This window comes from Clostridium sp. 1001271st1 H5 (assembly GCF_005845215.1).
Classification (GTDB): Bacteria; Bacillota; Clostridia; order Lachnospirales; family Lachnospiraceae; genus Enterocloster.
In genome coordinates, this window is the sequence record NZ_SPHO01000002.1 from 57672 (window position 1) to 115342 (window position 57671).

56 protein-coding genes (2 of these 56 cut by a window edge) are annotated in these 57671 nt (G+C 51.5%); 44 read left to right on the forward strand and 12 right to left on the reverse strand.

All coding sequences use genetic code 11. The annotated features are described in order from the left end of the window. From FGS84_RS03490 to FGS84_RS03550, 13 genes are all read left to right on the forward strand, one after another. A protein-coding gene (locus tag FGS84_RS03490) for an HD domain-containing protein (RefSeq protein WP_138306295.1) crosses the window boundary here: on the forward strand, positions 1 to 99 show its 3' end. The gene continues 480 nt to the left of window position 1, outside the view; the window shows 99 of its 579 coding nt (coding positions 481-579); its start codon lies beyond the left edge, outside the window; the stop codon is at positions 97 to 99. After that, on the forward strand, positions 96 to 1481 hold the full coding sequence (locus tag FGS84_RS03495) for a polysaccharide deacetylase family protein (protein ID WP_138306296.1): 1386 nt from the start codon (positions 96 to 98) through the stop codon (positions 1479 to 1481). The genes FGS84_RS03490 and FGS84_RS03495 overlap by 4 nt, the downstream gene beginning before the upstream one ends. A 364-nt stretch (positions 1482 to 1845) precedes the next feature. Further along, positions 1846 to 2868 carry a hypothetical protein gene (locus FGS84_RS03500; RefSeq protein ID WP_138306297.1) on the forward strand — a complete coding sequence of 341 codons (1023 nt, stop codon included), beginning with the start codon at positions 1846 to 1848 and terminating at the stop codon, positions 2866 to 2868. Positions 2869 to 2942: 74 nt separating this feature from the next. Next, complete coding sequence (locus FGS84_RS03505) at positions 2943 to 3776, forward strand: purine-nucleoside phosphorylase (protein WP_138306298.1); 834 nt, start codon at positions 2943 to 2945, stop codon at positions 3774 to 3776. Positions 3777 to 3919: 143 nt separating this feature from the next. Further along, a complete protein-coding gene (locus tag FGS84_RS03510) occupies positions 3920 to 4753 on the forward strand; it encodes a hypothetical protein (protein ID WP_138306299.1) in 834 nt (277 codons plus the stop codon). Between the two features lie 249 nt (positions 4754 to 5002). After that, positions 5003 to 7594, forward strand: coding sequence for an ATP-dependent chaperone ClpB (gene clpB, locus FGS84_RS03515; RefSeq protein WP_138306300.1), 2592 nt, complete (start codon positions 5003 to 5005; stop codon positions 7592 to 7594). A gap of 320 nt (positions 7595 to 7914) precedes the next feature. Beyond that, entirely contained in the window at positions 7915 to 8094 is a 180-nt protein-coding gene (locus FGS84_RS03520; protein WP_002576758.1) for a DUF4250 domain-containing protein, read from the forward strand. 100 nt (positions 8095 to 8194) lie between these two features. Beyond that, positions 8195 to 9385 (forward strand): type II secretion system F family protein, encoded by a 1191-nt coding sequence (locus FGS84_RS03525; RefSeq protein ID WP_138306301.1) that lies wholly within the window; start codon positions 8195 to 8197, stop codon positions 9383 to 9385. A 10-nt stretch (positions 9386 to 9395) separates the two neighbouring features. Beyond that, positions 9396 to 10847, forward strand: coding sequence for a hypothetical protein (locus FGS84_RS03530; protein ID WP_138306302.1), 1452 nt, complete (start codon positions 9396 to 9398; stop codon positions 10845 to 10847). Beyond that, the gene (locus FGS84_RS03535) at positions 10834 to 11487 is read left to right on the forward strand and encodes a hypothetical protein (protein WP_138306303.1); all 654 of its coding nucleotides are present in this window, start codon (positions 10834 to 10836) and stop codon (positions 11485 to 11487) included. The genes FGS84_RS03530 and FGS84_RS03535 overlap by 14 nt, the downstream gene beginning before the upstream one ends. Then, positions 11471 to 11833 (forward strand): prepilin-type N-terminal cleavage/methylation domain-containing protein, encoded by a 363-nt coding sequence (locus FGS84_RS03540; RefSeq protein ID WP_138306304.1) that lies wholly within the window; start codon positions 11471 to 11473, stop codon positions 11831 to 11833. Before FGS84_RS03535 ends, FGS84_RS03540 begins: the two co-directional genes overlap by 17 nt. A gap of 13 nt (positions 11834 to 11846) precedes the next feature. Beyond that, positions 11847 to 12383, forward strand: a complete 537-nt coding sequence (locus FGS84_RS03545; RefSeq protein ID WP_138306305.1) for a prepilin-type N-terminal cleavage/methylation domain-containing protein — start codon at positions 11847 to 11849, stop codon at positions 12381 to 12383. Beyond that, positions 12383 to 13129 (forward strand): hypothetical protein, encoded by a 747-nt coding sequence (locus FGS84_RS03550; protein ID WP_207739837.1) that lies wholly within the window; start codon positions 12383 to 12385, stop codon positions 13127 to 13129. The genes FGS84_RS03545 and FGS84_RS03550 overlap by 1 nt, the downstream gene beginning before the upstream one ends. A 27-nt stretch (positions 13130 to 13156) precedes the next feature. On the opposite strand, the gene FGS84_RS03555 is transcribed toward FGS84_RS03550, so the two are convergent. Then, a complete protein-coding gene (locus FGS84_RS03555) occupies positions 13157 to 13909 on the reverse strand; it encodes an A24 family peptidase (RefSeq protein WP_138306307.1) in 753 nt (250 codons plus the stop codon). A gap of 72 nt (positions 13910 to 13981) precedes the next feature. Here FGS84_RS03555 and FGS84_RS03560 point away from each other — a divergent pair, with 72 nt between their 5' ends. From FGS84_RS03560 to FGS84_RS03605, 10 genes are all read left to right on the forward strand, one after another. Next, positions 13982 to 15688, forward strand: coding sequence for a GspE/PulE family protein (locus FGS84_RS03560; protein ID WP_138306308.1), 1707 nt, complete (start codon positions 13982 to 13984; stop codon positions 15686 to 15688). Between the two features lie 39 nt (positions 15689 to 15727). Beyond that, a complete protein-coding gene (locus FGS84_RS03565) occupies positions 15728 to 16084 on the forward strand; it encodes a type II secretion system protein (RefSeq protein ID WP_138306309.1) in 357 nt (118 codons plus the stop codon). A 54-nt stretch (positions 16085 to 16138) separates the two neighbouring features. Next, on the forward strand, positions 16139 to 16576 hold the full coding sequence (locus FGS84_RS03570; RefSeq protein WP_243129846.1) for a type II secretion system protein: 438 nt from the start codon (positions 16139 to 16141) through the stop codon (positions 16574 to 16576). Positions 16577 to 16591: 15 nt separating this feature from the next. Next, on the forward strand, positions 16592 to 18124 hold the full coding sequence (cls, locus tag FGS84_RS03575) for a cardiolipin synthase (protein WP_138306310.1): 1533 nt from the start codon (positions 16592 to 16594) through the stop codon (positions 18122 to 18124). A gap of 109 nt (positions 18125 to 18233) precedes the next feature. Beyond that, positions 18234 to 18737, forward strand: coding sequence for a hypothetical protein (locus tag FGS84_RS03580; protein WP_138306311.1), 504 nt, complete (start codon positions 18234 to 18236; stop codon positions 18735 to 18737). 105 nt (positions 18738 to 18842) lie between these two features. After that, a complete protein-coding gene (locus FGS84_RS03585) occupies positions 18843 to 19595 on the forward strand; it encodes a lysophospholipid acyltransferase family protein (RefSeq protein WP_138306312.1) in 753 nt (250 codons plus the stop codon). Positions 19596 to 19597: 2 nt separating this feature from the next. Further along, entirely contained in the window at positions 19598 to 20734 is a 1137-nt protein-coding gene (locus FGS84_RS03590; RefSeq protein WP_138306313.1) for a bifunctional chorismate mutase/prephenate dehydratase, read from the forward strand. 15 nt (positions 20735 to 20749) lie between these two features. Then, positions 20750 to 22018 carry an ATP-binding protein gene (locus FGS84_RS03595; protein ID WP_138306314.1) on the forward strand — a complete coding sequence of 423 codons (1269 nt, stop codon included), beginning with the start codon at positions 20750 to 20752 and terminating at the stop codon, positions 22016 to 22018. Between the two features lie 112 nt (positions 22019 to 22130). Then, positions 22131 to 23696, forward strand: a complete 1566-nt coding sequence (locus tag FGS84_RS03600) for an exopolyphosphatase (RefSeq protein ID WP_138306315.1) — start codon at positions 22131 to 22133, stop codon at positions 23694 to 23696. An 89-nt stretch (positions 23697 to 23785) separates the two neighbouring features. Beyond that, positions 23786 to 25954: an RNA degradosome polyphosphate kinase gene (locus FGS84_RS03605; protein WP_347563789.1), complete on the forward strand. Its 2169-nt coding sequence runs from the start codon at positions 23786 to 23788 to the stop codon at positions 25952 to 25954. A gap of 73 nt (positions 25955 to 26027) precedes the next feature. Here the strand turns inward: FGS84_RS03605 and FGS84_RS03610 are convergent, their stop codons facing one another. After that, positions 26028 to 26993 (reverse strand): aldo/keto reductase, encoded by a 966-nt coding sequence (locus tag FGS84_RS03610; RefSeq protein WP_138306317.1) that lies wholly within the window; start codon positions 26991 to 26993, stop codon positions 26028 to 26030. A gap of 131 nt (positions 26994 to 27124) precedes the next feature. On the opposite strand from FGS84_RS03610, the gene FGS84_RS03615 reads away from it, so the two are divergent. Then, positions 27125 to 28189, forward strand: coding sequence for an NAD(P)-dependent oxidoreductase (locus tag FGS84_RS03615; RefSeq protein ID WP_138306318.1), 1065 nt, complete (start codon positions 27125 to 27127; stop codon positions 28187 to 28189). 107 nt (positions 28190 to 28296) lie between these two features. Here FGS84_RS03615 and FGS84_RS03620 read toward each other — a convergent pair whose 3' ends face one another. The 5 genes from FGS84_RS03620 to FGS84_RS03640 form a co-directional block, all read right to left on the reverse strand. After that, on the reverse strand, positions 28297 to 29028 hold the full coding sequence (locus FGS84_RS03620) for a GntR family transcriptional regulator (protein ID WP_138306319.1): 732 nt from the start codon (positions 29026 to 29028) through the stop codon (positions 28297 to 28299). A 29-nt stretch (positions 29029 to 29057) separates the two neighbouring features. Next, positions 29058 to 29912, reverse strand: coding sequence for a class II fructose-bisphosphate aldolase (locus FGS84_RS03625; RefSeq protein ID WP_138306320.1), 855 nt, complete (start codon positions 29910 to 29912; stop codon positions 29058 to 29060). Between the two features lie 66 nt (positions 29913 to 29978). Next, complete coding sequence (locus FGS84_RS03630; protein ID WP_138306321.1) at positions 29979 to 31151, reverse strand: iron-containing alcohol dehydrogenase; 1173 nt, start codon at positions 31149 to 31151, stop codon at positions 29979 to 29981. A gap of 21 nt (positions 31152 to 31172) precedes the next feature. Next, positions 31173 to 32003 carry an HAD family hydrolase gene (locus tag FGS84_RS03635; protein ID WP_138306322.1) on the reverse strand — a complete coding sequence of 277 codons (831 nt, stop codon included), beginning with the start codon at positions 32001 to 32003 and terminating at the stop codon, positions 31173 to 31175. 15 nt (positions 32004 to 32018) lie between these two features. Next, complete coding sequence (locus FGS84_RS03640) at positions 32019 to 32792, reverse strand: SDR family oxidoreductase (RefSeq protein WP_138306323.1); 774 nt, start codon at positions 32790 to 32792, stop codon at positions 32019 to 32021. Between the two features lie 195 nt (positions 32793 to 32987). Between FGS84_RS03640 and FGS84_RS03645 the strand changes: the two genes are divergently transcribed. The 9 genes from FGS84_RS03645 to FGS84_RS03685 all read left to right on the forward strand — a co-directional run bounded on the left by FGS84_RS03645 (position 32988) and on the right by FGS84_RS03685 (position 41222). Continuing rightward, entirely contained in the window at positions 32988 to 33482 is a 495-nt protein-coding gene (locus FGS84_RS03645; protein WP_138306324.1) for a PTS sugar transporter subunit IIB, read from the forward strand. A 91-nt stretch (positions 33483 to 33573) separates the two neighbouring features. Next, positions 33574 to 35151, forward strand: coding sequence for a PTS system mannose/fructose/sorbose family transporter subunit IID (locus FGS84_RS03650; protein WP_243129847.1), 1578 nt, complete (start codon positions 33574 to 33576; stop codon positions 35149 to 35151). An 80-nt stretch (positions 35152 to 35231) separates the two neighbouring features. Continuing rightward, positions 35232 to 36062 (forward strand): class II fructose-bisphosphate aldolase, encoded by an 831-nt coding sequence (locus FGS84_RS03655; protein WP_138306326.1) that lies wholly within the window; start codon positions 35232 to 35234, stop codon positions 36060 to 36062. 12 nt (positions 36063 to 36074) lie between these two features. After that, complete coding sequence (locus FGS84_RS03660; protein ID WP_138306327.1) at positions 36075 to 36503, forward strand: hypothetical protein; 429 nt, start codon at positions 36075 to 36077, stop codon at positions 36501 to 36503. Between the two features lie 16 nt (positions 36504 to 36519). Beyond that, positions 36520 to 37281, forward strand: coding sequence for an SDR family oxidoreductase (locus FGS84_RS03665; protein ID WP_138306328.1), 762 nt, complete (start codon positions 36520 to 36522; stop codon positions 37279 to 37281). Positions 37282 to 37399: 118 nt separating this feature from the next. Beyond that, positions 37400 to 38125 carry a GntR family transcriptional regulator gene (locus FGS84_RS03670; RefSeq protein ID WP_138306329.1) on the forward strand — a complete coding sequence of 242 codons (726 nt, stop codon included), beginning with the start codon at positions 37400 to 37402 and terminating at the stop codon, positions 38123 to 38125. Between the two features lie 25 nt (positions 38126 to 38150). Beyond that, entirely contained in the window at positions 38151 to 38411 is a 261-nt protein-coding gene (locus FGS84_RS03675; RefSeq protein WP_138306330.1) for an HPr family phosphocarrier protein, read from the forward strand. A 17-nt stretch (positions 38412 to 38428) separates the two neighbouring features. Continuing rightward, on the forward strand, positions 38429 to 40144 hold the full coding sequence (ptsP, locus tag FGS84_RS03680; protein ID WP_138306331.1) for a phosphoenolpyruvate--protein phosphotransferase: 1716 nt from the start codon (positions 38429 to 38431) through the stop codon (positions 40142 to 40144). A gap of 19 nt (positions 40145 to 40163) precedes the next feature. Continuing rightward, positions 40164 to 41222 carry a 2-hydroxyacid dehydrogenase gene (locus tag FGS84_RS03685; RefSeq protein WP_138306332.1) on the forward strand — a complete coding sequence of 353 codons (1059 nt, stop codon included), beginning with the start codon at positions 40164 to 40166 and terminating at the stop codon, positions 41220 to 41222. Between the two features lie 74 nt (positions 41223 to 41296). On the opposite strand, the gene FGS84_RS03690 is transcribed toward FGS84_RS03685, so the two are convergent. From FGS84_RS03690 to FGS84_RS03700, 3 genes are read right to left on the reverse strand one after another with little or no spacing between them, the layout of a single operon-like run. Beyond that, positions 41297 to 42640 carry a GntP family permease gene (locus FGS84_RS03690; RefSeq protein ID WP_138306333.1) on the reverse strand — a complete coding sequence of 448 codons (1344 nt, stop codon included), beginning with the start codon at positions 42638 to 42640 and terminating at the stop codon, positions 41297 to 41299. Positions 42641 to 42662: 22 nt separating this feature from the next. Next, positions 42663 to 43808: a sugar diacid recognition domain-containing protein gene (locus tag FGS84_RS03695; protein ID WP_138306334.1), complete on the reverse strand. Its 1146-nt coding sequence runs from the start codon at positions 43806 to 43808 to the stop codon at positions 42663 to 42665. A gap of 51 nt (positions 43809 to 43859) precedes the next feature. After that, the gene (locus tag FGS84_RS03700; RefSeq protein WP_138306335.1) at positions 43860 to 44690 is read right to left on the reverse strand and encodes an MBL fold metallo-hydrolase; all 831 of its coding nucleotides are present in this window, start codon (positions 44688 to 44690) and stop codon (positions 43860 to 43862) included. Positions 44691 to 44968: 278 nt separating this feature from the next. Between FGS84_RS03700 and FGS84_RS03705 the strand changes: the two genes are divergently transcribed. The 9 genes from FGS84_RS03705 (at position 44969) to FGS84_RS03745 (ending at position 55201) form a co-directional block, all read left to right on the forward strand. Beyond that, the gene (locus FGS84_RS03705; protein WP_138306336.1) at positions 44969 to 45673 is read left to right on the forward strand and encodes a response regulator transcription factor; all 705 of its coding nucleotides are present in this window, start codon (positions 44969 to 44971) and stop codon (positions 45671 to 45673) included. After that, entirely contained in the window at positions 45663 to 46799 is a 1137-nt protein-coding gene (locus tag FGS84_RS03710; RefSeq protein WP_138306337.1) for a HAMP domain-containing sensor histidine kinase, read from the forward strand. Before FGS84_RS03705 ends, FGS84_RS03710 begins: the two co-directional genes overlap by 11 nt. Positions 46800 to 46831: 32 nt before the next feature. Continuing rightward, the gene (locus FGS84_RS03715) at positions 46832 to 49348 is read left to right on the forward strand and encodes a hypothetical protein (protein WP_138306338.1); all 2517 of its coding nucleotides are present in this window, start codon (positions 46832 to 46834) and stop codon (positions 49346 to 49348) included. Then, on the forward strand, positions 49348 to 50310 hold the full coding sequence (locus FGS84_RS03720; protein ID WP_138306586.1) for an ABC transporter ATP-binding protein: 963 nt from the start codon (positions 49348 to 49350) through the stop codon (positions 50308 to 50310). Before FGS84_RS03715 ends, FGS84_RS03720 begins: the two co-directional genes overlap by 1 nt. Continuing rightward, complete coding sequence (locus FGS84_RS03725; RefSeq protein WP_138306339.1) at positions 50288 to 51220, forward strand: ABC transporter permease subunit; 933 nt, start codon at positions 50288 to 50290, stop codon at positions 51218 to 51220. Before FGS84_RS03720 ends, FGS84_RS03725 begins: the two co-directional genes overlap by 23 nt. Positions 51221 to 51222: 2 nt before the next feature. After that, positions 51223 to 52578, forward strand: a complete 1356-nt coding sequence (locus FGS84_RS03730; RefSeq protein WP_138306340.1) for an SPFH domain-containing protein — start codon at positions 51223 to 51225, stop codon at positions 52576 to 52578. A gap of 25 nt (positions 52579 to 52603) precedes the next feature. Further along, positions 52604 to 53653 (forward strand): zinc ribbon domain-containing protein, encoded by a 1050-nt coding sequence (locus tag FGS84_RS03735; RefSeq protein ID WP_138306341.1) that lies wholly within the window; start codon positions 52604 to 52606, stop codon positions 53651 to 53653. Further along, positions 53650 to 54672, forward strand: a complete 1023-nt coding sequence (locus FGS84_RS03740; protein ID WP_138306342.1) for a TPM domain-containing protein — start codon at positions 53650 to 53652, stop codon at positions 54670 to 54672. Before FGS84_RS03735 ends, FGS84_RS03740 begins: the two co-directional genes overlap by 4 nt. Positions 54673 to 54955: 283 nt before the next feature. Next, entirely contained in the window at positions 54956 to 55201 is a 246-nt protein-coding gene (locus tag FGS84_RS03745) for a GIY-YIG nuclease family protein (protein ID WP_138306343.1), read from the forward strand. Between the two features lie 97 nt (positions 55202 to 55298). Here the strand turns inward: FGS84_RS03745 and FGS84_RS03750 are convergent, their stop codons facing one another. Beyond that, complete coding sequence (locus tag FGS84_RS03750) at positions 55299 to 55970, reverse strand: hemolysin III family protein (RefSeq protein ID WP_138306344.1); 672 nt, start codon at positions 55968 to 55970, stop codon at positions 55299 to 55301. 256 nt (positions 55971 to 56226) lie between these two features. Between FGS84_RS03750 and FGS84_RS03755 the strand changes: the two genes are divergently transcribed. Both FGS84_RS03755 and FGS84_RS03760 read left to right on the forward strand, forming a co-directional pair. Next, positions 56227 to 57051 (forward strand): RluA family pseudouridine synthase, encoded by an 825-nt coding sequence (locus FGS84_RS03755; protein ID WP_138306345.1) that lies wholly within the window; start codon positions 56227 to 56229, stop codon positions 57049 to 57051. A 147-nt stretch (positions 57052 to 57198) separates the two neighbouring features. Next, entirely contained in the window at positions 57199 to 57555 is a 357-nt protein-coding gene (locus tag FGS84_RS03760; protein ID WP_138306346.1) for a DUF6465 family protein, read from the forward strand. A gap of 27 nt (positions 57556 to 57582) precedes the next feature. Here FGS84_RS03760 and FGS84_RS03765 read toward each other — a convergent pair whose 3' ends face one another. Continuing rightward, positions 57583 to 57671 carry the 3' end of a sensor histidine kinase gene (locus tag FGS84_RS03765; RefSeq protein ID WP_138306347.1) on the reverse strand. Its footprint extends 946 nt past the window's final position, so only the last 89 of its 1035 coding nucleotides appear in the window; its start codon lies beyond the right edge, outside the window — the gene reads right to left on this strand; it ends in the stop codon at positions 57583 to 57585.

Below are 57671 nucleotides of genomic sequence, written 5' to 3' on the forward strand. Positions count from 1 at the left end.
CACCTGTATTTTAAGGAATATGTGATGTTATGCAGGACTGTGTTCGGTGAGGATGTCATTTCCTCAAATAAAGACATGATACAAGGAGAATGTGAATGATTAGACGTGGGAAAAAGCGGAAGATTCTGGCTGCTGTTCTGGCAGCCGGAATTGTTTTAAGTATGCAGGGAATGACGGCATTGGCCGGCAGCACAGGGGTGGGCGCAGCAAAATCCGCCCAGACCGGGCCGGGGGCGGCGTCCCTTACAGAGGACCAGTCAGACCAGACCGGAGGCCAGGAGACAGCGGGCCAGGACCAGACACCCCAGCCGGAGGGACAGGGGGCAGCGGGCCAGGACCAGACACCCCAGCCGGAGGGACAGCCCGCAGCCAGCCAGGACCAGGCGGCACAGCCAGCGCAGGGCCAGGAATCCCTGGAGGTAAACTACAGTGCCTTTATATTGCAGCAGGGATGGAGCGCAGCCACAGCTGATAACAATAATTGTTCGGCGCCGGTCAACACATGGCTTACAGCTATAAGGGCTAATCTGATTAACATTCCGGCCGGTACACAGGTAGGAATACGCTATCAGGTGAATCTGAGCGGTTCCGGCTGGCTCCCATGGGCGGAGGACGGAGCGGAAACAGGCGGTACAGAAGGCGTTATGCCCCTGGAGTCCGTACGCATGGAACTGACCGGCAGCGGAGCAGCCGCATATGATTTATATTACAAGGTACTCCAAAACGGTTCCTGGACGGACTGGGCAGCCAACGGTGCGGCAGCCGGACAGGAGGGGGCCGGCCTCAGGGTGGACGGCATACGGGCTTCCATCACGGCAAAGGGGGCGGGAGTTCCTGCGGACCTGGCTGCATCCCATGGAATTGACCCATCCAGGCCCATGATTGCACTTACATTTGACGACGGACCTAAGACATCCGTGACCAGCCGGATACTGGACAGCCTGCAGGCCAATGGCGGAAGGGCTACCTTCTTCATGCTGGGCTCCAATGTTAATGCCAATGCAGGCGTTATCAGGAGAATGGTGGACCAGGGCTGTGAGGTTGCAAACCACACTCATGACCATAAGTATCTGACTAAAATCGGAGCAGACGGAATCGTAAGCCAGGTTGGCTCCACCAACCAGAAGATTCAGGCTGTCTGCGGCGTATCACCTGTCCTTATGCGCCCGCCGGGCGGGTATATTGATGCGGCATCCCTTAATGTGCTGGGGTCCATGGGCATGCCGGCCATCATGTGGTCCATTGATACCAGGGACTGGCAGCACAGGAACGCGCAGAGGACCATTGACACGGTGCTGAGCCAGGTAAAGGACGGGGACGTCATACTGATGCATGATATCTACAGCACCACAGCGGATGCAGCGGTTGTGCTGATTCCGGAGCTGACAGCGCGGGGATATCAGCTGGTGACGGTCAGCGAGCTTGCAGCCTACAGGGGAGGAATCGCACCCGGCCATAAGTACAGCCAGTTCAGACCATGATTCAGCTGACGATGCATTGACAGATAAGTTTGAGACGGTATCCCTTCTTAAGTAAAAGGGATGCCGTCTTTTTATCCGGCTGCAGTGGTGTAGGCACGGGGCCGATTAGGGGTGAGAGACTTGGCACAGGTGTAATAATATCGGAAATGCCCTTGATTCTTATCTTAAGGTTATGTATAATAAGACCACAGATTGTTTTCTTCAGACATCTGGCTGTGCACCGCACAGAGACGGGGTTTCTTTCTGAAACCCGTGATTCCCATTTTAACAGGCAGTTTTAATTGATGCACCTTGACATATTTATATGATTTGTATTCTGTTCTCCTGCAGTTTGTAAAATGGCGGATAGCCGGGAGGAATGCTTATGACAGACAGATGGAATGGATTACCGTTTAGCAGACGGATAGGTATAAGGGGAAAAGCAGGCAGGACCGTGTTGGCAGTGACGGCAATGACGGCAGCTGTTTTCTGGCAGGCAGACAGTGTACGGGCCATGCCGTCACAGAAGCCGGCGGCAGGGGGCCATTATGGTGCAGAACTTCGGATTACCAGAACAGCGGAGACAGCTGAAGACGGAGAAATCCAAAAACCGCCTGAACGGTATTGGGACGGAGATGGAAAGGAGTACCTGCTGGATTACTGGGAGACAGTAACGGTTCCGGGACAGTATGTCAGCCGGAGTATGGAACGGAAGATAGTATATAATGGCGTGGAAGGGGCGGAAGGAATTCCTGTGTCCATTTTCCTGGAAGAGGATGTATCGGGAAGTCCGGCAGAGGGAACCCTTTTTCTGAGGGAAAGCCGGATTATAGGGGAGGAATGGCAGGAGGGCTTCCTGGCGCCTGTCACCTTCCACGCCTATGGGGCAGACGAATACCATGGGGGTTCCCTGGTTATACCAGGGGATGCGGTCCTGGAGACCTGCGTGTCCATGGGAGGGCAGCTGCTGGAGTTTATGGACCTGTCCCCGCTGGATTACCGTATTCTTACAGCGGACTGGTCAGGGGAATCCTATGAGGACGAGGCAGGAAGAGTGTGCCGCCAGGCCATTGTATCAGGGCAAAAGCTTCTCAGGGATTATGAGGCTGTATACGAGGGGGAAGTCGGCTGGACAGAGCCCGGGTCCCAAGAACTGGAGATGGTGTACAGGCCGGTGTCCCTGGTTTCCCAGGCAGCGTCACCCGCAGCAGACCATGTACCTGCACCGGAGCCTCAGGATGAGGGCCGGGAAGGAAATCTCTGGTATTGGGTACGAAGCGGTTTTGTCATAACAGTGGGAGCAGGGCTTTTAGGGATAACCGTGGGTCTGCTGGCCCTTTTGGCAGTGTGGTACAGGCAGAACCGGAGGGAGCACAGAAGAAGGTGCCTGCCCCGCATAAAAGGTTGAGCCATATGGTTCAGGTATGATATACTTCACATAACAAGGGAGGGTTAAGCTCCCGCAAGAAAAGGAGAACAGATATGACAAATCCTGTGTATGACAAGCTGAGAAACTGCTATGACAGCATAAAGGCTAAGATTCCATTTGAACCTAAGGTGGCCCTGGTGCTGGGCTCCGGCCTTGGGGACTACGCAGAGCAGTTGGAAATCCAGGGAACCATTGATTACCGCGATATTGAGGGATTTCCTGTATCCACGGTACCCGGCCATAAGGGCAGGTTTGTGTTCGCCTGCATAAATGGGGTTCCGGCAGTGCTGATGCAGGGACGGGTCCATTATTACGAAGGATATCCCATGTCAGATGTGGTCCTGCCTGTCCGCCTGATGAAGCTTATGGGTGCGAAGGTCCTTTTTCTGACCAATGCGGCAGGCGGTATCAATTATGATTATGGGGCAGGGGATTTCATGCTCATCAAGGACCAGATATCCTGCTTTGTCCCCTCCCCGCTCATCGGACCAAACCTGGAGGAGCTGGGACCAAGGTTCCCGGATATGAGCCATATATACGATGAAGACCTGAGGGATATTATCCGTTCCACGGCTTCCGGGCTTGGAATCAGGATACAGGAGGGAGTCTACGTGCAGCTGACAGGACCTGCCTACGAAAGCCCGTACGAGGTAAAGATGTGCAGGATACTGGGAGGGGACGCAGTGGGCATGAGCACGGCCTGCGAGGCATTGGCTGCCAATCATATGGGCATGAAGATATGCGGTATTTCCTGTATATCCAATCTGGCCTGCGGCATGACAGATGCCCCGCTGTCCCATCAGGAGGTCCAGGAGGCATCGGATAAAATGGCCCCCCTCTTTAAAAAACTGGTATCCCAGTCCATCGGAAAAATGGGGATTTTTTAAACTTTTATGAAAAATTAAAGAAAAAGACATAGTAAAATAGTGTTTTTCGTAGTAATATGTATCGTGGACGACGGCAGGGGGAATATGCTGCCAGTCCCGGCATATCTTATGACATAGCATGATTCAGAAAAGAGGAGATTATTATGAAGAGACACTATTTAGCAGTTGCAGTCCTGGCGCTTGCACTGGGGATGACGGCCTGTTCTTCCGGCAATAAAGAAACCACAGCAGCCCCAACGACTACAGCAGCACAGACTGAAACGGAAAAATCTGCAGAGGCAGAGGATGATATGGAACTGCAGTACTTCTATGGCTTCGTGGGAGAGGTGGCAGACAATGTGGTTACCGTCAAGGATGACGAAGGCAAGGAAGTGAAGTTTGATGTATCTGAGGCCAAGGTTGAAGGCGCGGATGCCATTGGAGAAGGCGATGAGGTAGAGGTGGCATATGCAGGAGAGCTTTCCGCAGATACAACGAAGGCAAAATCAGTGGACATCGTCACATCTGCCGCCGCAGAGGCAGCGGAAGAGGCAGCTGCTGAAGAGGATACCATTATCACCGGAACCATTGAGAAGGCAGACGATGACACCCTGACCCTGGCTGCAGACGAGGGAACATTTACATTTAATACCAAGATTGCACAGAAGGTATCCAAGGACGGCATCAAGTCCGGCGTACAGGCCGATGTTACCTATTACGGCGACCTGGAAGATGAGACCGACAAGCCGGTGGCAACCAAAATTGTGACTGAGGATGCCATGGATTCAGAAGACGCAAAAATCAACACTCTTTCCGGCAAGGTGGCGGAAGTTGGGGCGGACTATGTGGTCATTGATACAACCGACCCTGCAAACACCCTGTTTACTTTCCTGGGAAAGGAAGGCATGTTTGATAAACTGAAGATAGGGGATACAGCAACCATTATCTACAAGGGAACCCTTACTGACAAGACAATCACAGCAACCGGCGTGAAGTAAAGAATATGCGTATGGCCGCGGCCACAGACAAATGAAGTCTGTGCCGCGGTTTTTCTTCTTTATCCCGCCATTTTGCGCGCTCTTTTTTCTTTTAAAAAAATTAGCACTCGACCCTTGACAGTGCTAACAACATGTGTTATAGTACGACTAGAACAAAGATGACAAAGCACAATTCCGTAAGCCCCTGTACCCGGAGGATTCATACAGGCATTCCGGTCAGAAGCGGCAGAGAAGAAAGGGGAATGGGCAATGAATATTAATAAATTTACTCAGAAGTCAATGGAAGCAGTACAGAACTGTGAGAAGCTGGCGTATGAATATGGAAACCAGCAGATTGATGAGCAGCACCTTCTGTACAGCCTGCTGACCCTGGAGGACAGCCTGATTCTTAAGCTGATAACCAAGATGGGGATTCAGGGAGATATGTTTTCCAATGAGGCAAAGCAGACAGTGGAACGCCTGCCCAAGGTAAGCGGCGGCGGCCAGCTTTACATCAGCAGCGATTTGAATAAGGTGCTTATCAGCGGCGAGGACGAGGCAAAGGCCATGGGTGACGAGTATGTATCTGTGGAGCACCTTTTCCTGTCTCTTTTAAAGCATCCTAATAAGGATATCAAGGCGTTATTCAAGTTATATAACATAACCCGTGAGACATTCCTGCAGGCCCTTTCCACTGTAAGGGGAAACCAGAGGGTGGTCAGCGATAACCCGGAGGCGACCTATGATACGTTAGCCAAATACGGATATGACCTGGTGGAGCGGGCCAGGGACCAGAAGCTGGACCCGGTAATTGGGCGTGACAGCGAGATCCGGAATGTCATACGTATCCTGTCCCGTAAGACGAAGAACAATCCGGTGCTTATCGGAGAGCCCGGCGTGGGTAAGACGGCAGTGGTGGAAGGCCTGGCGCAGCGGATTGTGCGCGGGGATGTTCCGGACGGATTAAAGGATAAGAAGCTGTTTGCCCTGGATATGGGCGCTCTGGTGGCAGGCGCCAAGTACAGGGGTGAATTTGAGGAACGACTGAAGGCTGTGCTGGAAGAGGTGAAAAAGAGCGACGGACAGATTATCCTGTTCATTGATGAGCTGCATACCATTGTGGGGGCGGGCAAGACAGAGGGCTCCATGGACGCAGGCAATATGTTAAAGCCCATGCTGGCCAGGGGAGAACTCCACTGTATCGGAGCCACAACCCTCAATGAGTACCGCCAGTATATAGAAAAGGATGCGGCGCTGGAGAGAAGGTTCCAGCCGGTGATGGTAGACGAACCAACGGTAGAGGATACCATATCCATACTGAGGGGGCTTAAGGAGCGCTATGAGGTATTCCATGGGGTGAAGATAACAGACTCTGCACTGGTCAGCGCGGCCACATTGTCCGACCGGTATATTACCGACCGTTTCCTGCCGGATAAGGCCATTGACCTGGTGGATGAAGCCTGCGCCATGATTAAGACTGAGATGGATACCATGCCTGCTGAGCTGGATGAAATGTCCAGGAAAATCATGCAGATGGAGATAGAAGAGGCAGCCCTCAAAAAGGAAACTGACCGCCTGAGCCAGGACCGCCTGGCGGACCTCCAGAAGGAGCTGGCTGAGCTTCACGATGAATTTGCATCCAAGAAGGCCCAGTGGGAGAATGAGAAGGCCAGCGTGGACCGTCTCTCCGCCCTCAGGGAGGAGATAGAGGGTGTGAACCGGGAGATTCAGGACGCACAGCAGAAGTATGACCTGAATAAGGCTGCGGAGCTGCAGTACGGCAGGCTGCCGGAGCTTCAGAAGGAACTGCAGGCAGAAGAGGAGCGGATTCGGAATGAGGATTTGAGCCTTGTGAGGGAGAGCGTGACAGAGGATGAGATTGCAAGAATCGTATCCAAATGGACGGGAATCCCGGTTGCCAAGCTGACAGAGAGCGAAAGAAGCAAGACACTGCATCTGGATGAGGTTCTGCACAAACGTGTGGTTGGCCAGGACGAGGGCGTACAGCTGGTGACCCAGTCCATCATCCGTTCCAAGGCAGGCATCAAGGACCCCACCAAGCCCATTGGTTCCTTCCTGTTCCTGGGCCCCACGGGCGTAGGTAAGACGGAGCTTGCCAAGGCCCTGGCAGAGGCATTGTTTGATGACGAGTCCAATATGGTGCGTATTGATATGAGCGAGTACATGGAGAAACACTCTGTGTCGCGTCTCATCGGAGCGCCTCCGGGATACGTTGGGTATGACGAGGGCGGACAGCTGACAGAGGCAGTGCGCCGCAAACCCTATAGCGTGGTATTGTTCGACGAAGTGGAAAAGGCCCACCCGGATGTGTTCAATGTGCTCCTGCAGGTACTGGATGACGGACGTATCACGGATTCCCAGGGCAGGACCGTGGATTTTAAGAATACCATCATCATACTGACCTCCAACATCGGCTCCCAGTATCTGCTGGAAGGGATTGATGAGAACGGGAACATCCGTCCGGAGGTGGAAAACGCTGTGATGAATGAGCTTCGCGCCCATTTCAGGCCGGAGTTCTTAAACCGGCTGGACGAGACCATACTCTTTAAGCCGCTGACCAGGGAGGATATCGGAAGAATTGTGGAGCTTTGTGTGGCGGACCTGAATAAACGTCTGGCAGACAGGGAGCTGACCATAGAGCTGACAGCGGGGGCCAGGGAATTTGTTACGGATAAGGGATACGACCCTGCGTACGGCGCCCGTCCCCTGAAGCGTTATCTCCAGAAGAACGTGGAGACCCTGGCGGCAAGAATCATATTGGGCGATGGAGTCCGGGAGGGAAGCACCATTGTTATAGATGTGGATGAGGACAGGACCAGACTCATCGCATATGTGGAATAATTCTGGATATTTTAGATAAAGACAGAGTGATGATAGAGGAGAGGGCAGGAATCTGTGCGGACAGATTCCTGCCCCTGTTTTTTCCATAAAATAGGAAGCATTTTTCAGAATACTTCTAATATAGAAATATAATTCAATCAACTTTTGGCACTGACGAAAAAAGTAGGGAAAATACCCTAATTTAATGTTGAAAACGTTACTTGCAGGTGATATAATCGTTTCTGCTGAAGGCTGGCGTACCTATAGCCGGAATAGGACTAGATATAGGGTATTTAATATTAACTGAATCAATATGAGGTAATAGAAAGCAGGTATAAATTGTGAGTACCATTCCGAAAGACCCAGTTATTTTGCTGAGTTATGTAAACACACAGCTCCGTGACAATTATAGTTCTCTGGACGAGATGTGCCAGGCATTGGATGCGGATAAGTCCAGGATTATATCTGTGCTGTCTGGTATTGGCTACCAATATGAGCCGGCTCAGAACAGCTTCCGCTGATAAAATCATATATAAATGTTTTGTGGCCGGCTTTGTCTGACTTATATCAGATAAAGCCGGCTTTGTACATATGAAACCGTTATGGAAAGGGGGAAGAGCCATGCCGCGTTACAGATATAAGGCGAAAAGTGAAGATGGCAGAGTTCACTGTGGAACCAAGGAAGCAGACAACGGCAGGGCTCTTTTCGTTATGCTTAAATCCCAGGGACTCTATTGCTATGAGTACAGTTCCCGGGAGCGTACACCTGCGGTGCGTCCTGCGAAGCTGAACCAGAGACAACTCCCCTTGCTGTGCCGGCAGATAGCAGCCATGCTGACAGCGGGAGTGCCGCTGTCCCGGGCTCTGGAAGTGAGCGCCGGGTCTGCCGGGGACAAGACTCTTAAGGTAACCCTGGCCGGACTCAGGGAGAGCATCCACAAGGGACGTACCTTGTCAGAGGCCATGGAGGAGATGAAGGGAGTATTTCCCAACCTGCTGGTTTATATGATGCGCACAGGCGAGTCCAGCGGAAGACTGGATGAGCTGCTTCACAAGATGGCGGAGTACTACGGCCGGGAGGAAGAGTTAAATGGCAAGGTGCGTGCAGCCATGACCTATCCCATTATATTGTTCTCCATTACCGTGATGGCGGCAGTATTCATGCTGACCATGGTCCTTCCTCAGTTTGCCTCCATGCTGCAGGAGCAGGAACTTCCCTGGATTACCCGGATGATGATGAGGCTCAGCTTCAGCCTCCGCAGCCGCGGGTTCCTTTACATCATACTTATTCTGGTACTGATGGCCCTGTTCAAGGGGATTCTGAAATGTCCTTCCGTCCGGCTGCAGGCAGACCGGGCTGTACTGTATACCCCAATCATAGGAAAACTTTTAAGAACCGTATATACATCCCGTTTTGCATCTGCCTTTGCCGTGCTCTACGGAGGCGGAATAGGAATTCTGGATGCAATGCATACGGTAGGGCGGGTAATGGGAAATTCATATGTGGAGAAGGGGCTGGCCCAGGCAGCGGAGAGCTTAAAAGGCGGCGTGATGCTGTCGCAGGCATTGGAGGAACTGAATCTGTTCCAGCCTGTGCTTATTTCCATGGTGGCAGCGGGTGAGGAATCCGGTGCATTGGATATGGTGCTGGAGGATGCGGGGAGTTTTTATGAAAAGGAGGCTGCCAGGGCGGTCAATCAGATGATTGCTCTGCTGGAGCCGGCCATGATTCTCATACTGGCCATGGTGGTGGGAAGTGTGGTCATGGCCATCATGATGCCTGTATTTAACATGTACTCGTCGATGCTGTAAGAGGTAGAAAATGAAATATTACATATGTTTGGAAGAGGACAGGATATGGTATGTCCGCGGCCGGTTTAAACGGTGTCACGGTTCCGGCAGCCACCGCCGCCTGGAGATAATGGATTGGGAATTCGTGGAGCCGGTGCCCGATGTGGCATCGGCCCTGGCGTGTCTGGCTGAAAAACACGGTATGGAGGGAAAACGTGTCAGTCTGGTAGTGGGACAGGATGTAAAGATGATGGGGCTCACCGTTCCAAAGGCAGGAAAGAATGCCATGAAAAGGATGGCGGTCAATGAGCTGTCCATGCTGGATGCAGGCTTTGGGGACCATGCAGCGGCCCTGGACCTGGGAGCGAAAAGCGGCAGGACAATGGTTGCGGTTACCGCATATTACATGGAACAGCGCAGCCTGAATGCATATAAGAAAGCCCTGGAGAACGGGAAAATGATATGCGGCAGGGTCCTGGTCCTGCCTGACTGCATGGCCCTTATGGCCAGGGAGCTGTGGAAGGAAGAACGGATTCTTCTGGTGGATGTGGGCCAGGGAGGCATGGGATTTTATGTGCTGTCAGGCGGACATTGTCTGGCGTGCCGAATGACGGGCCTGAAGGCCGGCTGTTTTATACGGGAGGGAGCAATGGACCTGCTCTATGAGGAGATGGCGGAGCAGGTTGAAGGCCTGATACAGGAGTGCAGCGCGGCTGCAGGTGTTCCTGCCCCGGATTGTATGGTAATCATGTCCTGCTGTCTTCCTGATGCAGAGTCTGCAGCAGGATACATGTCCCAAAGACTGAAGATACCCTGCTGTGTCAGGATGCCGGAACCAGTGGATGCCGCATGCCTGGCGGCCTGCGTGGCCGGTTCGCTGGAAGGCAGGAGAAAGGCGCTGGAACTGGAAGAACAGGTATATGGGGATGGTGAGAATTCTGCTCTGAGCCATGGAGTGTTCATGACCAGGGGCTGGGCACTGTTCCTGCTTGTGAACGGGCTGGCTGCGGCAGGGCTGTCTCTTCACGCTGCCTGGCTGGACCGGTCGGCAGGTAAGGAGCTGGCCCGGAGGGAGCTTGCCATGGAAGGAACAGAGTACAGGGCCCGTTTCCGTGAAGCCCTGCAGATGGAAGAGAAAATAGGAGAAATGTCGGATTACAGCAATAGGTCCCAGGCGGTGAAGACATTGCTGGCCGGGAAGAATCTGCTGGGTATGGATGGATTCAGGGCATTTACCGAAGCAATGGAGCCGGGTATGAGGATTGAATCCATTACCTTTGACGGGGTATATCTTGAGATGGTGGTGTCCATGGAACATGCCGGGGATGTACCGGTCTACGTAGAGAAGGTGGAGCATTCCGGGGTTTTCGGACAGGTAGGACACAGTCTGTGGGAAAAGAGGGAAGAGGACAGGGAAACGGAGCGTGTATATGCAACCGTTTATGGGTCCCTGGGAACAGGAGGACAAGATGAAGCTCAGTAGCAGGGAGCGTTTTCTCATCGGGACATTGCTTACCATTATCCTATGGACCGCGGCGCTGGAGGTATTTATCTGGCCGGGCCGTTCAGGATATGAGACATCCAGGGAGCAGATGGAGAGCCAGAGACATGAAAAGGAAGAGATGGAGTTTTACCTGAACCACTATGAGGAGTTGGAACAAACCTTAAACAAGTGGGAGGCTTTGAGGAATAAAGAGGATTTCTTTTACCGGGATATTGACGACACATTCATGGACAGGAACCTGCAGGCTATGGCGGACAGGGCAGGGGTAAGTATATGCCGTATGAGTATAGGCGAGGCTGTTCCGGTAGAATTATCCTATGATATGGAGGAAAATGGAACGGAGGACAAGGAGAAGAGCGAAACCAAGGAGAAGAGCGAAAACGGGGACGGTCCGGCAGGCGGGGTGGTAAAGGAATCAGTTATTACCATGGAGATAGAATGTCCGGATGCCCAGGGCGTGATGGCATTTTCAGATGAAATATACAGGGAGCAGAAAAGTCTCCTGGTAACTTTTATGGATACAGGAGCTGTGTATGAAAGTGCGGAAGACGGCCGGGAGGTGTATCAGGGAATGAAGGGAATCGTGGAGGTCAGATATTATTATGAAGAAATCAGATAGCAGGTCATCCAGGGGAGGATTTACGCTGATTGAGGTAGTGGTGTCAACTGCCCTCCTGGCAGTAGTCTGTACCGGGTTTCTGATGATGACAGCTGCAAATACCAGCCAGCTGTCCGGGGAACAGAGTCTGGAACGGTCCAATTATGACCTCAGCGCCAGGGCCGGCGTCGGGGAAGGCGACCCTACCGGAGAGACCATTGCGGTGGAGTTCAGCTTGGAGGAAAAGGATGGGGACACAGAGTATGGGTATACGGAGAATCTGGCTCAGGAAATATTTGAACAGTACGAAATCTTTGAGTCAGAGGAAGATACAGGCAACCATATGACATTTTACAGGCACAGATAAGGGTGGACAGGATATGGCCGCAGGAGGCAGAGCAGGAAAGAACAACCGTGGATTTACCTTGATAGAGACAGTGGCGGCATTGTCCATAGCAGCTGTTCTGGCTGTATTTATATCCGGTTTCATCCATCCTCAGATGAAGCTGTATTATGAGTTGGACCGGCTGTCCCAGGCAAAAGCCATGTGCAGCCAGGCCTACCGGGATTTGGAGGAAAAGCTGAGATACGGCTACGTGTTTTACTGCGATTACCGGGATACGGGCGCAGTATCCTATTATGTAAGGAACAGACAGGAGATTCCGGAGCTGACGGAGGCGGGTGAGTCATATTATGAGGAGCTGCCTCCGGTGGAGGACTGGCCAAGTATCTCTGCGGCCAAACTGGATGTAACGGAAATGGGCGGTATGGAATTGGAGCTGGATTTTAGCGGTACAAAGAATACACAGGCCAAAGTGTGCATAAAGGTGAAGAAGGACGGGGATGTAATATATGAACAGGAGGCAGTGATTGAATCCATGTATGGTTATACCATGGATGGGGAAGGCGGGACGTGATGGGCAGGGGAAGAACAGAAAGAGGATACAGCAGATATACCCGTGGAAGCAGCATGATATATGTGGTCCTCCTCATGACGCTGCTGTCCGTGCTGTCCTGCGGATACATGGCGGTTTCACGGCACAATATGCAGGCTGCCCTGGACAGCAGGCGCTATATGGAAGCCCAGCTCTCTGCCAAGACCATTCACCGTTCATTCTGCGAGGCGGTAAGCAGCGGTGATTCCACGGCCATGAACCTGGTCTGGCAGAGTTTCCAGGAAGACTGCGACAGGGTAAGGGAAGAATTTGATGCAATGATGGATGAGGAAGAGGAAAATGAGGGGGAGGAAGCAGACGGGCGGGAGCTTGAAGCAGAAGCGTCCGAACCTGGGGAGGATGTGGCTGGGGAAGAAGAAACCCGTTGGGAACGGTATTTGTACCATGCGCTGGGAAACAGGGACTATGTGGTCCGTGGAAGAGGCTCTTCCGGGGATTCCGGTATAATGGATGACTCTGCGGCAGAGGTTCCCACGGAAATTGAAATTACATTGACAGCATATCCCCTTAAATCCCTTGCAACGGTCCGCACCGTAGTGGAAAGCAGCGGTTACCATTTCTCCATGATGGCGGACATTGTATTTGATGACCGGGACGGCTCGGTCATGATTATCCGCAAACCCTACCGTTCCAGCGGCGGGGGCGGCCCGGATGTAAAGGTATATCTGAACGGAAACGGAGTGTACCGTTATTATGAGGGCAGCTGACCCTGAAACGCAGACACACGGCAGCCATCACAGGAAAAAGCCCATATACCACAGGAACAGCGGGCAGAACCAAAGCCCGCATATCATTAAGGACACAGCAAAAAACGGGGCCATGGGAATCTGTGTTTTCCGGCTGATTTTTCCGCGCATAAGGGGAACGGCGTACCAAAGACCGGCTATGACATAGCCCATGAGAAGGGCTGTCATGGCCGGCGCAGCGCCAAGCAGCAGACCGCTGGCAGCAAGGAGCTTTACATCGCCCCAGCCAACGCCTCCGCGGCTTAACAGATTTACAAAGGCCAGAAAACCGCCTGCCAGGAAAAAGCCGCCCAGCCGGTTCAGAAGGCCCGGCCCGGTTCCGGCTGCCAGTGAGATGCAGGACAGCGCCAGAATCAGGATATGGATGCCGTCAGGTATGTACATGTGCCGCGCGTCTATGAAGGCGGCTGTGATGAGAAGGCAGGCAAAGATGCACATAAGGGCAGAACCAATACCCGGGCCTTCTGCCTTAAGGCAGAGGATGAAGGCGGATGCAGTGAGAAGCTCCACAGCCGGATACTGCCTGGAGACAGGGGCCCCGCAATGCCGGCACCGGCCTTTTAGCAACAGCCAGGACAGGATGGGAACCATATCGTAAAAGGCCAGCACATGGCCGCAGACAGGACAGCGGGAACGCCCGGTCAGGAACGTCCGGCCCTCCGGTATGCGCAGGATGCAGACATTCAGAAAACTGCCAATCAGTGCGCCTGACAGTCCGTATACAAAATAGATAAAGACCATGGTATTACCTCGCTTCCATCAAAATCTGCTGTCTGGCGAAAGTATACCACATGGAAGGGAGAGGAGACAACAGTGCCAGAGAAAATACCCATAGAAAACCTGTTGATTGACAAGGGATATCTGACCCGGGAACAGATGGACCGCGCCATGCATTTTAAGGAGGGCAGGCCGGAACGCTCTGTTGAGGAAATACTGATGGAGTTCGGTTATGTGACAGAAGCAGCCCTCCTGGCCTGCGCATCGGCCAGGGACCATATGGAGGTGGCGCCTTCCGGCCGTCTCAGAACTGACCGGAAGGCAGCGGCCCTGGTTGAGCCGTCCTTTGCCATAAGGAACCGGATTCTTCCCATGGGATTTGAGGAAGAATGTCTGGTGGTGGCAGCCGCATATCCGGTGGACCCTGATGTGCTGGATGAGGTGGCCACCCTGTCCGGCATGGAGGTCAGGGCTGTGCTGGCGCCGGAAAAGGAATTGAAGAAGGCCCTCAGAAAAGCCTATGGAAATGCGCCGGAGCGTATCTATGGAGAGAATGGATATTTCCCAATGGAGACGCCGGGGACGGCGCCGGAGGGCTCCGGCCCAGAGCTGTCCTTTATGGAGCGGGTGGAAAGCGCTCCTGTGGTGCGTATGGTCAACGCGGTCATTGAAGATGCGTTCCATAAAAATGCCAGTGATATTCATGTGGAGCCGGGAAGGAAAGAGCTGGTTGTCCGCATCAGAATCAACGGGGACCTGATTGTCCATACTACACTTAAAATGGAATATCACCGTCCCATGATAACCAGGCTTAAGCTGATGGCAGGCATGGATATTGCTGAGAAACGCCTTCCCCAGGATGGAAAATACCATTATGAGCGGGGTGAGGTGTCCACGGACCTGAGAATCTCCACGCTGCCCTCCATCTACGGCGAGAAGGCAGTGCTCAGACTGCTGGGGAATGACAGGGATAATTCACTGATGGATATCCGGCGCCTGGGAATGGAGGAAGAGCAGAGAATTGTGTTTGAACATATCCTTAAGGCGCCTCACGGCATGGTCCTGGTCACAGGTCCCACGGGAAGCGGAAAGACAACTACCCTGTACGCTGCCCTGAACCGTATGGTGAAAAAGAAAATCAACATAGTCACGGTGGAGGACCCGGTAGAGAAAATCATGGAGGGAATCACACAGGTCCAGGTCAATCCCAAAGCCGGCCTTACCTTTGCGTCCGCCCTGCGTTCCATCCTGAGGCAGGACCCGGACGTAATCATGGTAGGTGAGATGAGGGACGAGGAGACAGTGGACATCGGAGTAAGGGCCGCCATCACAGGACATCTGGTCCTGTCCACCCTTCATACCAATGACTGCGCTTCCACGCTCCACAGACTCCGCAATATGGGAGTTCCTCCTTATATGGCGGCGGCTTCCCTTTCCGGCATTGTGGCCCAGAGACTGGTGAAGCTGCTCTGTCCCAACTGCCGCGAACCCTATGAGCCGGATGAGAGGGAACGCCGGATATTTGCAGAGCGCAGGGCAGATGTTCCAGACAGGCTGTGGAGGTCTGCCGGCTGTCCGCTCTGCGGCGGCACCGGGTATGTCAGAAGGACCGCGGTCTATGAGATGATGGATGTGGATGAACCCATTAAGGCCATGATACTTGACAACGAGCCTCTTTCATCCATAAGGGAATACCAGGAACAAAAAGGTTCCGTGCCTCTCAGAAACCATGTCTTGAGAATGGCTGCCAGCGGGGAGACAGATATGGAGGAGGCTGAGAAGATACTGTATTCCGTCCAGTAGGGAGCTGCAATCGTACAAAAGAAAAGAGGAGTCATGATAATGAACATACATATGAAAAAGGGAAAGAATAGAACCAAAGGATTTACGCTGGTGGAACTAATCTGTGTCATCGCCATACTGGGAATACTGGTGGCCATAGCAGTGCCGTCCTACCGGGGAATCCAGGATAAATCAGCGGAGCAGGTAGCCATTTCCAATGCCAGGTCAAACTATACCCTGGGAAAAGCGCAGCAGGACATGGTAGATGCGGGCGTAATGAAGGAGTCAGAGAAAAAGGAGTACCATTATGACAAAGATGGCAACAGCGCCTACTGGGAAGGGGAAATAAACGGTAAAACCTATAAAGCCTGCTATTACGGCGATACCGGGGAGGGCAAGATTGAGTCTGGAAATTAAGCCCCGAATGTGGTACAATGAGCCATTATCGGCGGCATATGCAGGAAGCGTAAGATGAGGAAAAAAGACATGAAGAAAAAGGAAAATTCCGCGTTTACCCTGGTGGAGCTGATTGCAGTGGTTGCAATCCTGTCCATACTGCTGTGCATCGCGGTGCCTAATATGATGAACTATATAAATGCTGCCCATGAGGCAACGGCAAAAACAGAGGCTCTGATTTGCGTGGATGCGGTCCAGCGTTACCTGAATGACGAGAAGGAGAAGGGGACGCTGACAGCAATGAAGCTAAACAGGCTTATGGGACTGGACCTCAGCAATCCCGACGGGCCGCTAAAGGATTATATTTCCGGAGGGCAGAAGGAGGCCAGAATTGTCTCCGTGGAGGCGGACATTCCCACAGGCCGTCTGAGTTGCCTGGAATATGGAAACCAGTACAGCACCGTGAAACTGAACATTGACGAGGAAGGAAATATAACGGAAGCAAAAGACTAGGAGAGAGGCTGTGGAATGGAAATAATCTGGAGTACGGTACTGACGGTATGGGGATGGCTGCTGGACCATCTGCTGTATATCAACCTGGCGTTTTCAATCATTATTATATTTTTTCAGCGCAGGGACCCCAGAAGTGTATGGACCTGGCTTCTGGCCCTGTATTTCATCCCTGTGTTTGGAATCGTATTCTACCTGCTCTTTGGGCAGGATATGAAGAAGAGCAGGATGTTCCGCGTGAAGGAGGTCAGCGACCGGCTGAACCTGCCGGTGAAGAGCCAGGAGGATATCATACGCTCCGACGACATGCCCGAGGAAATGATGGACCCCATGTCCAGGGATTTTAAGAGCCTGATTATCTATAACCTGGAGACATCGGGTTCCGTGCTTACCGTGAACAACCAGGTGCAGATATACACGGACGGCCAGGCCAAATTTGAGGCCCTGAGAAACGCCCTGCGCCAGGCCAGGCGGTTCATCCACATACAGTACTATATTATCAAGAACGATGAGCTCTTTGACTCCATTGTTCCCATTCTTCTGGAAAAGGTAAGGGAAGGGGTGGAGGTGAGAATCCTGTGCGACGGAATGGGCGGCCGGTTCATGCCGAAGAAGCGGTGGGACCAGATGCGCTGCGCGGGAATTAAGGTGGGAGTATTCTTCCCTCCCTTTCTGGGGTGGCTTAACCTGAGGGTGAATTACCGCAACCACCGGAAAATCGTGGTGGTGGACGGCACCACAGGGTTTGTGGGGGGATTTAATATAGGCCGGGAATATATATCCCGGGACCCTAAGTTTGGCTACTGGCGCGATACCCACCTGGAAATCAAGGGGGAGGCAGCCATCAGCCTTCAGATTCGTTTTGCCCTGGACTGGAACTATGTCACAGGTGAGAACCTGTTTAAGGAAATCCGGTATTTCGGGGAGGAAGCAGAGTATGCCAGACGCAGGCTGAACGGTCAGATACATGCTGTCTGGCCGGACCCGGACCATGTGAGCGAGATGGTCTGCATGCAGATTATCACCAGCGGGCCGGATACCAGGGAGCCTCATATACGGAATAATTACCTGGAGCTGTTCCACAAGGCAAAGCACCATATCTATATACAGACCCCCTATTTCATACCGGATGACGCCATTTTCTCCAGCCTTAAGATTGCGGCCCTTTCCGGGGTGGATGTGCGGCTGATGATTCCCTGCAAACCGGACCATCCCTTTGTGTACTGGGCCACCTGCTCCTATGCTGGGGAGCTTTTGGACTATGGCGCCAGGGTTTATGTGTATGAAAATGGATTCCTCCACTCCAAGGGTATCATGGTGGACGGAAGGGTGAGCTGTTATGGAACAGCCAACATGGATATACGCAGTTTTGAACTGAATTTTGAAGTCAATGCCACCATCTATGACGAGGAAGTTACCGGCCAGCTGGAAGAGGCGTTTATGAATGACCTGCCCCATTGCAGGGAAATCACTAAAGAGGAGTACAGGGACAGGAATATGTGGATGCGCATTAAGGAGCAGTCCAGCCGCCTGCTGTCCCCGCTTTTGTAGAGGCCGGCCGGGAGGATTTTATCAAGTCCTGAATCCGGGCGCAGGAACCCGGAAAGTTTTGGAAAAGCAGGCAACTGCGAATAGAAGGCAGCTTCCCGGGCCCATACTAATGGCTATGAGAGCGCAAACAGGACAAATCAATCACGAAAATAAAATATATGGATTACTCCTTAATTTCTGCAGATGCGGAATTGCAGGATGGTGTCTGGAGGTCATGTTCACCTCCGTGGATTCCATTATGGCCGGAGACTGGAGACTCATTGGCCGGACGTCCCTTATCATGTTTCCCATCTACGGTATGGGGGCCCTCCTGCTTCCAATTAGCCGGTTCATTGACAGCTGGCTCACAGGACTTCCGGGGCTGGAGGACGCGGGACAGGACAGACTCAGCCGCGCCGGCCGGGGCATACGCCACGGACTGATTTATATGGTGCTGATTTTCATTGCGGAATATATAACCGGCATATGGCTTACCAGCATAGGAATCTGCCCATGGGATTACTCCCTGTGGCCGGATAATGTGGGCGGGGTCATACGGCTTAAGTTCGCGCCGCTCTGGTTTATGACAGGCCTTTTATTTGAATATCTCACTAAGCCTAAGAACGGCGATTAAATAACAAACCTGGTTGGAAGGTATTGTATTTAAGCCGTTCTTTTTGATATAATGGAAAATAAACATTTCTTGACTTATAAATATGGATGTATAAAGGAGAAGGCAATGATACGTATCATATTGGTGGCGCTGACGATTGTACTGTACCTGGTATTTTCCATACCGGTACTGACCCTGCTTAAGTTCAGAGCCAAAAAGGACCCTGTGGGAGTGCAGGAAAAGAGTCTCAGCAAAATTCAGGGGATATTCCGCTTCATATTGAGGCTGTCAGGCGTTACATACGAGGTGCAGGGGCTGGAGAACATACCGTCGGACCGGGCCGTCCTCTATGTGGGGAACCATAGGAGCTATTTCGATATACTGGTGGGCTATATGACGGTTCCGGGTCTGACCGGGTTTGTGGCCAAGAAGGAGATGTTAAAGATACCCCTTCTGCGGACCTGGATGCAGAGAGTCAATTGTCTTTTCCTGGACCGTGTGGATATAAAGGAAGGCCTTAAGACCATACTGGAGGGAATCGAAAAAGTAAAATCCGGCGTATCCATATGGATATTCCCTGAGGGCACCCGCAATGAGAACCGGGAGCTGACAGAGCTCCTGCCGTTCCATGAGGGGAGCCTTAAGATTGCGCAGAAAAGCGGATGCCCTGTCATACCCGTGGCCATCACGGGGACGGCTGAGATATTTGAACAGCACCTGCCTTTCATAAAGCCCAGCCATGTGTGCATACGCTACGGAACACCAATCTATATCAAGGAGCTTCCGGCAGAAAGCCGTAAGTTTCCCGGGGCATATACAAGAGACGTTATATCAGGCATGCTGAAAGACATGAAGGAAGGACAGGAGCAGGAGAAATAACCATGGAGAATCTGGATTTACAGGAGATAAGGGGCCGGCTGGATGAGATAGACGCCGGACTGGTGGAGCTGTTTGAGAAACGGATGGAGCTGTGCGGCCAGGTGGCCGAATTTAAGATTGGGACAGGGAAGGCTGTGTACGACGGGCAGCGGGAAAAGCAGAAGCTGGAGGCAGTGGCTGCCATGGCCCGCAGTGAATTCAACAAAAAAGGGGTGCATGAGCTTTTTTCGCAGATTATGACCATCAGCCGCAGGCTTCAGTACCGCCTTCTGGCGGAGCACGGCATGGGCGGGGATACCGGCTTTACCATGGTGGACGGGCTGAAACGGGAAGGCGCGCGGATTGTGTACCAGGGCGTGGAGGGGGCCTACAGCCACAGGGCCGCCCTCCAGTATTTTGGGGAAGATGCCGATGTATACCATGTCCCGGTATTTGAGGACGCCATGATAGAGGTGGAGGAGGGAAGGGCTGACTACGGAGTGCTTCCCATTGAGAATTCCCTGGCAGGGGCCGTGATTGATAATTACGATAATCTGCTGAAGCATGACATATACATTGTGGCCGAGACAAAGGTGGCTGTGGACCATGCGCTTTTGGGCCTGCCGCAAGCCACTCTCCGGGACATCAAACGGGTCTATTCCCATCCCCAGGGCCTGATGCAGTGCTCCGGGTATCTGGGCGCCCACAGGCAGTGGAGCCAGATAAGCGCGGAGAACACGGCCGGGGCGGCTAAAAAGGTGCTGGAAGAGGGGGATATAACCCAGGCAGCGGTGGCCAGTCCCACGGCAGGAGCCCTCTACGGCCTGAAGGTTCTGGAGGCCTCCATCAACAACAATAAGAACAATACCACCAGGTTCATCATTGTTGCCAGGACTCCCATGTACCGGAAGGATGCCGCCAAGGTCAGCATATGCTTTGAAGGTCTGCATAAAAGCGGTTCCCTGTATAATATGCTGGGAAACTTTATCTACAATGATGTGAATATGCTTATGATAGAATCACGGCCCATAGAGGGGCGCAGCTGGGAATACAGGTTCTTTGTGGATGTGGAGGGTTCGCTCAGCGACCCGGCCATCCGCAACGCGCTGCTGGGAATCTCCGAGGAAGCAGTCAGCATGAGAATTCTGGGAAATTATTAGGGAGGCAGGAAGGCCATGGATATCAAAGATTTAGTAATATACAGAAACCTGGAGCACCAGGAGCTGTTCCGGGACATCGCCCATCTGATGGGGTATGCGCAGGGAGGACAGGAGCCTGACGGCGCATCCTGCGGGGGACGCCTTACGGAGCTGGCTGTTAAGTACGGATTTGAGGGAAACCTCTGGCATTGTTTCCTGGCCTTCTGCCTGGCGAACAATGAGAACGCATACACCACCACATGTGAGATAACAGGTGCGGCAGGAGGTTCCCTGGATGAACTGGCCAGGGAGGACTGCCGAATCTTCAAGGCCCTGTTTGATTATGATATACGAAACCTGGAACCCTCCGGCCTGTGGGCCCTTATGGAGGATTACAGGCCTGCCAGAAAGGACAGCCGGGTATTCAACCGCCGTGTCAGGGACCGGATTGTGAATCTGGCCGTACAGTTGGAGGAAGCAGCGGATGCAGGTGCGTTCCAGGACCATGTGGTGGAATTTTACAGGGAATTCGGCGTTGGAAAATTCGGGCTCAATAAGGCCTTCCGCATCATTGAGAAGGAGGAAGGGCAGCCTGTTATCATAGACCCCATCATCAATGTGGAGCACATATATTTTAAGGACATTGTGGGATATGAGCTGCAGAAGCAGAAACTCATAGAGAACACCGATGCCTTTGTGGAGGGCAAGGAAGCCAACAATGTTCTTCTCTTCGGAGATGCAGGAACAGGCAAGTCCTCCAGCGTCAAGGCAGTGCTCAATGAATATTATGGCAGGGGTCTGCGCATCATTGAGGTATATAAGCATCAGTTCAAGGCGCTGTCCGATGTGCTGGAGCAGATTAAGGACCGTAATTATAAGTTCATCATCTATATGGACGATCTTTCCTTTGAGGACTATGAACTTGAGTATAAGTATCTGAAGGCGATTTTAGAGGGCGGACTGGGAAAGCGCCCAGGCAACGTACTCATCTATGCCACTTCCAACCGCCGCCACCTTATCCGTGAAAAGTTCAGCGACAAGAGGGAACTGGATGACGAGCTTCACAACAACGACACGGTGCAGGAAAAGCTGTCCCTGGCCGCCAGGTTCGGGGTCACTATTTACTACGGCTCGCCGGATAAGAGGCAGTTTGAGACAATTGTAAAGGCGCTGGCGGAGCGCCATGGCCTGGACATGCCGGAGCAGGAGCTTTTTGCTGAGGCCAACAAGTGGGAACTGAGCCACGGAGGCTTGTCTGGAAGGACAGCGGCCCAGTTTATAACCCATCTGAAGGCGAGGCAGTAGTATTTACGCAGATTTTACATAAGATTTACCGCCTTTCGATGTAAGATGGGAGGAGGACGTTTATAATAACCATGAGTTAACCTATAAGGCAACCGATAAGGAGTTGAAAAAAGTGGCAGTTCGGACATTTGCGGCGATTGATGTGGGTTCATTTGAGCTGGAGCTGGGCATCTATGAGATGTCATATAAGACAGGTATCCGGCGTATTGACCATGTACGCCATGTAATAGCCCTTGGAAAAGATACTTACAGCACAGGAAAGATAAGCTATGGGCTGGTGGAGGAGATGTGCCAGGTACTGGAGGAATTTGTCCAGATTATGAAGTCCTATAAGGTAAAGGACTACAGGGCATATGCGACCAGTGCCATGAGGGAGGCGCACAACCGCCAGATTATCCTGGACCAGATTCGGGTCAGGACAGGGCTTACGGTGCGTATCATCAGCAATTCGGAGCAGCGGTTCATCAGTTATAAGGCCATAGCTGCCAAGGCAGCGGAATTCAACAAAATCATCCAGAAGGGAACCGCTATTGTGGATGTGGGATTCGGAAGCGCCCAGCTATCCCTCTTTGACAAGGATTCCCTGGTGACCACCCAGAACCTGCCCCTGGGCACCCTTCGTGTGAGAGGGCTGCTGGCCAGGATACCGGCCACGGTGGAGGAACACAAGCAGCACATAGAGGAAATCGTGGACAATGAGCTGTTTACCTTCCGGAAAATGTACCTGAAGGACAGGGAAATTACCAACCTGATTGGCATCGGAGAGAACATCCTCTATATCATCAACCGGCTGGACCTTAAGACCTATGGGGACAAGATTGACGCGGCCACCATGAACCGTTTCTACGACCGCATGTGTCAGATGACAACGGACCAGATTGAGGAGCGCTTCGGGGTCAACAGCGAATACGCATCCCTTCTTCTGCCGAGTGTTGTGGTATATAAGCGGATTCTGGAGCTGACCGGCGCAGAGATGTTCTGGGTGCCGGGCATCCGTCTCTGCGACGGTATTGCCGCAGAATATGCCAACGACAATAAGCTGGTCCGGTTCAGCCACAATTTTGAGAATGACATTCTGGCAGCATCCAGGAACATTGCAAAGCGCTATAAGTGCCACACCAGCCATAACCAGGTGCTGGAGCAGTATGCCCTGGGTATATTCGACAACATGAAGAAATTCCATGGACTGGGACCGCGGGAGCGGCTGATGCTGCAGATAGCGGTGCTGCTCCATGCCTGCGGAAAGTTCATAAGCATAAAGAATTCCAACGAATGCTCCTATAACATCATTATGTCCACGGAAATCATCGGTCTGAGCCATCTGGAGCGGGAAATCATCGCCAATGTAGTACGGTATAATATCCGTGATTTCGACTATGACAAGGTGCAGCTGGAAACCCAGGTACACCAGGAGGAGGACAGCGGAATGAGCCGCAACGCCATCACCATCCTCATTGCCAAGCTGACAGCCATCCTGCGCCTGGCCAATTCCATGGACCGCAGCCACAGGGGAAAGCTGGTGGACTGCCGCATGGCTATCCGGGAAAATGAATTGGTAATCACCACTGGTTATCCCGGAAATATGGCGCTGGAGGCCGCATCCTTTGACCAGAAGGCGGACTTCTTTGAAGAGATATTCGGCATAAGGCCGGTACTCAGACAGAAAAGGAGGGTGTAGATATGGCAGAAGCAGCTGGAAAGCCTCAGGCAGCCAAAACCAAGGCTGAGAAGGCTAAAGCAGAGAAAAATAAAGCGGAAAAAACCGATATGGTAAGGGCGGATTCAGTCCCCATTGATTTTGCTGCGGACCCTACGAATTATGTTAACCGCGAGCTGAGCTGGCTGGAATTCAACTACCGTGTTCTCAGCGAATCCAGGGACAAGAGTATCCCTCTCTTTGAGCGCCTTAAGTTCCTGAGCATAACCGCCTCCAACCTGGACGAGTTTTATATGGTCCGGGTGGCCTCCTTAAAGGACATGGTACATGCAAAGTATACCAAGCCCGACATCGCAGGACTGACGCCCCAGGAGCAGCTGGACCGAATCAGCGAGAGGACCCATGAGCTGGTGGAGATGCAGTATTCCACCTATAACCGTTCCCTGGTGCCTACCTTAAGACAGAACGGGCTGCGAATCATAACAGAGCATGAGGACATGACAGGGGAAGAGGCGGCATATGCGGACGAGTACTTTAAGAAGAATGTATATCCGGTTCTGACGCCCATGGCCTTTGATTCCTCCAGGCCCTTCCCGCTGATACGCAACAAGACCCTGAACATTGCCGCACTTTTGAAAAAGAAGAGTGGCGAGGATGAGGAACTGGAGTTCGCCATGGTGCAGGTTCCCTCGGTCATTTCCAGGATTGTGGAGCTGCCCAGGGAGATAGACGAGGACGGCAAGGAGCAGAGGGTGGTCATCCTTCTGGAGGAAATCATAGAGCGGAACATGCCTTCATTGTTCCTCAATTATGATATTGTGGCCTCCCATCCATTCCGCATCATGAGGAACGCCGACCTTACCATAGATGAGGAGGAGGCTGTGGACCTGCTGGAGGAAATCCAAAAGCAGCTCAAGAAACGTCAGTGGGGCGAGGCCATCCGCCTGGAAATCGAGGATAATGTGGATAAGCGCCTCCTTAAAATCCTCCGGAAGGAACTGTCCATCAACAGCCAGGATATCTTTGAGATTAACGGTCCCCTGGACCTGACATTCCTTATGAAGATGTACGGACTGGAGGGCTTTGAACTGTTCAAGGCGCCCCGGTATGTGCCCCAGCCCGTGCCGGCCCTTATGAATGAGGATGATATATTCACCAATATCAGAAAGGGCGATATCCTGCTTCATCATCCATATCAGAGCTTTGACCCGGTGGTAAACTTTGTGCGCAGCGCGGCAAGGGACCCCGAGGTCCTGGCCATCAAGCAGACCCTGTACCGGGTCAGCGGAAATTCGCCTATTATTGCGGCTCTTGCAGAGGCGGCGGACAATGGCAAGCAGGTGTCTGTGCTGGTGGAGCTGAAAGCCCGTTTTGACGAGGAGAACAATATCAACTGGGCAAAGATGCTTGAGAAGGCGGGATGCCATGTAATATATGGGCTGGTGGGCCTTAAGACCCACAGCAAGATTACCCTGGTGGTAAGGATGGAGGAAGACGGAATCCGCCGCTACGTACATCTGGGCACAGGCAACTACAATGATTCCACAGCCAAGCTCTACACGGACTGCGGCATACTTACCTGCAATCCCCAGATAGGAGAGGACGCCACTGCCGTGTTCAACATGCTGTCCGGTTATTCCGAGCCGCTGGCCTGGAATAAGCTGTCCGTTGCGCCGCTGTGGCTCAGGGGCAGGTTCCTGCGGATGATACGCAGGGAGGCGGAACATGCCAGGGAAGGAAGACCCGCCCACATCATGGCCAAGATGAATTCCCTGTGTGACAAGGAAATCATCACCGCCCTGTATGAAGCTTCCTGCGCAGGCGTCAGGGTGGAGATGATTATCCGCGGCATCTGCTGCCTTAAAGCAGGCGTGCCGGGACTCAGTGAAAACATATCCGTGCGCTCCATTGTGGGCAATTTCCTGGAGCACAGCCGCATCTTTTATTTCTTTAATGACGGAAGCCCTGAGGTATATATGGGCAGCGCGGACTGGATGCCCAGAAACTTAGACCGCAGGGTGGAAATTATGTTCCCGGTGGAAGATGATGTGTTAAGGGAAAAGGTTATCCATATCCTGGAGGTGGAGTTGGAGGACAATGTAAAGGCCCATATCCTGCAGCCGGACGGCAGCTACGAGAAGGAAGACAAGCGGGGCAAGGTCCTGGTTAATTCCCAGGAACAGTTCTGCCGCGAGGCCGTCCTTATGGCTCAGGAGTCCGCAGATGGGGAGGACCCGGCCAGAAGCAGGGTGTTTAAACCGGTTATGAGCAGTAATTAGAAAACTATGCCGCAAAGCGGGACGCGCTTTGCGGCATAGTTGTTTTCCGTTCAGCCGGCGCAGCCCGCTGTGTTTATGACAGTGAATCCAACTGCTCAACCGCCTGGTCAATCCTCTGTATCTCATCTGCGGTCAGCTGCCATGCCATGGCGGCCGTATTTTCAACCGCCTCCCTGGCATTCCTGACACCGGTCAGGGATGTGTTGATAAAGCTGTGCTGGACGGTCCAGTTGATTGTTACCTGTGCAACAGGCACCTGGCGCTTCAGGGCGATTTCATCCAGCACCCCGACCAGCTTCATAACCCGGGAGAATTTTGGCTCCACAAAGAAATCGTAGAAACCCAGACGCGCATCCCCGGGCTCAAAGTGGGGAAGCTCCCGGATGGACCCGGTAAGGATGCCGGCTCCCAGGGAACCGTAACCCATGGTGGCAACACCTTTCCCGTGATACTTCTTTAATAATTGTTCCTGGCTTCTGTTAACCATGGAATATGGGAACTGGATTACATCCAGCACACCCAGGGTGTACAATTGTTCAAGGTCATTATCTTCAAAATTGGAAATGCCGGAGAAACGTATTTTGCCGGCTTTTTTAAGTTCCTTTAATGTATCAGCTGTTTCTTCCAGGGGTGTATTGACATCGGGCCAGTGAATCAGGTAGATATCAATATAATCCGTCTGCAGGCGCATCAGGGACTCGTCAATCTGTTTCATGATGCTGTCATGGCTGCTGTCACGGACAGCGCCCTTCTTAAAATTCTTTGGCCCTTCCTCCCAGCGGATACCGCATTTGGTCAGCAGGGTGACCTGGCTGCGTTTTCCGGATGCCAGAGCCTTTCCCACAATTGTCTCTGAAGCCCCTCTTCCATAAGTAGGCGCCGTATCAATGAAGTTGACACCGCAGTCTATCATGGTATGTATGGCCTCAATTGCATCCTTCTCATCCACGGGTCCCATATCTTTTCCGCCCAGGGCCCAGGTTCCTACTGAGATTTCCGATAACTCCAAACCGGTACTTCCAAATTTCTTGTAGCGCATCTGTAAATCCTCCTTCTATAAATTGTATTTATATTATATCTTAAATAGAAACTAAAAGCAACAAAATAGAACATTTAAATTGACAAAAGCAATACAATATTTTAAGATAGTATATAGAAGGAGGGACAAATATGTTACGATTGCTGTGTACGGCGGAATTTGATGACGGATGGACAGAAAAATTCAGGAAACTGGTGGACATGGACAGGGTTGGGTTCAGCCTGGACAAGGACCCGAAAAAGCGGATGGGAAAGGAACAAATCACAAAAGCTCTTAAGGGATACGATATCCATATATCAGGATACGAAAAACTGTCGGAGGAAGTACTGTACCAATGCCCTGATTTAAAGCTTATACTGAGTGTACGGGACGGGCCCGAGGAAAATATAGATATTCAGGCGTGTACCAGGCTGGGAATACCGGTTTTGTTCAGCAGCGGCCGCTGTGAACGCTCGGTGCCTGAATTTACATTTCTGGCAATGATGATGATGGCAAAGCCGGTGCTGTCAGCAACCCATGTGTTCCGGACGGAAAAGTGGACGGAGAAGAATGATTTGAGGCTCAGGAGAATCAATGAGTCCTCCACGGAACTGTCAGGAAAAACAGTGGGAATCGTGGGACTGGGAAGAAATGGGATGGGGCTGGCCGCCAGATGCAGGGCTTTTCAGATGCATGTGGTAGGTTATGACCCCTATGTGGATAAAAAGCGCTCCGATGCATTGCAGATTGAATTGACAGCATTGGAAACGCTGTTTTCCGTATCCGATTATATCGTATTAATGGCCCGGGTTACAGATGAAACAAGGCATATGATAGACAGAAAGCTTCTGGGAATGATGAAACAGGACGCGTGTCTGGTCAATACGGCCAGGGCTGCCCTGGTGGACAGCCAGGCGCTGGAGGATGCGCTTAAAGAGGGGAGAATCAGGGCTGCTCTTGACGTGTTTGACCAGGAACCCCTTCCGGAAGACTCGGCTCTGTACACGATTCCCCGGGAACGTCTTCTGCTGACGCCCCATCTGGCCGGGGTCAGTGTGGAACGGATTGTATATCAGTCAGAAAAATTGTACCAGGCCCTGGCTCTTTATCTGGGCGGCCAGCTGCCGCCCAACATTGCAAACAGGGAAGTGTTTGACAGAGCTGTTTTCAGGGACCGTGGAGGCATCCTGTACGGATGCATGCATAAGACTGCCTGAAATACAAGGCCGGTCCTTACAAATCATATGGAATGACAGATAAGAGAACACCGCATCAGCGTCCTTGTTACGGGAGCGATGCGGTGTTATTTTACAGACTTTGTTATTTATGGCCTTTGCACTTTATATGAATAAGGAATCACATTGGTCAGTATGTCGTTCTGCTGGTATTCCACAATATCGCCGGTGGATGAATATATGGTGCTGGTGGTGTGGAGCAGAGGCGTGCGGATGGGTACCTTTAAAAGTTCCGACTGGTTTTTTGAGACAGTGCCCGTGGTCACCACCTGTACTGTTTTGACGATTTTTATCTGGTAATCGGATTCCATGATTTCATACAGGGAATGGTCTGTCAGCAGCCACGGATTGAACTGCGGAAAAAAGGATTCAATCAGATAGAGATGCTGAATGTTAAAGGGTACTTCATCAGCATACCTGAGGCGCAGGATTTCCAGCAGCGGTGTGTTCACTTCGCAGTTCAGGGCATGGCCCAGCTTACTGTCCGCGTTGATTCGCGAAAAAGACAGTATTTTAGAGCTGGGCTTTATTCCGGATTTGACCATTTCCTGGAACAGGCTGTAAGGCCGGTCAAACCCGGTGTCAAATTTGGAATAGACCACATAGACCCCTTTGTTTGAATGGCGTTCCAGAAGACCCTCGGCAATCAGTTCATCAATGGATTTGCGCAGGGTGGTGCGGCTGATGTCGTATAAACTGCAGAGCCACTTTTCATTTGGAAGCCTTTCGTTGTATTTATATGTTCCGTTTAATATCTTATTCCGGATATCCTGTACAATCTGAGAATACAGGGGAAGTGAACCATTAGAAGCTGTTTTCATATAATCCCTATTCCTTATAATCCATATTCTTACATGGGTTGTGTGCCGAAAAGTTCCATTTGTTCCCTGGCTATGCCGATTACTGTATTTAATGCCCTGTCAAAGAGGTTTACATAACGGCAGCGGCCATCTGTCTCATCAATCATCTTGCGCATGGAGGCAATGGTTGCCAGGGACATACCGGTGAAGAAGTTGATTTTGTTGATTCCGCCAGCCACTGCTTTTCTGAAGTCGCTTTCAGGAAGTCCGCTGCCTCCGTGCATGACAAGGGGAACATCCACCATGCTTTTAATTTTGGCGAGCCGCTCAAAATCAAGGTTGGGTTTGCCTTTATAAACGCCGTGGACCGTTCCAAAGGCAATGGCCAGTGCATCGATTCCGGTTGCCTCTACAAATGCAACCGCATCCTCAGGCCTGGTAAACAGGTCCTCCTTTGCCACACTGCCCTCCACGCTGCCCTCCGGGGCCGCCACATGGCCGATTTCGGCCTCCACGCTGACGCCGCAGGCATGGGCGACTTTGACCACCTGCCGGGTCTTTTCGATATTCTCTTCAAACGGCAGCTTGGAGCCGTCAAACATAACAGAGGAGCAGCCTGCATGAATGGCACGGTAGCATTCCTCAACGGATGCGCCGTGGTCCAGGTGGTAACAGATGGGCGCTTTGGCCTTTTTAATCCGGCTCAGGTTAAAATCCAGGAATGCGTCAGCCTCCTGGCGGTCAAAGGCAAATCCGGGAAGCATCAGGATAACTGGAAGACCGGTCTGCTCGGCTGCCTCAATGATGCCTTCCGTCAGGGTAAAATCCATGGTATCAAAGGCAGCTACCGCATAGTTTTTTTCGTTAGCAGGTGCAAGAATTTCTTTTAAGGTTACAAGTGACATAATTTTCCTCCTTTATTTTAAAGCATGGGCAGAGTTTTGTCAAACTCCCCGCCATGTGGTCTTGGGCTATTTGAAGAGCTGGTAAATGCGAATCAGGTCCTCGGTACTCAGTTTCATGAAGTTTCCAGCCATGCCGTCAGGCCCCCGGCGCACCGTGGAGCACAGGGCCGGTATATCCTCCTCCTTCACACCCAGTTCGCTGTAATGTACCGGAATGCCTACGGACACATAAAACTGCTTCTGCCGTTCGATTCCTTCCAGTATCATGCCTTCCACATCATAGGCATCGTATTCCATTTCCCATACCCTGTTAAAGTAGCGGGCAAAACGGCGTGTATCTGCTTTGTACACATATTTCATCCATCCCGGCGTCACACAGGCAACCCCGGCGCCGTGGGCACTGTCGTACATGCCCCCTATTTCAGACTGTATGCCATGGACCGTTCCTTCTGTGACACGCCCTACTCCGCAGCTGTCATTATGGGCCAATACACTGGCCCAGAGAAGCTGTGCCCTGGCATTGTAATTTTCCGGTTCCTTAAGGGCAATGGGAAGATACTTGATAACGGTGCGGAAGATACTCTCACCCAGATTGTCGGTCAGATAATTATCCTCGCCCCTTGTAAAGTACCGTTCATGGACATGCGCCATAATGTCCACGGCTCCGCACGCAGTCTGAAACGCAGGAAGGGTATAGCTTAATTCCGGATTCATGAGGGCGAAAACAGGACGAATCCTGTCATCGTTCAGGGAACGTTTTAATATACCATTGGTCATGACGCAGCTGAAGGAACCCTCGCTGCCTGTTCCGGCAATAGTCGGAAGGGCGCCCACCGGAAGGGTTGCATGGACGGGTGTTTTTTTGAGAAAATACTCATCCCATACATTTTCCTCAGTAAGGGCTGCCACACCTATGTATTTAGCAGTGTCAATGACGCTGCCGCCGCCTACTGCAAGCAGGAAATCCACATGCTCCTCCTTAACAACAGCAACCCCTTTATCACCGGTCTCAATGGTGGGATTGGGCTTAATGCCCTTAAAATCCACATAAGGGATTCCAGCCTGGTCAAGGGAAGCAAAAATCTTGTTTATTAAGGCTGTCTCAAACTCAAAATCAGTACCATAATGAAGCACCATCACCTTGCTGGCGCCGTACTGGGAAATATAGTTCCCCACATTCATTTCTTCGCCCTTCCCGAATATGAAGCGGGTGGGACTGTAAAACATAAAATTGTTCATAAAAACTCCTTTCGCTATATATTAAATTATTAAGTATTGCTCAATTGCCCTGGCCACCCCATCCTCATCATTTCTTCCAATGATATGGGCGGCGGCGCAGCGTACCTCCGGTTCTCCGTTTGCCACAACAAATGAATTGGGGCAGTTCTGAATCATCCTTAAGTCATTCCGGTCATTTCCAAATACATATACCTGGTCCATGGACATGCCGTAATAGTCTGCAATGAACTGGATTCCGGACCATTTGTCCACGCCGGGATGTACGATATCAAATGAATCAGGGGTGGAACGGATACAGGAGAGGGCGCCGGTGTGTTCAAAGTAAGACAGGACCAATTTGTGCTCCTGCCGGGAATGAATCAGCAGTGACAGCCGTTCGGCCCCTGATTCCAATAGGGGACGGGCCTGGTCCGGGGAACGCACCACTGTAATGGGAACCGGTGGAAAGCCAGCCTTTACCAGCCCCATATTATAATCCCTATACCGTGCCAGCCGCGTGGGCGTGTCTGCCGTGTAGATGGCATCCGTGTAAAAAACCGCCCAGTCCATATGATGGAAAAAACAAAACTTCAGGAATTCCCACGCCGCTTCAGGGGGAAGGCAGGTCTGGCGGAGTATGGTTTTGTTCAGGCTGATATTGGCCGCATTATTGGATATCAGGGGGGTATCCAGACCCAGTTCATGAGTGTAGAGCCGGACCATGGACGCCGGGCGTCCCGATGCAATACAGGGAATGCCACCGGATTGTTCCAGTTTTTTTATCGCGCTTAGGCTGTAGGCGGATATTCTGCGGCTGTTATCCAGCAGGGTCCCGTCCAGGTCTATAAAAACCAATTTTTTGTCTGGTTTCATATGAATGCTCCCGGATTAATATCCCAGCAGCAGGCCGCCGGTCATATCCACGCATGTTCCTACGGCCAGCTCACATTTATCGCTGGCCAGAAACGCCACCATGGTTCCGATTTCCCATGGCTCCCCCACCCGTTTTAAGGGAACCCTTTCCACCCGCTGGTTGAATTCATCGCGGTTTGTCTCATACTGTGTTTTTAGTGTATTAGCCATTACAAAACCCGGCATGACGCCGTTGACATGTATTCCATATTCAGTCAGGTCCACGGCCAGGGAGTGGGTCAGCCCTGTTTCACCGGATTTGTTGCACACATAGCAGACGCGTCCTTTTGTGGTGGAGGTACAGGATGCTTTGGAGAGTATGTTTACAATCCATCCTCTTCTTTTAGCAGGTATTACCCTGCGCGCAAACTCCCTTGACATCAGGAACTGTCCGGTTAGATTGTCGTTTAAACACTGGTTCCAGTCCTCCAGTGTGATATCGGTAAACTTCTTGGAAACACCGCGGCCCGCATTATTCACCAGAATATCAACCTGGCCGAAATTCTGAATGGCGCAGTCAAATATGGCTGCCACATCCTCTTCCTTTCCCACATCCCCCTGTACGGCCGCTGTCCTGATTCCATAGTGCTCTGAAAGGTAGCCGGCAAATTCCAGGCAGGCTTCTCTGTTGCGGTGGTAATTGATAACCAGGTTGGCGCCTTCCTGCGCAAACACTTCACTGATTCCGGCTCCGATTCCCTTGGAACCGCCGGATATGATGACTGTTTTTCCTTTATGGCCTAAATCCATGTATAACCTCCTCTTGTATTTTGTTTGTCTGTTAATGATTCTACCTATATTGTATCTAATTTGTCCTTTTTGTCAATATAAAATTAAATCAATTTGCAAAAAGTATATTGACAAATTGAATCACATGCATTATGGTATAGACATACAAATAAAACAAAATTACACAAAAAAATGCTTAAGGAGGTGCGAGATTTAATGAGTAATGTAGTAATGACAAGGGTTGATGCCAGGCTGATTCACGGTCAGGTAGCGGTGCGCTGGACAAAGGTCCTGCAGGCCAAGAAGATTGTGGTGGTTGACAACAAGTCGGCAGCTGACGATTTTCTGACAGAGCTGCTGCTTCTGGCAGCCCCCCAGGGTGTCACGGTCCAGGTAATGGATGAGGCAAAGGCGCTGGAGGAATGGAAAAAGGACGGATATGGGGAACAGAACACCATTATTATTTTCCAGAACATTGACACGGCCAAGCGGTGTTATGACCAGGGGCTGAATTACACATCCATCAACATAGGACAGGTACCCAAGATGGCGGACAGGCCATACCACGCAAACAATACCTGCCACCTGAGTGAGGTGGAGCTGAATGCCCTGAAAGGACTGAACGGAGACGGCGTAAGGGTCTATTTCCATCCCACGCCGGAGGACAAGCTGGTTGAATTTGAAGCTGCATATAAGAAGCTGAAGGGATAATAGAGACAATCGTATCTTGAATCTGAAGGGATAATGATTTGCAAAATGTGATGGAGGGGAAAGAATGGAATTATCAGTTTTACATTGCTTTTTGATAGCTGTATGGTATTGGGTCATAAACTGTGATTTAGGTAATCTGGGAAGGGCGTTGATGAACCCCTGTTTAAACGGCGTGCTGTTCGGACTGGTTTTCGGGGATGTGGTAACCGGCACGATTATCGGCGCAACCATTAATATTATGTACATATCAATCGCTGCAGTGGGCGCCAACATGCCGGCAGACGATTCGCTGGCAGCCTGTGTGGCCATACCGGTTGCACTGACCTCGGGTCTGGACCCGGCAACCGCAGTTCTTCTGGCAACTCCTTTTGGTATCCTTGGCACGTTTATGGACAACGCGAGAAGAATGGTAAACGGCTACTGGAACCGCAAGGCGCACAGGGATGCACAGGCCCTTAACTTTAAGGGAATCACCATGGACGGCACGATTTATCCGTTCCTGACACAGTTCATAGTACGTGTCCCCATTGTCTTTGCCATCATGCTGGGCGTCAGCAGAGGCACCACAGCCATTCTTGACGTGGTACCCCAGTGGCTGCTTACCGGCCTGTCCGTGGTAGGCGGCATTCTTCCGGGATTCGGACTTGTACTCTGCGCAACCTTTATCGGAAAGAAGAATTTCCTTCCCTTCTTTGCACTGGGCTTTTTCTCCATGAAGATATTTGGCTTTACCACCCTGGTTGCTGCTGTGTTCGGCATTATCCTGGCAATTGTATATGTGCAGCTGGCTTATCCGAAGCAGGAGGGGGAGGAACCCTTTGATATGTCTATTTTTAAGAAAAAGGGCGGTTTTGAAGGCGCCCTTACAAAACGGGACTGCCACAGGACTGCGTGGAGGGTCATGCTGGGGCACCGGTTCGGCAACAGCCTGGAAGCCATGTATGGTACCGGCGTGGGCTATGCCATGATGCCTGCCCTGAGAAAGCTGTATAAGGGAAAGGATGAGGAACTGAAAGAAGCAATGGACCGCCACCTGCTTCCGTATATATCTGAGATGTCCCTTGGAAACTGTATCATGGGTGCCGCCCTGGCTATGGAAGAGGAGATTGCAGCAGGTTCAGAAGGAATTGACGGTGACGATGTGATTACCCTTAAGTCGTCCCTGATGGGGCCCTTTGCAGGCTTTGGTGATTCCCTGCTCTGGTCTACCTATGCGCCTGTTGTCAGGACTGTATTTATCCCGTTTGCATTGGGCGGCTCCGTACTGGCCGGACTTCTCATGGAGCCATTCATCCGTTTCAGCGCATGTCTGGCAAGTATCTGGTCCTTTGACCTGGGTTATAAGATGGGTAAACGTTCCCTGATAGCCCTGCTCAGAGGCGGCTGGATGAAGAAGCTTATGGCGGGCGCCGGTGTCATGGGAATGTTCATGCTGGGAGCCATGGGCTCCAGCTATTGCAAGCTGAATCTGGCGCTTTCCATTGCAAGTGAGACCCTGGGCGGCGCGATTTCCATTCAGGAAAAGCTGGACGGCATCCTGCCCGGACTGCTTCCGTTTATCCTGATGATGGGTGTGTATTCCTACTTTGAAAAAGGCGGTAAGTATTTAAGGCTGATTATCATTACGCTGGTGGCCTGTCTTGCAGGAGCGTTCCTGGGTATTGTATAAGACAGCAGCTGTTATGGGACAGTGGGGGGATGCCTGAATCCGCGTCCCCTTACCATCCCCTGAAAATGGAGGAGATTATTATGTTAGTCAATATGTGCGATATTTTAAGAAAATCAAGGGAAGGCAAATATGGTGTGGTGGCTCCTAATATATGCAATGAGGATACTGCCAGGGCAGCCATAGAGGTGGCTGAGGAGAACCGTGCGCCCCTGATTCTGGATGTAATCTTTAATGTAAATCCCGATATCCCCCTTTTTGCCGATATATGCGGGAAGCTGGCCGGGAAGGCATCGGTTCCCGTGGCGCTGAATCTGGACCACGGCGGATGCTTTGAGCACGCCATGATTGCGCTGCGGGCAGGTTTTTCCTCCATTATGGTGGACCGTTCAAGCCTTCCCTATGAGGAGAATGTGGCGGAGGTTGCGGAACTGGTTAAAATCGCCCACGCAGTAGGTGTCAGCGTGGAGGCGGAATTAGGACATGTGGGAAGCGGAGAGCAGTATGACGCGGACCGCAATGCAGGGCTGACCGACCCGGGACAGGCAAAGGCCTATGTGGAGGCAACAGGCATAGACGCACTGGCAATTGCAATCGGAACAGCCCACGGAAAATATGTGGGCACACCCTATCTGGATTTTGAACTTCTGGAAAAAATATACAACGAAGTGGAGATACCCCTGGTACTTCACGGAGGCTCAGGCTCAGGAGATGAGAACCTGGCCAGGGCCACAAGCATGGGCATCACCAAGGTTAACATAGGAACAGACCTGTTCCAGGCAGGAATTGATAATCTGCTGGCGCATCACAGTGAAATCAAAAGGGCTCATCTGGGATATCAGCTGATGGCAGACGGATACAAGGCAAAACTGCTTCACTATATGAAATTATTTAATCAGTGCGGTAAGGCATAGAAAGGAGGATATATGGAACAGCAGGTACCGGCAATACTGGTCATTTCCCACGGATTTTTCTGCAGGGAGCTGGTTAACTCCGTCAAGATGGTATTTGGGGATGTTGCCAGGCTGGACAGCCTTCCCCTGGAGGAGGGAATGGACCCGGAAACGTATGAGGAACAGCTGAATCAGCTGATTGACTCTTATGACGGAAATGTATTTGTATGTGTGGATATTATGGGCGGCACACCCTTTAAATCCCTTGCAAAGGCAGCCCGTACACGATGCTTATATGGGGTTGCGGGGGTCAGCATGCCCATGCTGATAGAGGTATTATCAGACCGTGACCAGATGGATAAAAAGAAACTGGCTGCACAGGCTGCTTCTGTCTGCAGGGATATGGTAATGGATCTCACGGAGTATATGGAGAAGATGCACAGGATTGGATTAGGGGAATAGACAGTAAGGAGGCACCATGGATTTAGGTTTAAAAGGAAAAGTTGCGATTGTGACCGGAGGCGGACGGGGTATCGGCAAAGGCTGCAGTACGGTCCTGGCCCAGGAGGGATGCAGCCTGGCAATTGCCGACCTGGCCCATGACGGGGACACAAGGGCCTATATGGACGGGCTTGTGAAGCAATATGGGGTGGATGTGCTGGAGCTGAACGCAGATGTCAGCGATGAAAACCAGATTGATATGATTTTCCAGGCTGCACTGGAGCATTTCGGCAGAGTGGATATCCTGATTAACAATGCGGGCAGGGGCGCCATCCGCAAGCCGTTCCACCAGCTCACCACAGAGGAATGGAGGTCGGTACAGGAGATTACGCTTAACAGCCAGTTCTTTATGAGCCGCAAATTTGTAAAATACTGCCGGGATAATGACCGTCCTGGCAGCATAGTCAATGTACTGTCCAAGTCTGCATTTACCACAAACAGCAAGGACAATACCACATACATCAGCGCCAAAATGGGCGCATACGGACTTACCAAGGGTATTGCCAATGAAATGGCTCCCTACGGTATCCGGGTCAACGGAATTGTGCCCGGCTATGTACAGACAGAGCGTACATATCCGGACGGGGATGCAAGGACAGAACGGATGCGTGCGCTGCTTCCCACAGGAAAATTCACCCTGCCCATTGAGATTGGACAGGTTGCCGCATTCCTGTGTTCGGACTGCTCGTCGCAGATTATTGGGGCAGCCATAGACTGTTCCGGCGGAACAATGCTCTAAAAACCCGCCATATCATATGGAAGGCAGGTATTTTTGCAAAATAATTGTTGATTGTATCTCGTTCCACCAATATAATATAATTAATTATTATGCAAAAGTTTGGGAGGGGGGTATATCGATGAAAAATCTCAATGTTTCAATGCCTTTATATTATCAGATTGTTTCCGATATCAAGGCTAAAATTGAGGAGGGCATACTTGCTCCCGGCGATAAGCTGCCAACTGAGAACTCACTGAGTAAGACCTATCAGGTAAGCAGGGTTACGGTGCGCAACGCATTGAATGCGCTGGTTGAAACAAAGCTGGTGGAGCGCCAGCCAAACAGGGGATACTTTGTGGCAAAGCTGCGGGAGGGCGTCACATCCCATAAGGGATTCAGCCTTTATGATGATTTGGTGGCAGCGGGTTACACCCCCGGCTCCAAGATTCTTTCAATGACAACAGAGAGCTGCGGTTCACGCCTGGCAAGCATCTTTGGCTGCGCTCCCGAGGATTTGGTGATTGTCATCCACAGAATACGGCTTGCGGACCAGGTTCCCTTTGCAGAGGAAGTGAATTATCTGCCGTCGTGGCTCTTTGAGGGAATCAATCCCTGGGAGATGGAAACAAAGTCCCTGATAGAAATCATGGAAACCCAGTTTGGGGTAAAGATTGCATATTCCATGCAGACATTGAAGGCCAAGGTTCCCACAAAGGAGCAGAAGGAAGTATTGAACCTGACAACCAATGCGCCCCAGCTGTCCATACGCAGTAAGGTCTATGATAAGAGCGGGAAGGTTGTAAAATACACAAAGGTATTTTTCAGAACCGATATTGTGGAGTATAGTTTCGTCTGGACCGTATAGTACGTTAAAAAACGGAGGTTTGGACATGGTAGAACAAAATGTAACGATTATAAATAAGACAGGCCTGCATGCAAGACCCGCCAATGGTCTTGTCAGCCTGGTCAAGAAATACGGCAGCAGAATCAGCCTAATCAGGGATAATAAGACTGCCAATGCAAAAAGCATCATCAATGTGCTGACCCTGGATTTAAATCAGGGAGCCCAGGTGCTGGTCCGGGCTGAAGGCGAGGATGAGCAAGAGGCTCTTGAGGCGGTTGTCACGTATCTGGCTGAGCTGGCAGAATAATCTGGAGGAGGACCACAATGAAAAAATTGTCTGGTATTCCTGTTTCAGATGGAATCGCCATTGGCCGTGTGCTGAAGCTGGATAAGGAGGAACGCGCTGTCGAGGCGTACACAATCTGCGAGGAGGACATAGAAAAGGAAATCAGCCGCTTTACAGAGGCCCTGGGGAAGGTGGCCTGCCATGTGCAGGCACTGTATGAGTCCACAAAACAGAAGTTAAATGAAAGTGAAGCTGAGATTTTTGCGGCCCATTTATCGGTGATTGAGGACCCTATGATTGAGGATGGCGTAAAGGACCGGATTCGGGATGAAAGAATGAATGTGGAGCAGGCCCTTAAGCTGACATTGGATGAGATAGAAGCTCTGTTTGCAGCCCTGGACGATGAATATCTCAGGGAGAGGGGCGCTGATGTCAGGGACGTGGGCGGTCAGATAATGGACTATCTTCTGGGCAATGCATCCCTGGATTTAAGCAGGCTTCCCTATCCATGCATCATTGCAGCCAAAGACCTGACCCCCTCTGAAACCATGTCCATGGATTTCTCAAAAACCCTGGGCTTTATGACGGAGCAGGGAGGCAGGACATCCCACACAGCCATCATTTCCAGGTCCCTGGAGGTTCCTGCAGTGGTGGGAACCGGGGCCATGATGGAAGGGCTTAAGGATGAGGACTGGGTGATTCTGGATGCCCTGGAAGGCACAGTCATCATCAACCCGGATGGAGAGCAGATTACATTTTATAAACAGAAGCAGGAGGAGTATCTGGCCGGAAAACAGCTGCTGGCCCAGCTTAAGGATAAGCCGGCCATGACAGAGGACCATGCTGTTTTTGAACTGTGCGCCAACATAGGCAATCCGTCTGATGCGGACAGGATACTGGATTACGGCGCAGAGGGCATCGGGCTTTACAGAACGGAATTCCTGTATATGGGAAATTCCCATTTTCCCACGGAGGAGGAACAGTTTACAGCCTACAAAGTGGTGGCGGAGAAGATGGGGGACAAGCCTGTCATTATCCGGACATTGGATATCGGAGGGGACAAGGAGCTTCCCTATTTCACCTTTGAACATGAAGAAAATCCATTTTTGGGCTGGCGTGCAATCCGTATCTGTCTGGAGCGGGTTGATGTTTTCAAGACACAGCTTCGTGCCATTCTGCGCGCAAGCGCCTTTGGCAATCTGAGAATCATGTATCCCATGATAATTTCAAAAGAAGAGCTTTTGCAGGCCAATGAAATACTTGAAGCCTGTAAGGGTGAACTGCGGTCTGAAGGGAGAGAATTCAACCCGGATATACAGGTTGGAATCATGGTGGAGACGCCTGCCGCTGTTGCCATGTCAGAGGTACTGGCAAAATATGCGGACTTTTTCTCCATTGGCACCAACGATTTGTGCCAGTATACATTAGCGGTTGACAGGGGAAATGTGAAAATAGCCGGCCGGTATAATCCACTTCATCCCGCCGTGCTCAGGAGTATAAAAAAGGTGATTGATGCCGCCCATGCACAGGGAAAGCCGGTGGGCATGTGCGGTGAATTTGCCGGGGATGAAAGGGCGGCCGTTCTGCTGGCCGGGTTTGGGCTGGATGAGTTCAGTATGACCGCATCCAGCATTCCCAGGATAAAAAGATGCATACGCGGCATACGGATTGAAGAGGCCAGACAGACCGCTGCAAGGGTATTGGAAGCAGAGACAATAGAAGAAGTGAGACAATTGATTGGATATGAGAAGTAATCCGGAAAGGAATTGACATATGAGTAAGAGAAAAGTAATTATGCTGACAGATTCATCCCTGACCTATCCCAAAGTGATGTCGCCGGACGCCCAGGCTGTGTTAAAACGTCTGGAGGCTTACGGCGCTGAAATTATTTATGTACAGGACCAGAAAGACTGGGACCGTTCCATGTTTGTGGAGTATGCGTCCAAGGTGGAGAAGACCGGTCCTGAACCCTTTGAGGTAAATGAGGAGTTTTTAAAGGAGGCAGAGGAGGCAGAGGTTATTATTGCCAATTTTGCCCCGGTGGGGTCGGCAATCATTAAGGCGGGAAAGAATCTTAAGATGATAGGAGTCACCAGAAGCGGCGCCGAGAACATCAATATCGGGGCAGCCACGGAGCAGGGGGTTAAGGTGGCAGTTGCGCCCGGCCGCCTGGCAGACCCTGTTTCCGATTATACCGTTGGACTGATTCTGGCAGAATCCAGAAATATTGCCAGAATGAGCATCACGGACCATGACGGCCAGTGGATGACGGATGCGCCTAATTCTTCCTATATTAAAAGCTTAAAAGGCGCAACCGTAGGACTTGTGGGGTACGGAATCATAGGACAGAGGGTGGCGGCCAAGCTGCAGGCCTTTGGCTGCAGTATAATCGCCTATGACCCGTTCTGCAGACCTGAGGTTTTTGAGGCGACAAACTGCAGAAGCGTATCCCAGGAAGAACTGATGAAGACTTCCGATTATGTAAGTGTTCATGCCCGCCTGACCAGTGATACCCAGGGGCTCATAACCAGGGAGCATATAAACATGATGAAGCCCACGGCATTTTTCATCAACACGGCCCGCGCAGGGCTGGTGGATGAGGAGGCGCTGGTGGAGGCGCTGGCCGAACACAGGATTGGCGGGGCGGGACTGGATGTCTTTTCCGTGGAACCCATTCCTGAGGGACATCCCATCCTGGGGCTGGACAATGTTACCCTGACGCCTCACCGGGCAGGGAACTGCAGCAATCTGGCAGCCATTTCCCTGGATATTATTGTGGAGGATATTGAGCGCTATTTCAGAGGTGAGCCGTTGGCCCATGCAAAGAATTAGAAGAAAATACAGCGTAAGCAAAATCAAAAGGAATCCCCGGTCAGGGGATTCCTTTTTGCTGTACTGAAATTTGGCTAATGCACAAATACCAGGGAAAGTATAAACACAACAATAATAGTTATAATACCCATTACCCCTGTCATACCGGTCTGGCATTTATAGGCATCCTTTGTCTCCATGTCTGAGAACTGGGATACCACCCAGAAGTAAGAGTCATTGGCATGGGACACGGTCATGGAACCGGCTCCGATGGCCATGATGACAAGCACCTTTGCCAGCGGGGTGGTAAATCCCAGGGCAGGCATCAGAGGCGCAATCATAGCGGAGGTGGTAATCATGGCCACCGTGGAGGCGCCCATGGCTGTCTTTAACAGGGCTGCAATGATGAATGGAAGGAATACGCCCACTCCAAGGCCCAGAAGGGATGCGCTCAGCGCGTCAGCGATAGGCAGTTTCTGAAGGATGGCTCCGAATGCGCCGCCTGCGCCGGTGATGGCCAGGATGCCGGCGGAGTTGGTGACGCCTTCCGTAATCCAGGACAAGGTATTTTTCTTCTCAGCGGCCGGAACCAGGGTCATGGCCAGGAACACGCCTAAAATCAGGGCAATGACAGGGTTTCCGATAAAGGAGAAGAACATCTTTACAGCGCCGTCTCCAAAGGGAGCGCTGGGGAAGTCGCCCACGGATTTAAGTGCAATCAGTACGATGGGAAGCAGGATGGGTGAGAAGCTGTGAAGGGCGCCGGGCAGCTTGCCGTATTTCTGAAGCAGCTCATCTACCGTGTACTCAGGGTTTGCAGGGATATCAATTTTGCTGGATACCTTTTTTGCATAGAACAGCGCTGACAGGGTGGCTGGAATGGATACCAGAAGTCCCACCAGTATGGTCAGTCCCAGGTCGGCTTCCAGGGTGCCTGCCATGGCGATAGGGCCGGGGGTAGGCGGAACCAGACAGTGGGTTGCATATAGGCCGCCTGACAGGGCTGTGGCCATGACGGCCAGGGATACGTTGCTCTGGCTGGCCAGGGCCCTGGAAATCGGGCTTAAAATGACAAAGCCGGAATCACAGAATACAGGAATGCCTGTCACATAACCGGTGATGGCCATGGTCAGGACGCTGTTCTTCTTTCCCACCAGCTTGAGAATGGTGTTGGCCATGGTCAGGGCAGCGCCTGTCTTCTCAAGAATGGTTCCGATGATGGTTCCTGCCAGGATTACGATACCGATGCTGGCCAGTATGTTGCCGAAGCCGCTTTTTACTGTGTTGATGACTTCCTCTGTGGGAATGCCGCACACCAGGCCCACTGCAATGGCAATGACCGTAAGTACTAGGAACGGATGCTGGTTAAATTTGGATATGGCCAATACCATACATACTACGGCCAGAAATATAACTAAAAATATAAATATACCTGACATTGTAAAACCTCCTCAACTATGTTTAAGTGATATCACCCACCGGATGATACATGAAAATCAGACGAATCAGGAACTCCCTGGTAAAGGGAGTTTCGTTTTCCAGGTCCAGCAGCTGGAACAGCCGCTTCATCCTGTAAAGAAGGGTGTTCTTATGAAGATGGAGCCGGTCGGACGCCTTCTGCACACTGCCGTTTTCCTGGTAATATACCCCGGCAGTCACCAGAAGGACCTCGGCCTGTCTGGCATCCTGGCTGTCTGTCAGCTTCCGGTACAGCATTTCTGCATACTTCATACCGCCGTGAATCAGGGACTTGTAAATCAGATACTGAATCCTGACCTGGCTGTCCTCCAGATTCCGGACCGGTCCCCCCTCCATGGAAATCAGGGTGTTGGATTCCTTCATACCGCCGGGAATATCCTCCAGCCCTTTGCAGGCGCCGCTGACAGCAATGCAGAGTCCCTTCTCCCGGACCACCTGGGCTATGATTTTGTCCAGGGCCTCGTCCCTGCCGTGCCGGGGAACACTGTGAATGATGATGCAGTCATTGTTCTGGATGCCGAACACATCCTTCCCGCGGTCCAGGGCGCCCTGCCAGGCCATGTTCTGAAAGAGCTGGGTGTAGTGGTTCATCTGCTCCCTGGTATTTTCCCGTCCGCCTGCCCGTATTATGATGACCTTTACAGGAAAGGCCGGCTGGACCGGAATCAGGGCGGACAGCTGGCATATGGTTTCCGTCTGCCCTGTGTCTCCCAGCAGCATCAGACCCAAAAGCCGGTTTCTTACCTCGGACTCCACGTTCTGTTTCTGCGCCATGGCCTGCTGGGCAAAATGCTGGGCCACATAGACCTTCAGCAAATTAGCCACATTCAGCATCTGTTCCTCACATCCAAAGATGCCCACCACCCCTATCAGCTCATCCTTCAGAAAGATGGGCATGTTGTAGCCCTCCTTTGCGCCGGGATACCGGGGCAGGTCCCTTGTCTCAATAAGAACCGGCTTTCCCGTGGCAATGACCTCGGCAGCGCCCTGGTGGAAGGTGCCGATGCGCTCCTTTTCCGTGGAGGCGATGATGGTCCCTTCCCGGTCCATGATGTTGATGGTGCGTCCTCCCACCAGGGAGGAGGTGGCTTCCACAAAATCCTGTGCCATACTGGAAAATTCTAGCATATCGTCCTCCTGCCAAGAGATATATCCCTGATGTAATCCAAATCGGGGAAATCAGAGGAACAGGCAGTCGCCTGCGCCCAGATACACGGTGTTCAGCTCCGGATTTTCAGCCATCATGTTCCGCAGAAGCTCCCCGGAGCAGTGGTTAAAGCCCAGAAGCCCGATACCCATGTCCTTCATGGTACGGATGGTCAGCTGTATGCGCTCCCGGTCAGCCTCCACCAGATGGGTTCCGCCCACCACGGCCCGGATGGGCTGTGAGAAGCGCTGTCTTACCGTATCCAGGATGTTCAGGATGCCCGGGTGGCTGCATCCCACGATGACCACCAGTTCACCCCTGTCTTCCAGTACAAGGCAGACCTCATCCTGAAAATAATCCTGCTTCCATCCCTCCTTGTCCCGTATCACAAAACGTTCCGGAACCGTCTCAAAGTCATGGCTCCGTATGATGTCTCCCATGACCCAGCAGTTCCTGGCAATGGGAAGAACAGACCTGCATACCATGTGCCGGACACCGTGCTCCTCCAGAAACAGGCTGTCAAATCCCGTACCCAGATAGGTTGCCTTGAGGCCGTTCACGGCATATTTTTCCTCAAAGAACCCATTACCTGTAACCAGGGGACAACAAAGGCCTGCCGCCGCAAAATCCCTGTAACCGGCTGCGTGGTCGTAATGCCCGTGGCTTCCCACTGCAATGTCCACCTGTTCCGGCCGGATTCCCAGCCTGAGGGCATTTTCCAGGGCGTGTCTGCCTGCTCCGAAGTCAAAGAGGATGCGCGCATCCCCTGTCTCCACATAAAAGGACAACCCGTGTTCTGCTTTCATGGCCTTTTGTTCCCCGGCCAGATTGTCCATGACAGTCACTATCTTGATAATCCTCACCTCCTGAGAGTTTATAAAATTTTAATAATATTTATGAAATGATTATATCATAATTTACTTCTTTTTCCATTGTGACAGAACACAAATATTTGCAAAAATTTCTATTTTTCAGTCTGTTTTTATTTAAAGTATACAAATAAAAGAAGATATTGCCATTAGAGGGAGGTATGGCGGATTGTAACAGAAATTCCCACAATTTTTCAAGAAAAAAGTAAGGAAAACCTTGATATATTATGTTAGAATAGGTCATATAAGTTAACGTATGAGGAGGGGACATCATGCCCGATATAAATATCCTGGTTGTAGATGATGAAAAAGAGATTGCGGATTTGATTGAGATTTATCTTGTAAGTGATGGCTATAAAGTGTTTAAGGCGGAGAATGCCGCCAAGGGACTGGAAATTATTTCCAAAGAAGAGGTGTACCTGGTGCTGCTGGACATCATGATGCCGGGTATGAACGGCCTGGAGATGTGCAAGAAGATAAGGGAAACCAACAATATCCCCATTATCATGCTCAGCGCCAAGTCCACGGATTTAGATAAGATATTAGGCCTGGGAACAGGGGCGGACGACTATGTGGTGAAGCCCTTTAACCCGCTGGAGCTGACAGCCAGGGTTAAATCCCAGCTGCGCCGCTACACACAGCTGAATCCAAACAGCGCTTCCAAGGAAAAGGCCAACAACGAGATAACCATTAAGGGAATGACCATTAATAAGGATAACCATAAGGTGATTGTGGACGATGAGGAAATCAAGCTCACTCCCATTGAGTTCGATATCCTGTACCTGCTGGCCTCCAACCCGGGCAAGGTATTCAGCACCGACGAGATATTCGAGAAGGTGTGGAATGAAAAGGTATACGAGGCCAACAACACGGTCATGGTACATATCAGACGCCTGAGAGGCAAGATGAAAGAGGACACCAGACAGAATAAAATCATCACCACTGTGTGGGGAGTAGGTTACAAAATTGAAAAGTGATATGAGCAGGCGCTACCATACCCGTGTTATCACCAACATCATATACAGCGCCATTATTTCCTGTCTGGTGGAAATATTTCTGGTGACCAACGTGTCCATGATTGCCAGATACATGGAGGAATCCGGGCGTATGAACCGCCTGCTACAGGCGGTGCTGGATTACCATGTGGCGGTGGTGCTGGTTTATGTGGTATCCGGGCTGGTGCTGTTTGCAGTGACCTTTATGATTCTCCAGGAACCCTACATCCGCTATATCAGCAATATATCGGATGCGGTCCAGAGCATATCAGAAGGCAACCTGAACACCACCATCGACGTGATTGGAGACGACGAGTTCTCCAGCATGGCTGCCAACCTGAACAAGATGGCGGAGGATATCCGGGAGCTGATGGATAAGGAGAGGGAATCCGAGCGCACCAAAAATGAGCTTATAACCAATGTGGCCCATGACCTGCGCACGCCCCTGACATCCATTATCGGATATCTGGAGCTGCTGGCAGGCAACAATAAGATACCGGCGGAGATGCAGCACAAGTACATAGAGATTGCATATGGAAAGGCAAGGCGCCTGGAGAAGCTGATTGAAGATTTGTTTGGGTTTACCAAGCTCAATTACGGCAAGATATCCATGCATGTGGCCCAGCTGGATGTGGTAAAGCTGCTGGGACAGCTTTTGGAGGAGGCATACCCCAACTTTGTGGAAAAGAACCTGTCATATGACCTGCAGAGCAATGTGCCGGCTAAAATCATAACAGCTGACGGCAATCTGCTGGCCCGCCTGTTTGACAACCTGATTGGCAATGCCATCAAGTATGGCGCTGACGGCAAGCGGGTCCTGGTAAAGATACTGGCCCAGGAGGATGTGGTGACTGTTTCCGTTACCAATTACGGCTATGTTATACCGCCGGAGGAACTGCCCCTGATATTCAACAAGTTTTACCGGGTGGAGCAGTCGCGGTCCAGCAGCACAGGCGGTACGGGCCTGGGACTGGCCATTGCAAAGGAAATCGTGGACATGCATGGGGGCACCATCAATGTGTCCAGCGATTTGGACGGCACCGTGTTCACGGTAAAGCTGCAGGTGAATTTTGACATTAATAAAGAGAATTTTGGAACCATTAGCTGACTTGAACGGAGAATAGGATGAGGAAGTGTAACATGCAGATATTTCCGGAGAAAATGAAAAGGGCGCTGAAAAGCACCCTTTTTGGCTTAATGCTGGCAGCGTCTGTGACGGTCCAGTCCCTGGGAGCCCAGGCATCAGGGACCGGTGAAACAGCTGCCAGGGAGGAAACCGCGGAATCCCCTGTTGCCATGGACGTGGTCTACGGTTATCAGAATACAGCGAAAAGCGGCCGTTTCCTGCCCATTAAAATCCAGCTGGACAGCCGGACCAGCCAGACGTTTAAGGGAACCCTGTGTATTCTGGCCATGGAGCCGGATTTTCAGGGATATAATATGAACCTGGATTACGATGTATACCGGTATGAGTATCCGGTTGAGATAGAACCCGGCGGAAACATGAACAAATCAGTGAGTATATCCCTGGGGGCAAGAGTGGACCAGATGTATGTGCGTCTGCTGGATGAGAATGGAAATGAGGTGGTAAGCAAACGGCTGAAGCTGAATCTGAACCTGGAAACAGCAGAGCTTTTTATCGGCGTGCTCAGCGATAACCCGGCGGAGCTTCTGTATTTTAACGGTGTTGGCATCAACTACAGCACTCTCAGGACAAAGACCATTGAGATGACGGCAGCCACGCTTCCCGTGACGGAACTGGGACTGGACCAGCTGGATGTGCTGCTCATAACGGATTTTGATTCAGGAAAGCTGTCAGGACAGCAGATTGAGTCTGTGTGGGAATGGGTCCGCAAAGGCGGCGTCCTGCTCATAGGAACCGGCGGAAGGGGAGAGGATACCCTGAGGGCCTTTGGCAGGGAGCTTTTGGAGCAGCCCCTTCCCCAGCCCGATGAGCGGGTCATCAACATGGGTGTGGAATATGCGGTGGACCGGCCTGAGGGCGCCTCCATCCCCCTGACATGTACGGATGTTATGCTCAAAGGCGGCACCGAGGTGCTGGGAAGCGAGGAGCTTTCCGTGCTCTCGTCGGTTTCCGTGGGGAATGGACTGGCTGCCGTGGCCATGTACGATTTTGTGGACATAGAGGAGTTCTGCCAGGCCAATATCTCCTATATCGACAACCTGTTCACCACGCTCCTGGGTGAGGATAAGATAAACGGGCTGGCCAGCGCCATGGACGGAAGCACGTCCAGCCAGTTCTGGTCGGTACAGGGACTGATTAATACAGGCAACATCAATAATCTTCCGAAGGTGAGCCTTTACGTGACCCTGGCAGTGGCCTATGTGGCCCTGGCCGGGCCGGGTCTTTACTTCTTCTGGAAACAGAGGGGAATGCGCCAGTACTATCAGCTGTCCGTGGCCGTTCTGTCCCTGTGCTGCACCGGCATGGTCCTTCTCATGGGCATGAGCACCCGGTTCACAGGGCCCTTCTTCACCTACGCCACCATAAAGGACACGGACCGGGATGAGATATCCGAGACAACATTCATCAATATGCGGGCGCCCTATAATAAATCCTATTCCGTAACCCTGAACCCGGACTACACCCTGTATCCCATTACGGGAAATGCCTACTACAACATGACGCCCCTGCCCAAATTCACAGGTGAGGAAACGCCGTCCATAACCATACGTTATGATGAGGAGGGCACCAGGGTTAAGTCTGATAATGTGGGTGCGTTTAATTCAAAGTTTTTCATGATGGAGCGCCGCATGGAAAACGGGCAGCAGGAGGGATTTACAGGGGATGTGAATTCCTTTGACGGTAAGGTGACAGGCACTCTGACCAACCATTACGGCCAGGAGGTGGACAATGTGGCCATCCTCCTGTATAATCAGATGATTCTCATCGGCCATATGGAACCGGGCGAAACCGTAAGTCTGGACGATATGAAGGTCATATACGGAATCACCAATTTCGGCTATGCCATGGCGGAGCAGATAACAGGGGCTTCCCGCTATAAGGAGGACAAGGACATACGGGATGCAGCCTATGTGCAGGCGCTGGAGAGAACCAACCTCCTGTCCTTCTATATGGGAAACTACCTGTCGGGCTACCACTCAGAAGCCAGAGTGCTGGGATTCAGCAATGAGAAGGAGGAAACAGGCTTCTTAAAGTCCTCCGGCCATGAGACATATGGGTCCACCCTGCTCACATCCTCCATTGACGTAAACTATGAGCAGGACGGCATGATATACAGGTCCGCGCTCCAGAAGCAGCCTAATGTGCTCTCGGGTGAGTATTATGCGTCCAACAACAGCATGTACGGCCTGACGCCTGTGATGCTGGAGTACTATCTGGGCAATGATATTGAGGTGGAGAAGCTGTCCTTCCATCAGATGAGCGATGAGGTGGTACAGAGCATGCGGTACTACTATACAGTGCCCTTTGCCGGCAACATGTATTTTTATAATTACAATACCGGCGCCTATGATTCCATGGATACCCATGCCCAGTCCTATGACAGGCAGGCTCTGGAACCATACCTGTCCCCGGGCAATACCCTGACCATCAAGTATGTGTATGATGCCACAGGCGATTACACCTGGAATATCATGCTGCCCATACTGACCGTGACAGGAAGGAGTAAATGATGCTGGAGATAAGAGGATTACACAAGATATACGGAAAATACCATGCATTAAGCGGCCTGGACATGACGGTGGAAACAGGAGCCCTCTATGGTTTTGTGGGGCCCAACGGGGCTGGAAAGACCACCACCATTAAAATCATGACAGGGCTCCTGGAGGCGGAGGAAGGCAGAATCACCATAAACGGTATGGACGCCCGTTCCGACCTGGGAAAGCTAAAGGCCATGATTGGCTATGTGCCGGATTTTTTCGGAGTGTACGATAACCTGACCGTATCGGAATACATGGAATTCTTTGCAGCCTGCCATCACATAAACGGCCTGGTGGCAAGAAAGAGATACACGGCCCTGCTGGAACAGGTGGGGCTGGAGGATAAGCTGGATTTTTTTGTGGACGGACTGTCCAGGGGCATGAAGCAGAGGCTGTGCCTGGCCAGGGCCCTGATTCACGACCCGGCCATCCTGGTACTGGATGAGCCCACATCCGGGCTGGACCCCAGGACCCGTTTTGAATTCAGGGAAATATTAAAGGAGCTCCAGGAGTCGGGCAAGACCATAGTAATCAGCTCCCATGTCCTGTCAGAACTGTCCGAGCTCTGTACGGATATCGGAATCATCGACCAGGGGCGGATGGTGCTGGAGGGAAACATAGACGATATCCTGTCCAGGGTCAATACCTCCAATCCGCTGGTCATATCTGTGTTTACCAATATAGACAAGGCTTTGGCCATCCTTAAGAGCCATCCCTGCGTACAGACCATATCCCTAAGGGAGCAGGATATCTGCGTACGGTTTGCAGGGGATGCACAGGACGAGGCCCTGCTGCTCCAGCAGCTGATTGACAGCGATGTGCTGGTCAACGGATTCACCCGGGAAAAGGGAAGCCTGGAATCCGTATTTATGCAGCTGACAGAACATGAAGAGGAAAGGGTGGTGTTGTCTTATGATGCGAAATCCGGTCTATAGCCGGGAGATGAAGGTCAGCTCCAGAAGTATCAGACTGCCCCTCATCATCGTGCTGTTCAATGGAATCCTGTCCATGGTCACCCTGCTCAACATGTATTCCGCCGTGGCCCAGGTGGAGTCCGCAGCTGTTATCCAGTACAGCAGCTTTATGGATATGTATGAGTTTGTCACCACCATTGAATTTATACTGCTGATGTTTATTGTGCCGGCTGTGACAGCGGCCAGCATAAGCGGGGAGCGGGAACGGCAGACCCTGGAATTGATGCTCACCACCCAGATGACGGCGTCCCAGGTGGTGATTGGGAAGCTGATGAGTGCCCTGAGCACACTGCTGCTGCTGATTGTGTCCAGTTTTCCCGCAGTGGCCATGGTATTTGTCTATGGGGGTATCACGTGGCAGGATATTCTGTCCCTGCTTTTATGTTATATTACAGTGGCCTTTTTTGCAGGCAGTCTGGGAATCTGTTTCTCAGCCCTGTTTAAACGGTCTACCATATCCACGGTTGCCACCTATGGAGTGCTTATAGCCGTGGTGGCAGGGACATACTTTATAAATAAGTTTTCCCTCTCCCTGTCCGCCATGAATATAAATAATTCAGTGGTAGCCTATGGATTCGGGGAAAATGTGGTGAAGCCCTCATCGGGAAATGTGATTTATCTGCTGCTTCTTAACCCGGCAGCTACATTTTATACAATCATAAACGGACAGCTGGGAGGCAGTACGCCTGCGGCCAAGATGGCAGGCTATTTCGGGATGCAGTCCACCGGCTTTGTGATGGAGAACTGGATTATCATAAGCATTGTGATTCAGCTGGCCATAGCCGCGCTGATGATATGGGTGGCCATCAAGGCAGTGGAGCCGGTTAAGCGCAGGCGCAGGCAGAAGAAGGCAGCTAAGAAAGGGGATTAATCATGGGAATCATTAAAGCAGTTACCACAGCAGTGGGAGGAGCCCTGGCAGACCAGTGGCTGGAGGCCATAGAGCCGGATGATATGGGAGATAAGACCGTCTTTGTGCGGGGCGTACAGGTGCGCAGGGGAAAGGGGTCCAATACAAAGGGGTCCTCCGATATCGTGTCGGACGGTTCCGTTATCCACGTATATCCCAACCAGTTCATGATGCTGGTGGACGGAGGAAAGATAGTGGATTATACGGCTGAGGAAGGTTACTATAAGGTCAGCCATTCCTCCATGCCTTCCATGTTTAACGGGCAGTTCGGGGAGGCGCTTAAGGAATCCTTTAACCGTATCCGCTTCGGCGGCGTGACGCCCGGGGCTCAGAAGGTGTATTATGTCAATCTCCAGGAGATAAAAGGAATTAAATTCGGCACCCGCAATCCGGTGAACTATTTTGATGATTTTTACAACGCGGAATTGTTTCTGCGCGCCCATGGAACGTACTCCATCAAAGTGACGGACCCCATTAAGTTTTATGCTGAGGTTATCCCAAAGAATGCGGACCATGTGGATATTGATTCCATCAACGAGCAGTACCTGTCGGAGTTCCTGGAGGCCCTGCAGACATCCATCAACCAGATGTCGGCGGACGGCACCAGGATATCTTATGTCACATCCAAGAGCCGGGAACTGGGACAGTATATGGCCCAGACCCTGGATGAGGAGTGGACCCGGATGCGAGGCATGGAGATACAGGCAGTGGGTATTGCCAGCATCACCTACGACGAGGAGTCCCAGAGTCTGATTAACCTGAGAAACAGAGGAGCCATGATGGGCGACCCGTCAATCAGGGAAGGATATGTACAGACCACCATTGCGGAGGGGCTTAAAAATGCAGGCTCCAATGACAACGGAGCCATGGCCGGTTTTATGGGCATGGGAATGGGAATGCAGATGGGCGGCGGCTTTATGGGCGCAGCATCCAATGCCAATATGCAGCAGATGCAGATGAACCAGGCCCCGGGCCGGATGCCTGGTAATCCGGGGCCTGGGATGGGAGGACAGCCGGCAGGAGGACAGCCGGCCGGAAACCAGTGGGCTGTGCCGAACCAGACCGCAGGAGCGCAGCCGGGAGCAGCGGGAATGGCCGGACCAACGGCAGGAGCGCAGCCGGGAGCAGCGGGAATGGCCGCCCAGACGCCGGGAGCACAGACAGCCGGGGCATGGAGCTGCCCAAGCTGCGGAACCTCCAATACGGGAAAGTTCTGCGGGGAGTGCGGGCACCCGCGTCCCGATACACCGTGGACCTGTGCCTGCGGAACTATTAATACGGGAAAGTTCTGCAGCGAATGCGGGAAACCAAGGTCTTAAATGCTGTGATAACAGGAGAGAGAATATGGCAGCCATAACCTACAAATGCCCTAACTGTGACGGCGGTCTTATGTTTGACCCGGCTTCACAGAAATACCACTGCGAATACTGCCTGTCTGATTTTACACAGGAAGAACTGGACCATCCGGAATCAGGCAGCCCTGAATCCGGTTATGCTGAGCCAGACGCTGCCGGGACTCAGCCGGTTCTTTATACCTGCCCCAGCTGCGGCGCACAGATTGTGACGGACAATACCACGGCTGCGACTTTCTGCTATTACTGCCATAACCCCGTGGTGCTGGCAGGACGGCTGGAAGGGGAATTCAGGCCGGATTATGTGATTCCCTTCCGGATAGACAGGCAGAAGGCAGAGGAGATATTTTCCCAGTGGATAGGGAGAAAGAGATATGTGCCGGAGGCATTTTACAATAAGAAACAGATTGAGAGCATGAGCGGAGTGTATTTTCCCTACTGGCTTTACAGCTGCCGTGTGGACGGGGAGCTGGATGCCCAGGGGACCATGCTCAGGACATGGGATACCGCAGGCATGCGGTATACAGAGACAAAGATATACGATGTAAAACGCCAGGGAACCATGGAGGTGGACCATGTGGCCAGGAACGGTCTGAGAAAGGCCAACAGGCAGCTGGTGGACAGTGTACTTCCATACAGGATGAATGAGAAGGAGAATTTCTCCATGGGATATCTTTCCGGATTCCTGGCCGAGAACCGGGATATGGAAAAGGAACAGTTCATGACGGATGTGCAGACAGAGGTCAGGCAGTTTGCCCTGCAAAGCCTTCAGAATCAGGCCGGAAACTACAGCAAAATCCAGGTGCGCAAAAAGGAAGCCGGTATCAGGGACGAGAAATGGAGCTATGCCCTGCTTCCTGTATGGACCCTTACATATAATGACAAGGCCAGGGGAAAGATATACTACTTCGCTCTCAACGGGCAGACAGGAAAAGTCTGCGGCAAGCTGCCTGTGGACAGGAAAAAGCTGGCGGTTCTCTTTTTCTCCGTATTTCTTCCGATGTTCCTATTACTTATGATAGGAGGGTATTTCTTAGGATGACAGGACGCAGAACGGTTGTTAGATGGCTCAGACTGCTGGCAGCAGCGGCGTTGTGCCTGGGACTTTGGAGCGGAGCAGGGAATGTACTGGATTCCCAGGCACAGGAATCTCAGGCACAGGAATCCCAGCCTTACGGTAAGATTCAGCCTTACGGTGAGATTCAGTCTTATGGAAGGATTCAGGTTTATGGCAAGGCCAAGACCTACAGCAAGGACCAGTCCCGTAAAGATACCCGGCGGCTGTTTGACGAGGCCGGCCTTATGACATCAGAGGAAGCCGAAAACCTGGAGGAGCTTATTGCCCGGTGCAGGAAAAAGACCGGAATGGATGTGGCGGTGGTGACTGCCTATAATGACGGCAGCCATACGGCCAGGGAGTATGCAGATGATTTTTACGACCAGAACGGACTGGGCACAGGGAGGAAAGCCAGCGGCGTGCTGTTCCTGATTTATATGGACAGTCCGGACAGTTATGGCGGTGAGAGCTATGTGTCCACCACCGGCAATATGATACGGATTCTGACAGACCAGCGGATTGATGAAATACAGGATGATGTATCCTATGCATTGAGAAGCCGCGATTATGCGGGTGCAGCAGCTGAATTCCTGAAAGATGTGGAGTATTATGTGGACCGGGGAATTCAGAGAGGCCAGTATAATTATGATACGGAAACCGGTGAAATCAGTGTCTACAGAAGCATACGCTGGTATGAAGCCATGTTCGCATTTCTGGTGTCAGCCGGAGTGGCAGGTTCGGTGTGCCTGGGAGTAAAAGGGCGGTATTCCATGGCCCAGACTGAACGGGAGAGAGCCAACAGCCTTCTGGCTTACCGGGCAGATGCCAAATTTGCCTTTGGCAGTTCAGGGGACAGCCTGATTCAGAAATTCGTCACCTCAGCCCCCATACCAAGGCCCGCCACACACCACTCGTCAGGAGGTTCAGGACGAAGTTCAGGGCGCAGTTCCACCCACAGCTCCAGCAGCGGCAGGAGTCACGGAGGCGGAGGGAGAAGATTTTAGAGGAATATTAAATGTGTTTTATGCACATTTTAAAGGTATGCGCGATATAATAAGGTATAGATGTGGTTCAGAAAAATACCTTCTATCTGGTTGTGCCGCGCATCCAGCTGGTGCTTTAATCATAGATTACAGGGCAACCTGGGCGGTGATGACGTGTTGCAAGCGTTATTACCGTTTACATAGCCGGCATTATCTGATAAAATGAGACAGGAAGGGCATTCCCTTAAAGGGACGCCCTTTTATTGCTGTCAGGTGTTTGATTACCGGGAAGGAAGGGATATCCATGAACTATACCTATATCCTCACCTGTGCGGACGGTACGTTTTACTGCGGCTGGACCAATGACCTGGACAAGCGTCTTAAGGCTCATAACCAGGGAACCGGGGCAAAGTACACAAGGCCCAGACGTCCGGTGGTGCTGTCCTACTATGAGGCATTTGAGACAAAACAGGAAGCCATGCGCAGGGAGTATGCGATTAAACACATGAGCAGGGTGCAGAAAGAGCAGCTGATAAAAGGGATAAGTTAGGAATTATGATATAGGAAGAACTGAGAGACAGTAAGAAAAGAACGCTGCTTCCGGCATGGAAATCCATGACTTCATGCCGGAAGCAGTGTTTTCTGTATTAAGCAACAAAACGGTACATCATTATATAGTGGCAGAGACTTCCGCCCATGACAAAGAGATGGAAAATTTCGTGGGAACCAAAATACCGGTGGCGGGAGTTGAAAAATGGAAGCTTCATGGCGTAGATAATACCGCCTGCCGTATAGATGATGCCGCCGGCCAGCAGCCACATGAAACCGGCTTTGGGCAGGGAGCTTAATATTTTGGTGATAGCCAGTATGCATACCCATCCCATGGCAATGTAAATCAAGGAAGAGAACCACTTGGGGCATGTAATCCACAGCGCATTGATGAGGATGCCCACAATGGCAATGCCCCATACCAGGGTCAGCAAAGTCCAGCCGGTCCTGTCGCCCAGGACAATCATACACACAGGCGTATAGGTGCCTGCTATTAAAATGAAAATCATCATATGGTCTATCTTGCGGAGCAGTTTATTGATTTTCGGGGAAATATCCAGGGTGTGGTATATGGTGCTGGCCGCATAAAGGCCAATCATGCTTAGTATAAAGATGGTCAGTGCGCTGATATGCATATGGCCTGAATCACGCCCCGCCTTTAGCAGCAGCGGTATGGCTGCGATGATAGCCAGTATCATGGCGATGAAATGAGTCAATGCGCTGCCGGGGTCCTTAACCTTTGTTATCCCACGTTTTATGTTTGCCGTCATAGTATCCAGCCTCCTTTTATAAAAACACAATATAATTTAATTGAAACCCTGCTATGTAGTTTTCAATACTACATCTATTTGTATTATATACTATACACCTAAGATTAAAAATATGCAATACTTTTTAAAAACCACTTTGAAGATAAAGCTAAATTCTGAATATAATCAACCGTATGGGGTCAAAACTATGGTATAATCAAAAGCGTTCCTTTAGAATCGTCTGTACAGGGAACAGACAGATAAGCGGGGTTAATGTATGGTACCAATATTATATGAAGATAAAGATATTATAGTAGTGCGCAAACCAGCGGGATTGGAGTCACAGGTTTCCAGGGGATTTGCGCCGGATATGGTAAGCGAGATACGCCGTTATCTACATAATCCACAGGATATCCACAGCCGTCCACAGGGAACATCCACAGTTCAGCCTCCTTATGTGGGAGTTATCCACAGACTGGACAAGCCGGTGGAGGGAATCATGGTATATGGGCTGAACCAAAAATCCGCAGCATCCTTAAGCGCTGCACTGCAGGCCGGAAAAATGGAAAAAACCTACCTGGCAGTGGTTTGTGGAAAACCTGTGGATAAACAGGGGACGTATGTGGATTATCTGCGCCATTACAGGGAAAACAACACATCAAGGATTGTGGATAAGTCAGACGGAAACAGCAAAAAAGCAGTGCTTAATTACAGGGTTCTGGAAGTTATCAACAACCCTGGTAATCAGGAGCAGATGTTATCCCTAATAGATATAGAGCTGCTTACAGGAAGGCACCACCAGATAAGGGTACAATTTGCCGGACATGATACGCCGTTGTACGGGGATGAGCGTTATGGCGGCGGGTTATCCACAAAATCCACAACCGGTACTGTGGACAGAGGCAGGAAACGGCCGGGCTTTGGGGACAGACGTGGGGCTCTGGCCCTGTGCGCCCGCAGACTGGTATTTCCTCATCCCACTACCGGAGAAAGGATGGAATTTGCCATAGTTCCGTCGTCCGGAGCCTTTGCCTGGTTCCCGGACAGGGCGGAGAAACTGATTTCCGGGCAGGATTGTGGCAAATGCCATAAAGAAGTATGACAGTCTGTCAGTTTATGCTTGAAAAATCTCCATAAAGGCGGTTGTTTCGCTGTCCAATTTCCATATCCGCGACATTGACAAAAAAAGGGGACTGCCGTATAATCCCCATTGACACTGGAAACCGGATTGAAAAAGGGAGGAACTATCATGGCAAGACCAAAGAGGACTATGGCTGCAGCTGCTCAGACAGGCGCTGTACAGACCAGGGCAGCAGAGGTTAATAAGGCAGAGGAAGTTAAGGCAGCAGAGGAAACAGCAAAAAAGGCCGTGAAGGAAATTATGAAGGAAACTGCAAAGGCAGAGATTGAGAAGAGCGTCGTAGTGGAGTTCGGAGGCAGACAGGTAGCGGCAAAGGATGTGCTGGCCCAGGCAGAGGAGGCATATGCGAAGGCTCATCCGGGAACGGAAATCAAGTCCATAGAGCTGTACATATCACCGGAGCAGAATGCAGCCTATTACGTTGTAAACGGTGAGGGTTCAGACGAATTCAGAATTGAACTGTAGCATAAAAAATGACCTTATATAATAGGGTCATTTTTTTGTTGCATTTCCTTTTATCCCACCCAGGAAGATGACAGCGGCCGTGAATACGCCGTCTTTATACTCATAGGTGAGCTGGC

Bases quoted from the DNA above. Each gene is read 5' to 3' on its own strand.
- FGS84_RS03495 (WP_138306296.1), top strand. From the start codon at position 96: ATGATTAGACGTGGGAAAAAGCGGAAGATTCTGGCTGCTGTTCTGGCA.
- FGS84_RS03500 (WP_138306297.1), top strand. From the start codon at position 1,846: ATGACAGACAGATGGAATGGATTACCGTTTAGCAGACGGATAGGTATA.
- FGS84_RS03505 (WP_138306298.1), top strand. From the start codon at position 2,943: ATGACAAATCCTGTGTATGACAAGCTGAGAAACTGCTATGACAGCATA.
- FGS84_RS03510 (WP_138306299.1), top strand. From the start codon at position 3,920: ATGAAGAGACACTATTTAGCAGTTGCAGTCCTGGCGCTTGCACTGGGG.
- clpB (WP_138306300.1), top strand. From the start codon at position 5,003: ATGAATATTAATAAATTTACTCAGAAGTCAATGGAAGCAGTACAGAAC.
- FGS84_RS03525 (WP_138306301.1), top strand. From the start codon at position 8,195: ATGCCGCGTTACAGATATAAGGCGAAAAGTGAAGATGGCAGAGTTCAC.
- FGS84_RS03530 (WP_138306302.1), top strand. From the start codon at position 9,396: ATGAAATATTACATATGTTTGGAAGAGGACAGGATATGGTATGTCCGC.
- FGS84_RS03535 (WP_138306303.1), top strand. From the start codon at position 10,834: ATGAAGCTCAGTAGCAGGGAGCGTTTTCTCATCGGGACATTGCTTACC.
- FGS84_RS03540 (WP_138306304.1), top strand. From the start codon at position 11,471: ATGAAGAAATCAGATAGCAGGTCATCCAGGGGAGGATTTACGCTGATT.
- FGS84_RS03545 (WP_138306305.1), top strand. From the start codon at position 11,847: ATGGCCGCAGGAGGCAGAGCAGGAAAGAACAACCGTGGATTTACCTTG.
- FGS84_RS03550 (WP_207739837.1), top strand. From the start codon at position 12,383: ATGGGCAGGGGAAGAACAGAAAGAGGATACAGCAGATATACCCGTGGA.
- FGS84_RS03555 (WP_138306307.1), bottom strand. From the start codon at position 13,909: ATGGTCTTTATCTATTTTGTATACGGACTGTCAGGCGCACTGATTGGC.
- FGS84_RS03565 (WP_138306309.1), top strand. From the start codon at position 15,728: ATGAACATACATATGAAAAAGGGAAAGAATAGAACCAAAGGATTTACG.
- FGS84_RS03570 (WP_243129846.1), top strand. From the start codon at position 16,139: ATGAGGAAAAAAGACATGAAGAAAAAGGAAAATTCCGCGTTTACCCTG.
- cls (WP_138306310.1), top strand. From the start codon at position 16,592: ATGGAAATAATCTGGAGTACGGTACTGACGGTATGGGGATGGCTGCTG.
- FGS84_RS03580 (WP_138306311.1), top strand. From the start codon at position 18,234: ATGGCTATGAGAGCGCAAACAGGACAAATCAATCACGAAAATAAAATA.
- FGS84_RS03585 (WP_138306312.1), top strand. From the start codon at position 18,843: ATGATACGTATCATATTGGTGGCGCTGACGATTGTACTGTACCTGGTA.
- FGS84_RS03590 (WP_138306313.1), top strand. From the start codon at position 19,598: ATGGAGAATCTGGATTTACAGGAGATAAGGGGCCGGCTGGATGAGATA.
- FGS84_RS03595 (WP_138306314.1), top strand. From the start codon at position 20,750: ATGGATATCAAAGATTTAGTAATATACAGAAACCTGGAGCACCAGGAG.
- FGS84_RS03605 (WP_347563789.1), top strand. From the start codon at position 23,786: ATGGTAAGGGCGGATTCAGTCCCCATTGATTTTGCTGCGGACCCTACG.
- FGS84_RS03610 (WP_138306317.1), bottom strand. From the start codon at position 26,993: ATGCGCTACAAGAAATTTGGAAGTACCGGTTTGGAGTTATCGGAAATC.
- FGS84_RS03615 (WP_138306318.1), top strand. From the start codon at position 27,125: ATGTTACGATTGCTGTGTACGGCGGAATTTGATGACGGATGGACAGAA.
- FGS84_RS03620 (WP_138306319.1), bottom strand. From the start codon at position 29,028: ATGAAAACAGCTTCTAATGGTTCACTTCCCCTGTATTCTCAGATTGTA.
- FGS84_RS03625 (WP_138306320.1), bottom strand. From the start codon at position 29,912: ATGTCACTTGTAACCTTAAAAGAAATTCTTGCACCTGCTAACGAAAAA.
- FGS84_RS03630 (WP_138306321.1), bottom strand. From the start codon at position 31,151: ATGAACAATTTTATGTTTTACAGTCCCACCCGCTTCATATTCGGGAAG.
- FGS84_RS03635 (WP_138306322.1), bottom strand. From the start codon at position 32,003: ATGAAACCAGACAAAAAATTGGTTTTTATAGACCTGGACGGGACCCTG.
- FGS84_RS03640 (WP_138306323.1), bottom strand. From the start codon at position 32,792: ATGGATTTAGGCCATAAAGGAAAAACAGTCATCATATCCGGCGGTTCC.
- FGS84_RS03645 (WP_138306324.1), top strand. From the start codon at position 32,988: ATGAGTAATGTAGTAATGACAAGGGTTGATGCCAGGCTGATTCACGGT.
- FGS84_RS03655 (WP_138306326.1), top strand. From the start codon at position 35,232: ATGTTAGTCAATATGTGCGATATTTTAAGAAAATCAAGGGAAGGCAAA.
- FGS84_RS03660 (WP_138306327.1), top strand. From the start codon at position 36,075: ATGGAACAGCAGGTACCGGCAATACTGGTCATTTCCCACGGATTTTTC.
- FGS84_RS03665 (WP_138306328.1), top strand. From the start codon at position 36,520: ATGGATTTAGGTTTAAAAGGAAAAGTTGCGATTGTGACCGGAGGCGGA.
- FGS84_RS03670 (WP_138306329.1), top strand. From the start codon at position 37,400: ATGAAAAATCTCAATGTTTCAATGCCTTTATATTATCAGATTGTTTCC.
- FGS84_RS03675 (WP_138306330.1), top strand. From the start codon at position 38,151: ATGGTAGAACAAAATGTAACGATTATAAATAAGACAGGCCTGCATGCA.
- ptsP (WP_138306331.1), top strand. From the start codon at position 38,429: ATGAAAAAATTGTCTGGTATTCCTGTTTCAGATGGAATCGCCATTGGC.
- FGS84_RS03685 (WP_138306332.1), top strand. From the start codon at position 40,164: ATGAGTAAGAGAAAAGTAATTATGCTGACAGATTCATCCCTGACCTAT.
- FGS84_RS03690 (WP_138306333.1), bottom strand. From the start codon at position 42,640: ATGTCAGGTATATTTATATTTTTAGTTATATTTCTGGCCGTAGTATGT.
- FGS84_RS03695 (WP_138306334.1), bottom strand. From the start codon at position 43,808: ATGCTAGAATTTTCCAGTATGGCACAGGATTTTGTGGAAGCCACCTCC.
- FGS84_RS03705 (WP_138306336.1), top strand. From the start codon at position 44,969: ATGCCCGATATAAATATCCTGGTTGTAGATGATGAAAAAGAGATTGCG.
- FGS84_RS03715 (WP_138306338.1), top strand. From the start codon at position 46,832: ATGCAGATATTTCCGGAGAAAATGAAAAGGGCGCTGAAAAGCACCCTT.
- FGS84_RS03720 (WP_138306586.1), top strand. From the start codon at position 49,348: ATGCTGGAGATAAGAGGATTACACAAGATATACGGAAAATACCATGCA.
- FGS84_RS03725 (WP_138306339.1), top strand. From the start codon at position 50,288: ATGATGCGAAATCCGGTCTATAGCCGGGAGATGAAGGTCAGCTCCAGA.
- FGS84_RS03730 (WP_138306340.1), top strand. From the start codon at position 51,223: ATGGGAATCATTAAAGCAGTTACCACAGCAGTGGGAGGAGCCCTGGCA.
- FGS84_RS03735 (WP_138306341.1), top strand. From the start codon at position 52,604: ATGGCAGCCATAACCTACAAATGCCCTAACTGTGACGGCGGTCTTATG.
- FGS84_RS03740 (WP_138306342.1), top strand. From the start codon at position 53,650: ATGACAGGACGCAGAACGGTTGTTAGATGGCTCAGACTGCTGGCAGCA.
- FGS84_RS03745 (WP_138306343.1), top strand. From the start codon at position 54,956: ATGAACTATACCTATATCCTCACCTGTGCGGACGGTACGTTTTACTGC.
- FGS84_RS03750 (WP_138306344.1), bottom strand. From the start codon at position 55,970: ATGACGGCAAACATAAAACGTGGGATAACAAAGGTTAAGGACCCCGGC.
- FGS84_RS03755 (WP_138306345.1), top strand. From the start codon at position 56,227: ATGGTACCAATATTATATGAAGATAAAGATATTATAGTAGTGCGCAAA.
- FGS84_RS03760 (WP_138306346.1), top strand. From the start codon at position 57,199: ATGGCAAGACCAAAGAGGACTATGGCTGCAGCTGCTCAGACAGGCGCT.